At 73.4% G+C, this 54,575-nt stretch carries 51 protein-coding genes, 1 pseudogene and 1 riboswitch (1 of these 53 running past the window's edge); of the genes and pseudogenes, 17 read left to right on the top strand and 35 right to left on the bottom strand.

The annotated features are described in order from the left end of the window. A protein-coding gene (locus tag ACY34K_RS26925) for an SPFH domain-containing protein (protein WP_462751548.1) crosses the window boundary here: on the bottom strand, positions 1-605 show its 5' portion. Its footprint begins 424 nt before the window's first position; only the first 605 of its 1,029 coding nucleotides appear in the window; it begins with the start codon at positions 603-605; its stop codon lies off the left edge, out of view. 210 nt (positions 606-815) lie between these two features. Here ACY34K_RS26925 and ACY34K_RS26920 point away from each other — a divergent pair, with 210 nt between their 5' ends. Further along, on the top strand, positions 816-1,238 hold the full coding sequence (locus ACY34K_RS26920) for a cold-shock protein (RefSeq protein WP_462751546.1): 423 nt from the start codon (positions 816-818) through the stop codon (positions 1,236-1,238). Positions 1,239-1,367: 129 nt separating this feature from the next. Here ACY34K_RS26920 and ACY34K_RS26915 read toward each other — a convergent pair whose 3' ends face one another. The 3 genes from ACY34K_RS26915 to ACY34K_RS26905 all read right to left on the bottom strand — a co-directional run bounded on the left by ACY34K_RS26915 (position 1,368) and on the right by ACY34K_RS26905 (position 3,274). Next, on the bottom strand, positions 1,368-1,604 hold the full coding sequence (locus ACY34K_RS26915; protein ID WP_462751544.1) for a hypothetical protein: 237 nt from the start codon (positions 1,602-1,604) through the stop codon (positions 1,368-1,370). Between the two features lie 120 nt (positions 1,605-1,724). Next, positions 1,725-2,726, bottom strand: coding sequence for an alpha/beta fold hydrolase (locus ACY34K_RS26910; protein WP_462751542.1), 1,002 nt, complete (start codon positions 2,724-2,726; stop codon positions 1,725-1,727). 71 nt (positions 2,727-2,797) lie between these two features. Further along, a complete protein-coding gene (locus tag ACY34K_RS26905; protein WP_462751540.1) occupies positions 2,798-3,274 on the bottom strand; it encodes an NUDIX domain-containing protein in 477 nt (158 codons plus the stop codon). A gap of 79 nt (positions 3,275-3,353) precedes the next feature. Between ACY34K_RS26905 and ACY34K_RS26900 the strand changes: the two genes are divergently transcribed. Further along, positions 3,354-4,118, top strand: coding sequence for a uracil-DNA glycosylase (locus tag ACY34K_RS26900; RefSeq protein ID WP_462751538.1), 765 nt, complete (start codon positions 3,354-3,356; stop codon positions 4,116-4,118). 14 nt (positions 4,119-4,132) lie between these two features. On the opposite strand, the gene ACY34K_RS26895 is transcribed toward ACY34K_RS26900, so the two are convergent. The 3 genes from ACY34K_RS26895 to ACY34K_RS26885 form a co-directional block, all read right to left on the bottom strand. Further along, on the bottom strand, positions 4,133-4,735 hold the full coding sequence (locus ACY34K_RS26895; RefSeq protein ID WP_462751536.1) for a helix-turn-helix domain-containing protein: 603 nt from the start codon (positions 4,733-4,735) through the stop codon (positions 4,133-4,135). A gap of 153 nt (positions 4,736-4,888) precedes the next feature. After that, positions 4,889-5,470, bottom strand: coding sequence for an isochorismatase family protein (locus ACY34K_RS26890; RefSeq protein ID WP_462751534.1), 582 nt, complete (start codon positions 5,468-5,470; stop codon positions 4,889-4,891). 21 nt (positions 5,471-5,491) lie between these two features. After that, positions 5,492-6,928 (bottom strand): FGGY family carbohydrate kinase, encoded by a 1,437-nt coding sequence (locus tag ACY34K_RS26885; RefSeq protein ID WP_462751532.1) that lies wholly within the window; start codon positions 6,926-6,928, stop codon positions 5,492-5,494. Between the two features lie 351 nt (positions 6,929-7,279). Here ACY34K_RS26885 and ACY34K_RS26880 point away from each other — a divergent pair, with 351 nt between their 5' ends. After that, complete coding sequence (locus tag ACY34K_RS26880) at positions 7,280-8,266, top strand: hypothetical protein (protein ID WP_462751530.1); 987 nt, start codon at positions 7,280-7,282, stop codon at positions 8,264-8,266. Between the two features lie 340 nt (positions 8,267-8,606). Beyond that, positions 8,607-10,031 carry an amino acid permease gene (locus tag ACY34K_RS26875; protein ID WP_462751605.1) on the top strand — a complete coding sequence of 475 codons (1,425 nt, stop codon included), beginning with the start codon at positions 8,607-8,609 and terminating at the stop codon, positions 10,029-10,031. A gap of 31 nt (positions 10,032-10,062) precedes the next feature. Here the strand turns inward: ACY34K_RS26875 and ACY34K_RS26870 are convergent, their stop codons facing one another. Next, positions 10,063-10,788, bottom strand: coding sequence for a GntR family transcriptional regulator (locus tag ACY34K_RS26870; protein WP_462751528.1), 726 nt, complete (start codon positions 10,786-10,788; stop codon positions 10,063-10,065). Between the two features lie 194 nt (positions 10,789-10,982). Here ACY34K_RS26870 and ACY34K_RS26865 point away from each other — a divergent pair, with 194 nt between their 5' ends. Beyond that, complete coding sequence (locus tag ACY34K_RS26865; RefSeq protein WP_462751526.1) at positions 10,983-12,173, top strand: zinc-dependent alcohol dehydrogenase; 1,191 nt, start codon at positions 10,983-10,985, stop codon at positions 12,171-12,173. Between the two features lie 39 nt (positions 12,174-12,212). After that, positions 12,213-13,661, top strand: a complete 1,449-nt coding sequence (locus ACY34K_RS26860; protein ID WP_462751524.1) for a carboxylesterase/lipase family protein — start codon at positions 12,213-12,215, stop codon at positions 13,659-13,661. A gap of 108 nt (positions 13,662-13,769) precedes the next feature. Here the strand turns inward: ACY34K_RS26860 and ACY34K_RS26855 are convergent, their stop codons facing one another. Next, a complete protein-coding gene (locus ACY34K_RS26855; protein WP_462751522.1) occupies positions 13,770-14,147 on the bottom strand; it encodes an ArsR/SmtB family transcription factor in 378 nt (125 codons plus the stop codon). A gap of 119 nt (positions 14,148-14,266) precedes the next feature. Here ACY34K_RS26855 and ACY34K_RS26850 point away from each other — a divergent pair. Further along, positions 14,267-16,022, top strand: a pseudogene (locus ACY34K_RS26850) (heavy metal translocating P-type ATPase). A gap of 10 nt (positions 16,023-16,032) precedes the next feature. On the opposite strand, the gene ACY34K_RS26845 reads toward ACY34K_RS26850, so the two are convergent. The 4 genes from ACY34K_RS26845 to ACY34K_RS26830 are packed head-to-tail and all read right to left on the bottom strand — an operon-like array spanning position 16,033 to position 20,066. Further along, positions 16,033-17,220: a GTP-binding protein gene (locus tag ACY34K_RS26845; RefSeq protein WP_462751520.1), complete on the bottom strand. Its 1,188-nt coding sequence runs from the start codon at positions 17,218-17,220 to the stop codon at positions 16,033-16,035. Next, positions 17,217-17,396, bottom strand: coding sequence for a 50S ribosomal protein L32 (gene rpmF, locus ACY34K_RS26840; RefSeq protein WP_462751518.1), 180 nt, complete (start codon positions 17,394-17,396; stop codon positions 17,217-17,219). The genes ACY34K_RS26845 and rpmF overlap by 4 nt, the downstream gene beginning before the upstream one ends. A gap of 58 nt (positions 17,397-17,454) precedes the next feature. Continuing rightward, positions 17,455-18,009: a PadR family transcriptional regulator gene (locus ACY34K_RS26835; protein ID WP_462751516.1), complete on the bottom strand. Its 555-nt coding sequence runs from the start codon at positions 18,007-18,009 to the stop codon at positions 17,455-17,457. A gap of 23 nt (positions 18,010-18,032) precedes the next feature. Then, complete coding sequence (locus tag ACY34K_RS26830; RefSeq protein ID WP_462751514.1) at positions 18,033-20,066, bottom strand: oxidoreductase; 2,034 nt, start codon at positions 20,064-20,066, stop codon at positions 18,033-18,035. A 223-nt stretch (positions 20,067-20,289) separates the two neighbouring features. Between ACY34K_RS26830 and ACY34K_RS26825 the strand changes: the two genes are divergently transcribed. Then, on the top strand, positions 20,290-21,153 hold the full coding sequence (locus ACY34K_RS26825) for an MBL fold metallo-hydrolase (protein WP_462751512.1): 864 nt from the start codon (positions 20,290-20,292) through the stop codon (positions 21,151-21,153). Positions 21,154-21,470: 317 nt separating this feature from the next. Here the strand turns inward: ACY34K_RS26825 and ACY34K_RS26820 are convergent, their stop codons facing one another. The 9 genes from ACY34K_RS26820 to ACY34K_RS26780 all read right to left on the bottom strand — a co-directional run bounded on the left by ACY34K_RS26820 (position 21,471) and on the right by ACY34K_RS26780 (position 27,769). Next, on the bottom strand, positions 21,471-22,316 hold the full coding sequence (locus ACY34K_RS26820) for an energy-coupling factor ABC transporter ATP-binding protein (protein ID WP_462751510.1): 846 nt from the start codon (positions 22,314-22,316) through the stop codon (positions 21,471-21,473). Next, positions 22,313-23,062 carry a cobalt ECF transporter T component CbiQ gene (gene cbiQ, locus ACY34K_RS26815; RefSeq protein WP_462751508.1) on the bottom strand — a complete coding sequence of 250 codons (750 nt, stop codon included), beginning with the start codon at positions 23,060-23,062 and terminating at the stop codon, positions 22,313-22,315. Before cbiQ ends, ACY34K_RS26820 begins: the two co-directional genes overlap by 4 nt. 6 nt (positions 23,063-23,068) lie before the next feature. After that, on the bottom strand, positions 23,069-23,446 hold the full coding sequence (locus tag ACY34K_RS26810; protein ID WP_462751506.1) for an energy-coupling factor ABC transporter substrate-binding protein: 378 nt from the start codon (positions 23,444-23,446) through the stop codon (positions 23,069-23,071). Beyond that, positions 23,446-24,144 (bottom strand): energy-coupling factor ABC transporter permease, encoded by a 699-nt coding sequence (locus ACY34K_RS26805; RefSeq protein ID WP_462751504.1) that lies wholly within the window; start codon positions 24,142-24,144, stop codon positions 23,446-23,448. Before ACY34K_RS26805 ends, ACY34K_RS26810 begins: the two co-directional genes overlap by 1 nt. Before the next feature lie 29 nt (positions 24,145-24,173). Beyond that, positions 24,174-24,366: riboswitch (cobalamin riboswitch) on the bottom strand. 78 nt (positions 24,367-24,444) lie between these two features. Then, positions 24,445-24,849, bottom strand: a complete 405-nt coding sequence (locus ACY34K_RS26800; RefSeq protein WP_462751502.1) for a PTS-dependent dihydroxyacetone kinase phosphotransferase subunit DhaM — start codon at positions 24,847-24,849, stop codon at positions 24,445-24,447. Next, positions 24,849-25,448: a dihydroxyacetone kinase subunit DhaL gene (gene dhaL / locus ACY34K_RS26795; RefSeq protein WP_462751603.1), complete on the bottom strand. Its 600-nt coding sequence runs from the start codon at positions 25,446-25,448 to the stop codon at positions 24,849-24,851. The genes ACY34K_RS26800 and dhaL overlap by 1 nt, the downstream gene beginning before the upstream one ends. Positions 25,449-25,453: 5 nt before the next feature. Next, entirely contained in the window at positions 25,454-26,446 is a 993-nt protein-coding gene (gene dhaK, locus ACY34K_RS26790; RefSeq protein ID WP_462751500.1) for a dihydroxyacetone kinase subunit DhaK, read from the bottom strand. Positions 26,447-26,584: 138 nt separating this feature from the next. After that, the gene (locus tag ACY34K_RS26785; RefSeq protein WP_462751498.1) at positions 26,585-27,280 is read right to left on the bottom strand and encodes a hypothetical protein; all 696 of its coding nucleotides are present in this window, start codon (positions 27,278-27,280) and stop codon (positions 26,585-26,587) included. Positions 27,281-27,448: 168 nt separating this feature from the next. Next, positions 27,449-27,769: a hypothetical protein gene (locus ACY34K_RS26780; protein WP_462751496.1), complete on the bottom strand. Its 321-nt coding sequence runs from the start codon at positions 27,767-27,769 to the stop codon at positions 27,449-27,451. A 441-nt stretch (positions 27,770-28,210) separates the two neighbouring features. Between ACY34K_RS26780 and ACY34K_RS26775 the strand changes: the two genes are divergently transcribed. The 3 genes from ACY34K_RS26775 (at position 28,211) to ACY34K_RS26765 (ending at position 31,835) form a co-directional block, all read left to right on the top strand. Then, the gene (locus ACY34K_RS26775) at positions 28,211-28,810 is read left to right on the top strand and encodes a TetR/AcrR family transcriptional regulator (protein WP_462751494.1); all 600 of its coding nucleotides are present in this window, start codon (positions 28,211-28,213) and stop codon (positions 28,808-28,810) included. After that, entirely contained in the window at positions 28,807-30,258 is a 1,452-nt protein-coding gene (locus ACY34K_RS26770) for an MFS transporter (protein ID WP_462751492.1), read from the top strand. The genes ACY34K_RS26775 and ACY34K_RS26770 overlap by 4 nt, the downstream gene beginning before the upstream one ends. 185 nt (positions 30,259-30,443) lie before the next feature. Then, the gene (locus tag ACY34K_RS26765) at positions 30,444-31,835 is read left to right on the top strand and encodes an outer membrane protein assembly factor BamB family protein (protein ID WP_462751490.1); all 1,392 of its coding nucleotides are present in this window, start codon (positions 30,444-30,446) and stop codon (positions 31,833-31,835) included. A 27-nt stretch (positions 31,836-31,862) separates the two neighbouring features. Here ACY34K_RS26765 and ACY34K_RS26760 read toward each other — a convergent pair whose 3' ends face one another. Beyond that, positions 31,863-35,159 (bottom strand): hypothetical protein, encoded by a 3,297-nt coding sequence (locus ACY34K_RS26760; RefSeq protein ID WP_462751488.1) that lies wholly within the window; start codon positions 35,157-35,159, stop codon positions 31,863-31,865. Positions 35,160-35,762: 603 nt separating this feature from the next. Further along, the gene (locus tag ACY34K_RS26755) at positions 35,763-37,304 is read right to left on the bottom strand and encodes an NUDIX domain-containing protein (RefSeq protein ID WP_462751486.1); all 1,542 of its coding nucleotides are present in this window, start codon (positions 37,302-37,304) and stop codon (positions 35,763-35,765) included. Positions 37,305-38,282: 978 nt separating this feature from the next. Here ACY34K_RS26755 and ACY34K_RS26750 point away from each other — a divergent pair. Together ACY34K_RS26750 and ACY34K_RS26745 are read left to right on the top strand one after the other, a co-directional pair. Beyond that, on the top strand, positions 38,283-40,676 hold the full coding sequence (locus ACY34K_RS26750) for a glycoside hydrolase family 65 protein (RefSeq protein ID WP_462751484.1): 2,394 nt from the start codon (positions 38,283-38,285) through the stop codon (positions 40,674-40,676). Between the two features lie 79 nt (positions 40,677-40,755). After that, positions 40,756-41,064: a DUF1876 domain-containing protein gene (locus ACY34K_RS26745; RefSeq protein WP_462751483.1), complete on the top strand. Its 309-nt coding sequence runs from the start codon at positions 40,756-40,758 to the stop codon at positions 41,062-41,064. Between the two features lie 3 nt (positions 41,065-41,067). On the opposite strand, the gene ACY34K_RS26740 is transcribed toward ACY34K_RS26745, so the two are convergent. Beyond that, entirely contained in the window at positions 41,068-41,526 is a 459-nt protein-coding gene (locus ACY34K_RS26740) for a Crp/Fnr family transcriptional regulator (RefSeq protein WP_462751481.1), read from the bottom strand. Positions 41,527-41,623: 97 nt separating this feature from the next. Beyond that, a complete protein-coding gene (locus ACY34K_RS26735) occupies positions 41,624-42,190 on the bottom strand; it encodes a rhodanese-like domain-containing protein (RefSeq protein ID WP_462751479.1) in 567 nt (188 codons plus the stop codon). Positions 42,191-42,443: 253 nt separating this feature from the next. Here ACY34K_RS26735 and ACY34K_RS26730 point away from each other — a divergent pair, with 253 nt between their 5' ends. Then, complete coding sequence (locus ACY34K_RS26730; protein ID WP_462751477.1) at positions 42,444-42,716, top strand: DUF1876 domain-containing protein; 273 nt, start codon at positions 42,444-42,446, stop codon at positions 42,714-42,716. A gap of 87 nt (positions 42,717-42,803) precedes the next feature. On the opposite strand, the gene rocD is transcribed toward ACY34K_RS26730, so the two are convergent. The 9 genes from rocD to ACY34K_RS26685 form a co-directional block, all read right to left on the bottom strand. Continuing rightward, positions 42,804-44,051 (bottom strand): ornithine--oxo-acid transaminase, encoded by a 1,248-nt coding sequence (gene rocD / locus ACY34K_RS26725; protein ID WP_462751475.1) that lies wholly within the window; start codon positions 44,049-44,051, stop codon positions 42,804-42,806. Beyond that, the gene (ddaH, locus tag ACY34K_RS26720; RefSeq protein ID WP_462751473.1) at positions 44,048-44,872 is read right to left on the bottom strand and encodes a dimethylargininase; all 825 of its coding nucleotides are present in this window, start codon (positions 44,870-44,872) and stop codon (positions 44,048-44,050) included. Before ddaH ends, rocD begins: the two co-directional genes overlap by 4 nt. A gap of 128 nt (positions 44,873-45,000) precedes the next feature. Beyond that, on the bottom strand, positions 45,001-45,504 hold the full coding sequence (locus ACY34K_RS26715; protein WP_462751471.1) for an Lrp/AsnC family transcriptional regulator: 504 nt from the start codon (positions 45,502-45,504) through the stop codon (positions 45,001-45,003). A gap of 120 nt (positions 45,505-45,624) precedes the next feature. Next, entirely contained in the window at positions 45,625-46,866 is a 1,242-nt protein-coding gene (locus ACY34K_RS26710; protein WP_462751469.1) for a cytochrome P450 family protein, read from the bottom strand. After that, on the bottom strand, positions 46,863-48,107 hold the full coding sequence (locus tag ACY34K_RS26705) for a cytochrome P450 family protein (protein WP_462751467.1): 1,245 nt from the start codon (positions 48,105-48,107) through the stop codon (positions 46,863-46,865). Before ACY34K_RS26705 ends, ACY34K_RS26710 begins: the two co-directional genes overlap by 4 nt. Beyond that, a complete protein-coding gene (locus ACY34K_RS26700; RefSeq protein ID WP_462751465.1) occupies positions 48,104-48,775 on the bottom strand; it encodes a GTP-binding protein in 672 nt (223 codons plus the stop codon). Before ACY34K_RS26700 ends, ACY34K_RS26705 begins: the two co-directional genes overlap by 4 nt. After that, positions 48,750-49,109, bottom strand: a complete 360-nt coding sequence (locus ACY34K_RS26695; RefSeq protein ID WP_462751463.1) for a DUF742 domain-containing protein — start codon at positions 49,107-49,109, stop codon at positions 48,750-48,752. The genes ACY34K_RS26700 and ACY34K_RS26695 overlap by 26 nt, the downstream gene beginning before the upstream one ends. Further along, entirely contained in the window at positions 49,106-49,528 is a 423-nt protein-coding gene (locus tag ACY34K_RS26690; protein ID WP_462751461.1) for a roadblock/LC7 domain-containing protein, read from the bottom strand. The genes ACY34K_RS26695 and ACY34K_RS26690 overlap by 4 nt, the downstream gene beginning before the upstream one ends. Continuing rightward, entirely contained in the window at positions 49,525-51,018 is a 1,494-nt protein-coding gene (locus ACY34K_RS26685; protein WP_462751459.1) for an ATP-binding protein, read from the bottom strand. Before ACY34K_RS26685 ends, ACY34K_RS26690 begins: the two co-directional genes overlap by 4 nt. Positions 51,019-51,231: 213 nt before the next feature. On the opposite strand from ACY34K_RS26685, the gene ACY34K_RS26680 reads away from it, so the two are divergent. The 3 genes from ACY34K_RS26680 (at position 51,232) to ramS (ending at position 54,524) form a co-directional block, all read left to right on the top strand. Continuing rightward, positions 51,232-51,642, top strand: coding sequence for a VOC family protein (locus ACY34K_RS26680; RefSeq protein WP_462751457.1), 411 nt, complete (start codon positions 51,232-51,234; stop codon positions 51,640-51,642). Positions 51,643-51,771: 129 nt separating this feature from the next. Then, entirely contained in the window at positions 51,772-54,399 is a 2,628-nt protein-coding gene (lanKC, locus tag ACY34K_RS26675; RefSeq protein WP_462751455.1) for a class III lanthionine synthetase LanKC, read from the top strand. Further along, complete coding sequence (gene ramS / locus ACY34K_RS26670) at positions 54,396-54,524, top strand: mycelium formation morphogenetic lantipeptide SapB (protein WP_058940762.1); 129 nt, start codon at positions 54,396-54,398, stop codon at positions 54,522-54,524. Before lanKC ends, ramS begins: the two co-directional genes overlap by 4 nt. Positions 54,525-54,575 lie beyond the last annotated feature (51 nt).

The raw sequence follows: 54,575 nt of genomic DNA, 5'->3' as shown, positions 1-54,575 counted from the left end.
GCCCTGCGCTCGTAGGTCGCTCGGTCGGCCTCCTGCTGGATCTGCTCGCGGGCCGGCGTCCTCAGGGCGCGCTCCACCTCGGGCTCGGGGCGGATCGCCACCACCCGGACGGCCACCACCTCGATCCCCGTGGCCGGCAGCCGCGGCTCGTCGGTGAGTCCGGTCGCGATCCGCTCCCGCACCGCGGCCACCCCGTCGACGAGCGACTCGGACAGTGGTGTGCGGGCCAGCACGTCCAGCGCGTGCTGCTGCGCCGTCTCGGTCAGCAGCGAGGAGATCTGCTCCAGCGGCGCGCCGCGCCAGGCGCCGGTGTCCGGGTCGATCGAGAAGTCCAGGCGGGCCGAGGCGGTGGCGGGCTGGCTGATCCGGTACGTCACGGTGGCCTGCACCGCCACGTCCTGGAAGTCCGCCGTACGGGCATGGAAGGACATCGTCAACTCGCGGTCGTCCAGGGGCACTTCCGACAGCGCGGCGGACAGCGAGCGGTACCAGAAGCTGAGCCCCGGCCCGTCGTGGACCAGCCGGCCGCGCCGGTGGTGGCGGATGTGGGCGGTGGGCGCGCAACGCAGATGGCGCCAGCCGGCGCGCCTGGTGATGTCGGCCATGGAAGGACCCCCTTTTTCGTCACTTGGACGATAGGGGAGTCCCGCCATTCTCGTCAAGGTGACGATAGTGGGGTGAAGGGGGACGACGGCGTGTCGTTGCCGCGCCGACTGTGCGCCACCCTGGCGGAAAGCTGTAGATTCACGTGCCGCGCGGTCTCTCGGGCCAGGCGCGGCTGAGGTCGTCGTGGTGTGTGGCACGGAGGTGCGGCGGTGCTGACGGTGGGCAAGATCCTGAGGTTCGACGAAGTGCGCGGGTACGGATTCATCGTGCCCAGGGAAGGCGGCGAGGACGTCTTCATGCACGCGAACGACCTGCTGGACGACAAGTACCTGTACCAGGCGGGCCGCGAGGTGGAGTTCTATCTGGAGATGGGCGACAAAGGGCCCAAGGCCTCGGAGATCCGGCTGCTGTCGCAGCCCGCGCGCCGCTCCCCCCAGCCGCCGGCCGCCGCTCCCGCGGTGCCGCACGACGCCGACGAGGACGAGCTCGACGTCCTGTCCAGCGCCGAGTTCCGGACGGAACTGACGGAGGCGCTGCTCGACGCGGACCACACCCTGACGGCAGGTCAGCTCAAGCGGGTCCGGACGCGTGTCCTCGAACTGGCCCGCGCGCACGGCTGGGTGGAGGGCTGACGGCCACCCCGCACGCGGCCCGCACCGGAGGGACACCGCGGTCGGCCGCCCCGTGCCGAGACGCACCGAGGTGCCCCGCCGCGGCCGCCGGGTGACCGGCAGGACGGCCCCGCCCCGGCCGGCGCCCGCTCAGGGGCGCCCCGGGGCGGCGGTGCGCAGCCTCGCCACCAGCCGCAGCAGCCGTGCCTCGTTGCCGGTCAGCCCGGCGCTGCGCAGGGCCGCGTCCGCCTCGGCCATGGGCGAGGACAAATACACCCCCGCCATGGGGGCCAGGGCGGGATCGGTCAGCACCGCCTGCGCGGTCTCCACCAGGCGTATGTACGCCTGGGCGGCGGCGCGCTCGTGCATGGTGAGAACGGTCGTCATGTCTGGCCTCCTGCCGACGGGTTGAGCCATCCACTCTTGCGCACGGCACTGACAATCGGCCGCCGCCCGTCCCGCTGCGCCCGTGCCGCGGCCGCCGCCCGTCCCGCCGCCGCCCGCGCGTCAGCGGCAGAGCCGCGCCACCCGCTCCAACTCGTCCGCGAACAAACCGGTATCCCGGGGCCCTATGTGCGGGGCCGCCAGGGACCGTACGCGGAACCGGTTCTCCGGGGTGACCTCGTCTGCCTCCCTGATCATCAGGTCCTGCAGGGCAGGGGGGATCGAGCGGTCCTCGGTGAACCGCAGGAACGTGCGCGGCACCCGGCCCCATTTCTCCGGCAGTCCCCGGGCGTCGGTGACGGGGACGGCAGCCGACTCGTCCGGCTCCAGGGTGTTGAGCAGTGCCCACACCTCGGCGTCCGAGTAGTCGGAGCCCAGGGCCTCCTTGGCGGTCCGGAAGAACTCCGGGTCGCCGGAGCGCCAGTTGACGCGGGTGACCCCCAGCTCCGGCGGGGTCTTCACGGCCGGCATCCTCAGCAGGGCGCTGGAAGCGCCCTCCGGGGTCATCATGAGGTCCCGCACAGTGGCTCGTTTCGACGGGCAGTACGCCGAGGCGTAGACCAGGTGCGCGATCAGCCCGGGCACGCGGTCGGCCACCGCGTTCAGCGTCACTCCGCCCAGGCTCTGCCCGACCAGCACCACCGGCCCCTGGCGGTGTGCGCGCCGGACCACACCGGTGACGTGCTCGGCGAAGTCGGCGAGCGTCACCCGCCCCACCGGGGACGGCTCGGTGCGCAGCCGTTCCAGGTCCTGCGGCGTCTGGTAGGAGAGCGGGAAGTGCGCGCCGAGTCCGTGCCCGGGCAGGTCCACCGCCACCGCCCGGTGCCCGCGCAGCGCCAGTTCGGCCAGCAGCGCCGACCAGCCGAAGGAGTTGCTGGCGGCGCCGTGCACCAGCACGAAGACCGGCGCCGATGACCGGCGCCGGGGCGCGGCGTCCGCCACGGCGGCCCCCGCACCCGCCGCGGCGACCGCGCCCGCTCCCGCCACGGCGGCCCTGAGGACCGTACGGCGCGACCGCCGACCGTGCCCGCCGGCCTCCACACTGCGCTCACTCTTGTCAGTCATATGACAAACCGTAGGGGCGCGTACGGTCATGATCGTCGAGATCCGGCCAGGGCGGGAGCCCGCGGCCCGGGTCAGCCGTTACGTCCCCGCACGTACTCCTCCAGCCGGTCCAGGAAGGCCCGCTGCGCCGCGACGAGCCGGGGTGCCGCCTCCTCGGGCGTGTACCACGCCACGCGGTCGACCTCCGGGAACTCCCGCGTCACGCCCGAACCCCGGGGCCACTCCATGGTGAACGTGCCGGGGACCACCAGGGCCGGATCGAGATCGCCCTCCACCGCCCACGCCGTGACGATCTTGCCGTTCGCCTGCCGGACCTCGCCCAGCGGCACGTGCTCCCCGTCCGGCACCGGCAGACCGAGCTCCTCCACGAACTCCCGCCGCGCCGCCGCCTCCGGGGTCTCGTCCGGCTCGTACTCGCCCTTGGGGATCGACCACGCACCCGCGTCGCGCGACGCCCACAAAGGACCGCCCATATGGGCGATCAGGACCTCGACGCGGCCGTCGGGGACGCGGAACAACAGCAGACCCGCGCTTCGCTTCACCGTCATAGGGGGAAGTCTGCCCGCGTGCCGCACGCCTCGCGCGGGTACGTCGGAACGGTCACTCCGAGCGAGGAAAGTACGCCTGATGCCCGAACCCTTCGAACACCCCGGCTACCCCGTCCACGAGGCCGGCCGTGCTCCTTCCGTGTCCGCCCTCGACGAGCGCGTCACGCACTGCAGGGCCTGCCCGCGTCTGGTCGCCTGGCGCGAGCAGGTCGCACGCGAGGGCCGCCGGGCCTACGCCGGCTGGGACTACTGGGCCAGGCCCGTTCCCGGCTTCGGTCCCGACGATGCCGCGCTCCTCGTCGTCGGCCTCGCCCCCGCCGCGCACGGCGGCAACCGCACCGGACGCATGTTCACCGGCGACCGCTCCGGCGACGTCCTGTACGCCGCCCTCCACGAGGCCGGCCTCGCCAGCCGGGCCGAGGCGACCCACAAGGACGACGGCCTGCGGCTGTACGGCGTGCGGGTCACCGCCCCGGTCCACTGCGCGCCGCCCGCCAACAGGCCCACCCCGGGCGAGCGCGACACCTGCCGTCCCTGGCTGGCCGGCGAACTACGGCTGCTGCGCCCCACGGTGCGGGCCCTGGTGCTGCTCGGCGCCTTCGGCTGGCAGGCCACGCTGCCCGCGCTGACCGCCGCCGGCTGGGCGGTGCCCCGGCCCCGCCCCGTCTTCGCCCACGGCGCCCACCTGACGCTGCCCGCGACCGACGGCGGGACCGCGCTCGACGTCTTCGGCTGCTACCACGTCAGCCAGCGCAACACCTTCACCGGCCGCCTCACCCCCGCCATGCTCACCGAGGTGCTCGTCCGTGCGGCCCGTGCCGCCGGACTGCCGGCCGCCCGTTAGGGCGTCTCCGGCGGTCACGTCTCCGGCGCGCTCCGGCCGCGGGGCCTGGCCCGTACGTGCATGCGCTCGCCCTGACGGCCGAAGAGGCTGAGCATCTCGACCGGCCCCTCACCGGTGGTGCCGAACCAGTGCGGGACCCGGGTGTCGAACTCCGCCGCCTCGCCCGCCCCCAGGACCAGGTCGTGCTCGCCCAGCACCAGACGCAGCCGCCCGGACAGGACGTAGAACCACTCGTACCCCTCGTGGGTGCACAGCTCCGGTTTACTCCGGTCGGCGGGGAGGACCATCTTGAACGTCTGCAGCGGTCCCGGCTGCCGGGTCAGCGGCAGCACCGTGGCGCCGCCGCGCATCCGCCGCGGCGTCAGCCGGATGCGGGGATCGCCGACCTCCGGCGCGCCCACCAGCTCGTCCAGCGGCACCTGGTGGGCCTGTGAAATGGGCAGAAGCAGCTCCAGGCTGGGCCGCCGCTGCCCGGACTCCAGCCGGGACAACGTGCTCTTGGAGATGCCGGTGGCGGCCGACAGCGCCGCCAGGGTCACCCCGCGGTCGACGCGCAGGCGCTTGAGGCGCGGGCCGACCTCGGACAGGGTGCGGTCGATGGCGGGGGAGAGGTCCATACCGCCATTCCAGCCCGCCATTCCCGAGTACGGCAACACGCGTTGCCGAAACCGCAACAGCGACCCGGCCGGGGGCCGCGCTCCGGTCGTGCACCGGTAACCCCGGGGTGGCTCGGGGCCGCACTGGAGCCGTGCACCGGTACCCCGGGTGGCTCAGGGCCGCACTGGAGCCGTGAACCGGACCCCGGACGCCCGGGCGACGATCTCCACCTCGTCGCCGAGCGCCCACTCGGCGACCCGGGACACCATCGCCGCCGGCACGGCCCCGGCGATGCCGGGTGCGGCCGGGATGTCGTACGTCCCGTGCGCGTCGTGCGGCACGACGACCCGGAAGTCCCGCTCCAGCGCGGTCCGCGCGGTCGCGCCGACGCACATCTCCGACATGACCCCGCAGACGGCCAGCGACCGAACCCCGGCGTCGGCGAGCAGCTTGCCCAGTGGGGTCTCGTGGAAGCCGTCGTCCCCGGACTTGCGGACCACGAACTCGGAAGGACCCTCCCGGACCGGCAGACACAGCTCCCAGCCGGGCGTCCCCGGCTCGTCGTCGGCCCCGGCGGGGCCGTCGTTCTGGAGGTGCACGACGAGCGCGCCGGCGCGCCGTGCCGCCGCGAGCAAAGCGGACGTCCGCCCGAGCACCCGCTCGGCCTCGGGAATGGCGCCCTCGCCGGACATGAACGCGGACTGGACGTCGACGACGAGCAGTGCTTCGACAGGGGGTAACGGGTGATCGGTCATGCCGGTCATCATGCCCGGTGTTCATCCGGACCGGTCGAGCAGCCTCCCGACCGCCGTGCGGAAGGCGGCCATCCGCTCGGCGGCCTCGGTGGCCGCGATCCGCGGCTCGTAGACGGCCGCGGGTTTCCACTCGGGCACGGCCTCGCCGAGCCGCAGCGCGGGATCGAGGCCCATCCGGGCGAGAACGCCGACGCCCAGCGCCGTGACATCGGGCAGTGCCGAGACCTCCACGGGCCGCTGCAGGAGATCCGCCTGCGTCTGCATCAGCAGCGCGGACCGGGTCAGCCCGCCGTCGACCCGCAGCGACGTCAGCGGTGATCCCAGATCGGCGGCCGCCGCCCCGGCCAGCTCCACCACCTGCGCCGCGACGCCCTCGCACAGGGCCCGCACCAGGTGCCCGGCCGTGGTGTCCAGCCCGAGCCCGGTCACCGAGCCGCGCACATCACCGCGCCACCAGGGCGCCGCCAGGCCGGCCAGGGCCGGGACGAAGGTGACCCCGCCCGCGTCCGGCACGGACGTGCCGACCGGGTCCAGATCCGCCGCGCCCGTGATGACGCCGAGGTCGGTGAGCCAGCGCACCGCGGACGCCGCCGTGAAGACCTGTCCGTCGAGGCAGTAGCTGGTCCGCCCGGCGAGCCGCCACGCCACACAGCTGACCAGCCCGGACTCCCCCCGCCGCGGGCGGTCGCCGGTCTGGGCGAGGAGGAACGCGCCGGTGCCGTAGGTGCACTTGGCGCCGCCGGGCTCGGTCACGTCCTGCGCGAGCAGCGCCGCCTGCTGATCCACGAGCAGGCCCGTCAGCGGAAGGGCGGAGCCGAACGCCGTGGTGGTCCCCACCTCTCCCGCCGCGTCGGTGATCCGGGGGAGCCGCTCGCCGGAGAGCCCGTAGACCTCCAGCGCCTCCGGCGACCACTCCACCCGGTCGAGGTCGAGCAGCTGGGTGCGGCCGGCCGTCGCGGCGTCCGTGACGAACGCGCCGGTCAGCCGGTGGATCAGCCAGGCGTCGCTGGTGGTGACCACGCCCGCGCGAGTCAGATGGCGGCGAATCCACGCCATCTTGGGCGCCGCGAAGTACGGGTCGAGCGGCAGCCCGGTGAGCTCCCGCAACGCCTCTCCGTGCGGGACGAGTTCGCCACACAGCGGCTCGGCCCGCTTGTCCTGCCAGACGAGGGCGTCGGTGAGGGGCGCACCGGTCGCCGGGTCCCACGCCAGCACCGTCTCGCCCTGGTTGGCCAGGCCGACCGCCGCCACCGGCTCCCCGGCCGCCGCCAGGGCTTGCCGGCCGGCGTCGAGGACGGAGTCGAGGAGTTCCCGGGGGTCGACCTCGACGCGGCCGCCCGGCAGATGCCGTGGACGCACCGGCGCGCCCCCGGAGCCGATCACGCCTCGCTCGGGGCAGATCACCAGGGCCTTGGTGCCCGAGGTGCCCTGGTCGACGGCCAGTACGGGCCCGGTCATCGCTCAACTCCCTTGTGGATGAAGGAATGTGCCGAAGTATCTGCGGCGGTCCCGATCTTCGCACGGAAGACTTCAGCAGCCCCCTCGGCCGGGTCAAGGTGTCCGCCTGAGCGGATGTAATCAGTTGATTACGATCCTCGACAAAAATGGACCCCAAGCGTCCAAGAGGCGCCTATAGTGATCGCCGATCAACGGCTCGTAGTCGTCTTGCAGTTCGGTCTCTCTCCAGGACCGGCACCGGTCGCAGCGTCGCGACCGACCGCCGGGACGCCCCCACCCCCCGCTCAGAGGACCCATGACCACCACATCCACACCGGCCCGCCCGGTCCGCCCTCCGGTCGGGGCGAGGTGATGGCCGGCCACGACTTCCGGCCCGTCTACCACCCCGCGGGCCACGACAACGCACTGCGCGGAGTGGTCCAGGACTTACGGACCGGACGCTGGCTCTCGATGGCCCGGCTCCTGGGCGAGACACCCGGCTGGGCGCTGTGGACCCAGCGCACCCAGGTGCTCGCAGCCGTCGCCGCAGGTTCCGACGTCGTCGAGACCTGGCGGGCGGAGGAACCGCACAGCGTCGCCGCCACCGTGATGCACACCCGGGTCGCGGTGGAGCGTGCCGTACGCGCCCACCGCGAGGGCCACCCCCGCACCCGCGAACTGTGGTACCCCGCCTGGGAGGCCTGCCGGGACGCGGCCGGGGCGGCGCCCGCCGATCCGGTGCCCTGGGTCTGTCTGCTCGCCCTCTCCGTGCTCGACGACGAACAGGCGATGGAGGAGCACCGGGTGCTGCCACCCGGGCCCATGCTGCCGCCCGGCCCCTGGGGCCTGCTCGCCGAGGCGGACAAACGCGACCCGCACAACCGCGAGGCCTACCACCGGATGCTGCAGTTCGTATACGCACGCCGCTCGGGCCGGCTGTCCGAGGCCGTCAACTTCGTCCAGTGGGCGGCCGCGTCGGCACCTCCCGGTTCCGCCCTGCACGCCCTCCCGCTCTACGCGCGGGTCGAGCGCTACCGCCGCGAAAACGGCCAGGAGAAGGCCCTCGATCTGCACTGGGTCGCCGAGGACGCGACCCGTGACGCCGAACGGGCCCTGCTCGCCTGGTTCGACCACGCCCACCCGGCCACGTCCTCCCTGCTCGACCTCAACCATCTCGCGCACGCCCTGTGGGGAGCGCTCCGCTTCCATGACGCGGCCCGGGTGTTCCGGGCACTCGGCCCGTACTACACCCCGCACCCCTGGGCCTACCGCACCCGCGACCCCGGAGACCGGCGGCTGGCCGAAGAGGTGTTCACCCGTGCCCGCACCCGCTGCCTGTCGGTGGCCGGTGACCGCTGAGCGTCTCCACCCACGGCCGTGCCCGGCCGTCCGCCCTGCCCGACCACCCGCTCACCGACCGGGTGAGTGAGCCGAAGGGGCGCACCGGTGTCGAGAGGGAGAACCCGTGCGGGTCCCGAGGAACGAGGGACCGGGCAGGGGCACCTCCCACGCCCGCAGGGCGTAGGGGGAGATCGACCGCCGACCCGCACCAGGCGCCCCGGAAGCGAAGCGAGCCCAAAAAAGAGGAGGTACCACTGTGTCCCGCACCATATGGGCCGGCTCGGAAGAGAAGGCCACGCCCAGGGACGAAGAACAGCGGCTGAGGGAGCTCGGCTACCAACCGGTGCTGGCCCGCCGCATGGGCGGCTTCGGCAACTTCGCCATCAGCTTCTCCGTCATCTCGGTCCTCTCCGGCTGCATGACGCTGTACGGCTTCGGACTCGGCACCGGCGGTCCGGCCGTCATGATGTGGGGCTGGGCCGGCGTCGGTCTGTTCGTGCTGTGCGTGGGCATGGCACTCGCCGAGGTCACCAGTGCCTACCCGACCTCCGGAGCCCTGTACTACATGGCGGACCGGCTCGGCGGGCGCCGCTGGGGCTGGTACACCGGCTGGCTCAATCTGCTCGGACTGCTCGGCGCCATCGCCGGCATCGACTACGGTGCGGCGCTGTTCACCGGCGCCTTCCTCAACCTGCGGTTCGGTTTCGTGCCCACTCCCGGCTCCACGTTCGTCATCTTCGTCTGCATCCTGCTGCTGCACGCCGTGCTGAACCTCTTCGGCGTCCGTCTGGTGAGCGTGCTCAACTCCATCAGCGTGTGGTGGCACCTGGGCGGCGTGGCGCTGATCGTCGGCGCGCTGGCGGTCGTGCCCGAGCGCCACCAGTCCGCCGGATTCGTCTTCACCGAGTTCGTCAACGACACCGGCTGGGCCAACCCGTTCTACGTGGCGGCGATCGGCCTGCTGCTCGCGCAGTACACCTTCTCCGGCTACGACGCCTCGGCCCACCTGTCCGAGGAGACGTCCAACGCCTCCGTCTCGGCCGCCAAGGGTATCGTCCGGGCGATCTGGGTCTCCTGGGCCGCCGGATTCGCTCTGCTCGCCGGGCTGACCTTCGCGATCCAGGACTACACGGGAACGCAGAACAGCGCCACCGGCGTGCCGCCCGCGCAGATCCTGATCGACGCGCTCGGCAGCGGTGGCGCCTCGGCCCTGCTGCTTGTGGTGATCGTGGCGCAGCTGTTCTGCGGCAACGCCGAGGTCGCCGCGGCCAGCCGCATGGTGTTCGCCTTCAGCCGGGACAACGCCCTGCCCGGCTCCGCGCTGTGGCGCAAGGTGAGCGCCCGGACCCAGACCCCGGCCAACGCGGTGTGGCTGTCGGTGGCGGTCGCTTGTCTGCTGGCCGTGCCCTCGCTCTACTCGGCGACCGCCTACGGCGCGGTCACCGCGATCAACGTCATCGGCATCACCCCTGCGTACGCGATTCCGATCTTCCTCCGGCTGCGGGCCGGAAACCGCTTCGAGCCCGGGCCGTGGAGCCTCGGCCGGTGGAGCAAGCCCGTCGGCTGGACGGCGGTCGTGTGGGTGGCGCTGGTCACGGTGCTGTTCTGCCTGCCGCAGAAGTCCCCGGTGACCGTCGACACCATGAACTACGCCGTGATCGCGCTGGCGGTGGTGCTGATCCTGGCCAGTGTGTGGTGGTACGTCGCGCGCCGCTCCTACGGCACTCCCGCCGCGTACGGCAACGCACGCGAGCAGGCCGAGATCTCGGAGGGCATCGTCTAGGGCACGGCCCGTGGGCTGCCGGTCAGTCAGGTCAGTCGGTGAACTCGTAGGTCAGCGGCGCCGATTCGGGCGCGAAACGGATGCCGGTGAGCTCCAGCGCATGGCCGTGCTGGTCGTACACGGACCGCTGGACCGTCAGACAGGTGGCCCCCGAGGGGCGGCCGACGCCGATCGACTCCCGGCGCGTCAGCCGCAGCCCCGCCCGGTGCATCCAGTGGTACAGCGGCCGCAGATCGGGCCGCTCGGGCCACGCCTCCGTCCGCCGGTAGCGGGCCAGTTCGGGCACCTCGGCCAGCGCGTACCGGGAGAAGCGGGAGTGGGCCTGACGGACGGGCGTGCCGGTGCGGTCCAGGACCCGCTGGCGGTGCACGAGGGACGGCTCGCCGGGCAGCAGGCCCAGGCGCTCGGCGGGGCCCTGCGGGGCGGGCTCCCACGCCAGGCTCGTCTCGGTGGTCGTCTCAGGGGCGCCGCCGCACGGGAAGTCCAGGAGCCCGGCGCTCAGAACGGGCGCCGGGTTCCGTGCGCCGGCCGGCGCGGCGAACGTGCCGCGCCGTTCGGTGACCACGAGGCCTTCGTCGCGCAGCAGTCGCAGCGCGCTGCGCACGGTCTGCCGGTTGACCCGGAAGCGGTGCACGAGGGAGCGCTCCGACGGCAGCCGGGTGCCGGGTGCGATGCGCTGCTGGGTGAGGTCGTCGCGCAGCGCGGCGGCCACCTGGAGGTAGAGCGGAAGTGCCGCGGGGGCCTGAGGCTCAGCCATGTTCAACCCTCAATTTCCTTCGCTCAGCGTAGTCGAGCGTGCCGTGTGGGTGATCAATGCCTATCATTGGTCTAAACCTATTTGGAAGGGCCTCCCCGGTTCCGCCGCCCACTCTGGCCGAAACGGATTCACCTCCGGCACCCCCGGGTACCCGGCCCGCGCCCCCCACAGGAACCGGTGAAAGGGACAGCGCGATGAGGGCCGTGACATGGCAGGGCAAGCGGGATGTGCGCGTGGAAACAGTGCCCGACCCGGTGATCGAGGAGCCGACGGACGCGATCATCAAGGTCACCTCCACCGGCCTGTGCGGGTCGGACCTGCATCTGTACGAGGTCTTCACCCCGTTCATGAACGCCGGTGACATCCTCGGCCACGAACCGATGGGCATCGTCGAGGAGGTCGGCGCCGCGGTGACCGGACTGGAGACCGGCGACCGGGTCGTGGTCCCCTTCCAGATCGCCTGCGGGCACTGCTGGATGTGCACGGCCGGCCTGACCACCCAGTGCGAGATCACCCAGGTCGCGGAGGAGGGCATGGGTGCGGCCCTCTTCGGCTACTCCCGGCTGTACGGCGCCGTGCCCGGTGGCCAGGCCGAGTACCTGCGCGTCCCGCAGGCCCAGTTCGGCCCCATCAAGGTCCCCGACGGCCCGCCGGACGACCGCTACCTGTACCTCTCCGACGTCCTGCCGACCGCCTGGCAGGCCGTGCAGTACGCCGACATCCCCCCGGGCGGCTCGGTCGCCGTCCTCGGCCTGGGCCCGATCGGCGACATGGCCTGCCGCATCGCCCTCCACCAGGGTGCCGCCCAGGTCATCGGTGTCGACCTGGTGCCCGAACGCCTGGGCCGCGCCGCCGCCCGCGGTGTCGAGGTCTTCGACCTGACCGCCTTCGGTGACCAGGACGAGCTCGCCGACGCCGTCCGTGAGCTCACCCGGGGTCGCGGGCCCGACGCCGTCATCGACGCGGTCGGCACCGAGGCCCACGGCAGCCCGGTCGCCCGCACGCAGCAGCAGGCCGCCGGACTGCTGCCCAGGGCCTGGGCGGCCCGCCTCACCCAGAAGGCCGGCGTCGACCGGTTGGCCGCCCTCCACCTCGCCGTCGCCCTGGTCCGGCGCGGCGGCACCATCTCCCTCAGCGGGGTGTACGGCGGCGCCGCCGACCCCCTGCCGATGCGGACGCTGTTCGACAAGCAGATCCAGCTCCGGATGGGCCAGGCCAACGTCCGCCGCTGGACCGACGACATCCTGCCCCTGCTCACCGACGAGGACCCGCTCGGCGTGGACGACTTCGCCACGCACCACCTGCCGCTGGCCGACGCCCCGCACGCGTACAAGATGTTCCAGCACAAGGACGACGGCGTGGTGAAGGTCGTCATGCGGCCCTGACGCGCCGGCCGGGCGGGCCCCGTACCGTACGGTGAGCCGATGGACCCGGTGATCACTACCGTGTACGGCGCCGTGCGCGGCCGTACCGAGGCGGACGGCGTCGCCGTCTTCCGAGGCATCCCCTACGCGGCCGCCCCCTACGGCGAGAACCGCTTCCGCGCCCCCGTCCGGCCGAAGCCCTGGGAAGGCGTACGGGATGCCGGCGTGTTCGGTCCCACACCTCCCAAGCCGCCCTACACGCCCGCGTACGCCGCCCTGCTCGCCGACCCCGTCGTGCCCGGCCGGGACATCCTCAACCTCAACGTGTGGACCCCCGAACCGGCCCCGGGGGCCGACCTCCCGGTCATGGTGTGGATCCACGGCGGCGCGCTCACCCGCGGCACCTCCGCCGCCCCCGTCTACGACGGCCGGGCCTTCGCCCGTGACGGGATCGTGCTGGTCTCCCTCAACTACCGCCTCGGTATCGAGGGTTTCGGACTCTTCCCCGACGCACCCGCCAACCTCGGACTGCGCGACCAGATCGCCGCACTGGAGTGGGTGCGCGACAACATCGCGGCCTTCGGCGGCGACCCCCGGCGCGTCACCGTCTTCGGCGAGTCCGCCGGGGCCATCAGCATCGGTGCCCTGCTCACCAGCCCGCCCGCCCAAGGCCTGTTCCGGCGGGCGGTGCTGCAGTCCGGCGCGCCCGAGGCCCTGCCCCGAGAGCGGCTGCGCCGCACCACCCGCAGGATCGCCGCACGGCTGAACGTCCCCGCCACCGCGCGGGCGCTCGCCGACGTCCCCCCGGCCCGGCTGCTCGCCGCCCAGCACTCGGCCACCCGGCTCGCCGGCCCGCTCACCGGCGGCGCGGCTTTCGGCCTCGTCGTCGACGGGGACGTGCTGACGCGCGACCCGGCCGAGGCGCTCACCGGCGGCGCCGACCCGGAGCTGGAGCTGCTGCTGGGCACCACGACCGAGGAGTACCGGCTGTGGCTGGTCCCCAACGGCCTGCTGCCGCGCGTCGACCGCCTGGGCCCGCTCCTGGAGACCGTCGCCCGCCGCAGATACGGCTGCGGCCCCGAGGTGTTCGCGGCGTACCGGCGCGGCCGTCCGGGGGCGACCCGCGCCGAGATCCTCGGCCTGATCGCCACCGACGCGCTGCTGCGGCTGCCGCTGCTCCGGCTCGCCGACGGCCACCCCGGCAGGTCCTACGTCTACGAGTTCGGCTGGCGGTCCGGGGTGCCCGGACTGGGCGCCTGCCACGCCCTGGAGGTCGGCTTCGTCTTCGACACCCTGGACCGGCCGGAGGCCCGTACCCTGAGCGGACCGAACCCGCCGCAGCCCCTGGCCGACGCCATGCACGCCGCGTGGGTGCGGTTCGCGAAGACCGGCGGACCCGGCTGGCCCGCCTGGGACGCGAGCCGACCGGTCATGACCTACGACGCCGGGGGCGCCACCGTCGTCCACGCGCCGCGCGAGGAGGAACGGCTGCTGTGGCCCGGTGCCTGAGCACCGGTCGGACCGCGGCCCTCCCCGCGGTCGCCGCCGCAGCTCCGCCGTCGCGGCGGCGGGCGCGGGTGAGCACGCAGGTCACGGCGGCACCACCGGATCGTCGCTCTACGACTGCCCGCTGTCACCCGCCGGTTGAGGGAGATCGCGCGCGCCGAGTCTGAGGTGCTCGATGTGGTAGACGGCCTCGTCCAGGAGTTGGGCGACATGGTTGTCGTAGAGGCTGTACTCGATCCGCCGGCCCTGGCGCGTACCGGTGACGAGGCCCAGCGTCCGCAGCAGGCGCAGCTGGTGGGAGACGGCGGACTGCTCCATCGACACCGACTCGGCCAGCTCGGTCACGCCGCAGGGGCTCTGCCGCAGCCGGGTGAGGATCATCAGCCGGGACGGCGTGGCGAGGGCCTGGAGGGTGGCGGCGATCGTGGCGGCGGCGTCCGCGTCGAGGCGGGCCGCGGGGGTCGTCTCACCGTTCACACCATGTCCCATGCAGGTCATCGTAACGGGATGTGCACCCGCACAGATGAAGAGCTCTTCATGTGTTCCGCTATGGTGTGGGTGCCGGCCGTTCCTGCCCGTGCCCCCTGCCCGTGATGAGGTGTGCCCCGATGTCCTCCCCGGTGGCTTCCGCCGAGGCGTCCCCGGACGACGCCCCCACCGCCGTACCGCCCGCCGCCGGCCCCGCCCCCGCGCGGCGCACCGGACCGTTCGCGCTGCCCGAGGTCCGCTGGGCCGCGCTGTCGGCCCTCGCCTTCCTCGCCGCGCTCCCGCTCGATCTGGCCGGCGCCCCCGCCTGGGCGTGGGGCCCGCTGTACGCCGTGTGCTACGCCGCCGGGGGCTGGGAGCCCGGTTGGGCGGGGCTCCGGGCGCTGCGAGGGAAGTCCCTCGACGTCGACCTGCTGATGGTGGTCGCCGCGGTCGGTGCCGCCGCCATCGGACAGTTCCTGGACGGCGGACTGCTGATCGTGATCTTCGCCGTGTCGGGGGCGCTGGAGGCCCTCGCGACCCGCCGCACCGCCGACTCGGTCCGCGGCCTGCTGGACCTCGCCCCCGCCCGGGCCGTGCGCCTCACCGGCGACGCCGAGGAAGCGGTCGACGTCGCCGAGCTGCGGGCCGGGGACACCGTCCTCGTGCGCCCGGGGGAGCGGTTGCCGGCCGACGGCACGGTCCTCGACGGCGCGAGCGACGTCGACCAGGCGCGCGCTGTTCGCCGTGCCCCTCGCGTTCGGCGCCGACTTCACCGGGACGCTGCTCCGCGCCATGACCTTCATGATCGTGGCTTCCCCCTGCGCGGTGGTCCTCGCCACGATGCCGCCCCTGCTCTCCGCGATCGCCAACGCCGGCCGGCACGGGGTGCTGGTCAAGTCGGCCGTGGTGATGGAGCGGCTGGGCCAGGTGGACCGGGTCGCGCTGGACAAGACCGGCACGCTCACCGAGGGCGCGCCACGCCTCGCGGACGTCCGGCTCGTGACCGACTCCATGACCGGGCCGGAGGTCCTGTCCCTGGCCGCCGCGGCCGAGGTTTCCAGCGAACACCCCCTGGCACGTGCGATCGTGGCCGCCGCCCGTGACCGCGGCCTGCCGGTGCCGACGGCGGAGGAGTTCAGCTCCGCCCCCGGCCGCGGCGTGCGGGCCCTGGTCGGCGGCCGCGAGGTCACCGTCGGCCGCCCGGCGGAACCGGCCGCCCTCGGGGAAGCCCCCGCGGGCCGGCGGGCCGACGCGGTCCGGGACGTCGAGGCGGCGGGGCGGACCGCTGTCGTGGTCACGGTCGACGGTGCCGCCGTCGCCGTCCTCGGGATCGCCGACCGGCTGCGTGCCGGCGCCCCCGAAGCGGTCGCCGCACTCGCCCGTCTCAGCGGCACCGCACCGACGCTGCTGACCGGAGACAACGAGGCGGCGGCGCGGCACATCGCCGGGGAGACCGGTGTCACCGATGTGCGTGCCGGGCTGCTGCCCGAGGACAAGGTGGCGGCGGTGCGGGAGTGGGAGCGGGCGGGGAAGCGCACCCTCGTCGTCGGCGACGGTGTCAACGACGCCCCGGCGCTGGCCGCCGCACACAGCGGGATCGCGATGGGCCGGGCCGGCTCCGACCTGGCCCTGGAGACCGCCGACGCCGTGGTCGTACGCGACGAACTGGCCGCCGTCCCGGCCGTGGTGGCGCTTTCCCGGCGGGCCCGCCGGCTCGTCGTGCAGAACCTGGTGATCGCCGGTGTCTGCATCGGCGCCCTGGTGATCTGGGACCTGGCCGGGCACCTGCCGCTGCCGCTCGGCGTCGCGGGCCACGAGGGCTCCACGGTCCTCGTCGGCCTCAACGGGCTGCGGCTGCTGCGGGAGTCGGCGTGGCGCAAGGCCGCACTGGCGTGAGGCCCGTTCCTCAGGCCGCCGGTTCGTGCTCGCAGACGTCGTCGGCGGCGTGCACGTCCCAGGCCGGGAAGGGATCGGCCCACGGGCCGGTCTCCTCGCCGCTCACCAGGCAGGCGTCCAGCGCCCGGTGCAGGGCCTCGGCGCACAGGCCGGTGCCGATGAAGACCAGCTCCTGGCCCCGGCCTTGGTCCTGGTCACCGGGCTCACGGACGCCGGACGGCTCGAACCGGGCGACGGCTCCGGCCTGGGACCACAGACCCGTCACCCGGTCCCGCCCGGCCAGCCGGAAGAACCCCTTGGAGCGCAGCACCTGTCCGTACGCCCCGCTGTCCAGTCCCTCGGTGACGAACGTCCACAGGCGTCCGGGGTGGAAAGGGCGGTCGGCCCGGTAGACGGTGGAGGAGATGCCGTACTCCTCGGTCTCCGGAACATGGTCGCCGTTGAGCTCCATGACCCAGCCGGGCGCCTGCTGGGCGCGCTCCAGGTCGAACAGGCCGGTGCCGAGGATCTCGGCGGGATCCACCCGGCCGCGCTCGGCGGTCAGCACGCGCGCAGCCGGGTTGAGCCGGGTGAGCGCGGCCGTCAGCCGTACCACGTCCGCCCGCGTGACCAGATCGAGCTTGTTCACGACGATCACGTCGGCGAACTCGATCTGGTCCATCAGCAGGTCGCTCACCGTCCGCTCGTCGTCCTCGTACTGGTCGAGGCCGCGCGCGGTGAGTTCGTCACCGCCCGCCAGCTCGGGCAGGAAGTTCACCGCGTCGACGACCGTGACCATGGTGTCCAGCCGGGCCAGGTCGCCGAGGGTGGCGCCGTCGTCGCGGGGGAAGGCGAAGGTGGCGGCCACCGGCATCGGCTCGGAGATGCCGCTGGACTCGATGAGCAGGTGGTCGAAGCGGCCCTCGCGGGCGAGGCGGTCGACCTCCTCCAGCAGGTCGTCCCGCAGAGTGCAGCAGATGCATCCATTGGTCATCTCGACCAGACGCTCCTCGGTGCGCGAGAGAGCCGCCTCACCGCCGCGCACGAGGGCGGCGTCGATGTTGACCTCACTCATGTCGTTGACGATCACGGCGACCCGCAGGCCTTCCCGGTTGCCCAGGACGTGGTTGAGCAGGGTCGTCTTGCCGGCGCCGAGGAAGCCGGAGAGGACCGTGACCGGGAGGCGCCGGTCGCCGGCGGTCGCCGTGGCCGTCGTCATCGCGCTCGGCCCTCCAGGCGGATCAGACCGCGCTCGTACGCCTTCACCAGGCGCTGCGGCACGTGGTGGACGGTGCCGTCGATCGTGAGGGGCACCAGCTGGGGGGTGCTCGCCTTCCACTGGGCGCGGCGGTGGCGGGTGTTGGAGCGGGACATCTTCCGCTTGGGTACGGCCATGACTCTTCGGACCTCCGTCGTCGTCGGTGGCCGCCACGCTATATGAAAATGATTGCCATTAGCAATCGCGGGGGCGGCGGCCGAGCCGCTCGAACTCCGCGAGAGCCTCCGTCAGCCAGGCCGTCCAGAACCGTTCCAGCTCGATGCCCCCACGCAGCACCAGATGCCGCAGCCGGTCCGCCTCGGTGTCCCGCTCCGGCGGGAACTGCCGCTCCTCCATCCCCAGGTACTCCTCCAACTGCGCCCGGTGCAGGGAGAGATGGCGCCGCAGCTCGTCCTCGAACCCCTCGGTGCCGACCACCGCCGCCGCGCGCAACCGCAGCAGCAGCGCGTCCCGGATGGGCTTGGGGTCCTCGCTGCGGCGGACCCATTCGGTCAGCTCCGCGCGGCCCGCGGGCAGGACTTCGTACTCCTTCTTCTGCCCGCGGGCCGGCACCTGGGCCGGCAGGGCGCGGATGTGCCCCGCCTGTTCGAGTTTCCCCAGCTCGCGATAGATCTGCTGATGGGTGGCCGACCAGAAGTAGCCGATCGACCGGTCGAAGCGCCGGGTCAGTTCCAGACCCGAGGACGGCTTCTCGAGCAGAGCGGTGAGGATCGCGTGCGGGAGTGACATGACCGCATCCTAGAGACGGGCCGTCACAGGGTGGCCGCCAGCCGCGTGCCCTGGTCGATGGCGCGCTTGGCGTCCAGCTCCGCCGCCACGTCGGCGCCTCCGATCAGGTGCACCGAACGCCCCGCCGCGAGCAGCTCGTCGTACAGCTCCCGCCGCGGCTCCTGACCGGTGCACAGCACGACCGTGTCGGCCGGGACGGTGTGCGCCTCGCCGCCGACCGTGATGTGCAGGCCCTCGTCGTCGATCCGCTCGTACGTGGCGCCCGCGACCATGGTCACACCACGGTGCTTGAGCTCGGTGCGGTGGATCCAGCCCGTCGTCTTGCCGAGACCCGCGCCGACCTTGGACGTCTTGCGCTGGAGCAGGTGCACCTGGCGCCGCGGCTTCGGGCGCTCGGGCGCGCGCAGCCCGCCGCGCTCGCCGTACGACGTGTCGACGCCCCACTGGCGGAAGTAGGTCTCCGCGTCCTGGCTCGCGCCCTCGCCGCCGTCGGTGAGGAACTCGGCGACGTCGAAGCCGATGCCGCCCGCACCGACGATCGCCACGCGCTCACCGACCGGGGCCCCGTCGCGGAGCACGTCCAGGTAGCTGACCGCCTTCGGGTGGTCGACGCCCTCGATCTCCGGGATGCGGGGCGTGACGCCCGTCGCCACCACGACCTCGTCGTAGCCGGTCAGCAGCTCGGCCGTGGCGTAGGTGTCGAGCCTGACCTCCACGCCGTGCTGATCGAGCTGGGTGCGGAAGTAGCGCAGCGTCTCGTCGAACTCCTCCTTGCCCGGTACGCGCTTGGCGATGTTGAGCTGACCGCCGATCTCCCCGGCCGCGTCGAACAGCGTGACGTCGTGGCCGCGCTCGGCGGCCGAGACCGCGCAGGCCAGCCCGGCCGGTCCGGCCCCGACGACAGCGATCCGCTTGCGCAGACGGGTGGGGGAGAGGACCAGCTCGGTCTCGTGGCAGGCCCGCGGGTTGACCAGGCATGAGGTGAGCTTGCCGCTGAAGGTGTGGTCCAGGCAGGCCTGGTTGCAGCCGATGCAGGTGTTGATGGCCTCGGGCCGGTTGTCGCGGGCCTTGGCCACGAAGTCGGGGTCGGCGAGGAAGGGCCGGGCCATCGACACCATGTCGGCGCGCCCCTCGGCCAGGATCCGCTCGGCGACCTCGGGGGTGTTGATGCGGTTGCTGGTGATCAGCGGCACCGACACCGCGCCCATCAGCCGCTCGGTGACCCAGGTGTACGCGCCGCGCGGGACGGAGGTGGCGATGGTCGGGATGCGGGCCTCGTGCCAGCCGATCCCGGTGTTGATGAGTGTCGCGCCCGCCGCCTCGATCTCCTTGGCGAGGGCGACCACCTCGTCCAGCGTCGAACCGCCCGGGACCAGGTCCAGCATGGAGAGCCGGTAGATGAGGATGAAGTCCGGCCCGACCCGCTCGCGCGTGCGGCGGACGATCTCCAGCGGGAAGCGCACCCGGTTCTCGTAGGACCCGCCCCACCGGTCCTCGCGCCGGTTGGTCGCCGCCGCGATGAACTCGTTGATCAGATAGCCCTCGGAGCCCATGATCTCGACGCCGTCGTACCCTGCGGACTTGGCGAGCTCCGCGGCCCGCACATAGTCCTCGATCGTCTGCTCGACCTCCTCGTCGCCGAGCGCGTGCGGGACGAAGGGGCTGATGGGCGCCTGCAGCGCACTGGGGGCGACCAGGTCCTGGTGGTAGGCGTACCGGCCGAAGTGCAGGATCTGCATGGCGATCCGTCCGCCGGCGGCGTGCACGGCGTCGGTCACGACGCGGTGCTTCGCCGCCTCCTCCTCGGTGGTGAGCTTGGCCCCGCCCTCGTAGGGGCGGCCCGCCTCGTTCGGCGCGATTCCGCCGGTCACCATGAGGCCGACGCCGCCGCGGGCGCGCGCGGCGTAGAAGGCGGCCATGCGCTCGAAGCCGTTCTCGGCCTCCTCCAGCCCGATGTGCATCGATCCCATGAGCACCCGGTTGGGCAGGGTCGTGAAGCCGAGGTCCAGGGGGCTCAGCAGATGCGGGTACGGGGTGGGGGTCGGGGACGGGGTCATGGGGCGCCTCCTCGCGCGGTGTCGTCCCCCAGTTCTAGACGACGCAGGCAGCCTTATGCAACAAGTTGCACAATGCTTCGGGCGTGAGCTGCGCTACGCCCTGAGGAAGCCCACCATGGAGGAGGAAGCCCACCATGGAGGAGAGGGAGGCGCCGCGGCGTGCGCCGCGGCCTGTGGCCGGCGGCCGCGATCTGTCAACCCCGGGGGGCATCGGAGTTCCGCCATGACCATTCAGAAGGCGGGCCGTGACGTCACGGTCCTGGCCGACAGCATCGAGGTCCCCGGAATCGGCTTCCTGCCGGTCAACGCGTTCGTCCTGCACGCCCAGGAACCGGTGGTCGTGGACACCGGCCTCAGCCTGCCGGACCGCAACTTCCTGGAAACGGTCGGCTCGGCGATCGATCCCGTCGACGTGCGCTGGATCTGGCTGACCCACCCCGACCGCGACCACACCGGCGGCATCTTCGCGCTGCTGGAGGCGGCGCCGCAGGCCCGGGTCGTCACCACGTTCCTCGGTGCCGGGATCATGTCCACCGAGCGGCCGCTGCCCCTGGACCGCGTCTTCATGCTCAACCCCGGCCAGTCGCTGGACGTCGGCGACCGCACGCTCGCCGCCTTCCGGCCGCCGCTCTTCGACAACCCCGCCACGGTGGGCTTCTACGACGACCGGTCCCGCACCTGCTTCAGCTCGGACTGCTTCGGCGCGCCCATGCCCAGCGCGGACCTCGCCGACGGCGGCGACGCCGGCGGGCTCGTCGCGGAGCAGCTGAGGGCGGCGCAACTGGTGTGGGCCGCGGTCGACAGCCCCTGGGTGCACAACGTGGACGTCGACAAGTACCTCGCCACCGTCCAGCCGCTGCGGGACATGGACGCGGAGGTCGTCCTCAGCACGCACCTGCCGCCGGCCACCGGACTCGCGCAGCGGATGATCGACACGATCAGTGGCGCGCCCGGGGCCGATCCCTTCGTCGGCCCCGACCAGGAGGCGCTGCAGCGGCTGCTCGCCGGCCTCGAGCCGGGCGGCCCGCCCGCGGCCCCGTCCGACGCCCCGACCACCGGTGTTCCGGCCCCGGGTTCCCCGACCTGATCCCGCTCCCGGGACGCCGGGGCTCCGAGCCGGGTGACGCCGTACCCTTGCCGGCGCCACCGCTCGCCGACGCGTACCGTCCACCGCCTCCGAGGCCTACCGCGTCCCGCCGACGCCCGCGAGTCCCGGAGGCGTACCGCCTCATGCCCACGCGCGCCGGTCTCGCAGGCGTACCGCGTCCCGCCGACGCGCGCCGATCTCGCAGGCGTACCGCCTCATGCCGCCGTCCGCCGGTCTCGGAGGCGTACCGCCTCCCGGGCGCGTGCCGGTCGCCGGCCGGCCGGGCCCCCCGACCCGGCCGACCGGGTCCGCCGGGATCACGCCCCGCCGACCGCCGCGGCCCACGCCTCGAGTTCCTCGGGAGTGCGCGGCTCCGCCTCGTGCTCCCCGAGCAGCCCGCGCTCGCGCAGCACCCGCGCCACCGCCATGCCCCACGGCCGGCGCAGCCGCGCCGCGTCCAGCAGGGACCGGTCGGCCAGCAGGTCGGCCACCGGGCCGGTCCGCAGTCCGTCCGGGGACAGCACCGCCGCGTCGTCCGCCCACCGCAGCGCAAGGTCCACGTCGTGGGTGGCCATCACCACCGTGGTGCCGGCCTCCCGCAGCCGGTCCAGCACCTCCAGGAGCCGCTCCTGCCCGTGCGGGTCGAGGCCCGCTGTCGGCTCGTCCAGGATCAGCACCCGCGGCCGCATCGCGACCGCGCCCGCGATCGCCGCCCGCTTGCGCTGCCCGTACGACAGCAGATGCGTGGGGCGGTCCTCCAGCGCCGTGATGTCCAGCGCCTCCAGGGACTCCCGGACCCGGGCGCGCACCTCGTCCTCCGGCAGTCCCAGGTTCATCGGCCCGAACGACACGTCCTGCCCCACCGACGCGGCGAAGAGCTGGTCGTCCGGGTCCTGCACGACGAGCTGCACCGTCGTGCGCAGCCGGGTCAGCCCGGCCCGGTCGTACGTCACGTCCTCGCCCGACAGCCGCAGCCGGCCGCTCCCGCACCGCAGCCCGCCGCTCAGCAGCCGCAGCATGGTCGTCTTGCCGCTGCCGTTACGGCCGAGGAGAGCGATCGAACGCCCCTCGGGCACCGCGAAGTCCACGTCCCGCAGCACGGCCGGCCCGTCTTCGTACGCGTATCCCGCACCGACGAGTTCCACGACGGCGGACGGATTCATGGCAGGAACCTTTCGAGTACGAGAGTGAGGGCCACCAGACCGGTGAACAGCGCCCCGGTGGCGGCGAGGAACCGCCCGGACACCGACGCCTGCGGTACAAGGACGCGCAGTGTCCCGTCGTAGCCGCGGCCGGCCAGCCCCGTCTGGAGCCGGGCCGCGCGGTCGAAGGCCCGGACGAAGGCCGTCGCGCCGAGGCCCGCCAGCGAACGCCACGTCGCGGCGCGGGTGGTCAGCCCGAGGCGTGCCGCCTGTGCCTGCCGGATCCGGGTCACCGCGTCCAGCAGCAGGAAGCTGATCCGGTACATCACGAGCGCGACGTCGACCACCGGGGCCGGCACCCCGGCCCGCACCAGCCGCGGCAGTACGTCCGAGACCGGCGTGGTGAACGCGAACAGCAGCACCCCGAGCGACGCCGCCGACGTACGCAGCAGCAACTGTCCCGCGTGTACCGGCCCGTCCGGCGCGAGCGTCACGAACCCGCCCGCCCCGCCCACCTGGAACAGCAGCGGTACCGCGCCGGTGACACAGAAGCCCAGCGGAATGCGGAACGCCCGCCACAGCTGCCGGCCGCCCACGCCGGCGGGGCCGAGCAGCACGGCCAGGGTGGCGGCCGCGACGAGTACGGCCCCGGGCCACGCCGGCAGGCTGATCGCGCAGATCGTCAGCCCGAAGCCGAGAACCGCTTTTTCGCACGGATGGCGGCGGCGCCAGCGACTGCTGTGCGCCGCCGCGTCGATCGGCAGCACCGGCGGCTACGCGGACGGCTGCCGGTCGGCGGCCACGGGTTCGGCCGCCTCGTCGCTCCGGGCACCGGCCGCCTCGGCGCGCGCCCGGGCCTCGCCCTGCCGGCGGCCACGGCGCAGCCCGAAGTAGTACGCCAGCACCCCGGCGCCGATCGCGGCCTGCAGGGAGAACAGCGCCGACTCGATCTCACCGGACGGCGGCTCGTACAGGGGGCTGAACCAGGGCTCGTAGTCGGGATGCGTCTCGGTGATCGCGGTCTCTGCCTGCCCGTCCGCGCCCGTGAACGGCTCCTCCTTGTGGTCGCCCATGCCCAGGGCGAGCGGCAGGACCGCGAGCGCCGCGACGACGAGCAGCAGCAGCGTATTGATCTTGGCGTTACGGCTCATCAGGCCACGGCCTCCTTCTTCTCGTCCGTGCGGCCGCGCTGGAGCAGCACGCCGAGACGGGTCAGCTCCCCCTTGCTCGACTGGATCAGCAGCCGCATCACCAGCACGGTGAGCAGGCCCTCGCTGACCGCGAGCGGAAGCTGGGTGACCGCGAAGATGCCGCCGAACTTGCCGAGGGCGCCGATGAAACCGCTGCTCGGGTCCGGGAACGCCAGCGCCAGCTGCACGCTGGTCACGCAGTAGGTGGTGATGTCGGCGATGAACGCGCCGAAGAAGACGCTGACCATCAGCGGCACGTCGAACCGCCGCAGGAGCCAGTACACCCCGAAGCCGGCCCAGGGCCCGACGATCGCCATCGAGAAGGCGTTCGCGCCCAGGGTGGTCAGACCGCCGTGCGCCAGCAGCAGCGCCTGGAACAGCAGGGTGATGGTGCCGAGCACCGCCATGATCGGTGGCCGGAAGAGGATGGCGCCCAGTCCCGTGCCCGTGGGGTGCGAGCAACTGCCCGTCACGCTCGGGATCTTCAGGGCCGAAAGGACAAATGTGAAGGCACCGGACGCACCGAGCAGCAGAGTGGACTCAGGGTTGGCCTTGACCTCCCGGGTCAGGGCGCGGACGCCGTGGACGACGAAGGGGGCGGCCGCGACGCTCCAGGCGGCCGCGTGCACAGGGGGGAGATACCCCTCGGCGATATGCATGGTTGGGAGACCCTCTCCAGCACCTCGTGGATGGACAACGCGCCCTGGCCGGTCTCCTGGCTGACGGGTCATGCCGCCGCGACTCCGCCTTCCCGGACCCCACGGTCTCCCGCGGTGGTCCAGTGGCTTCCCGAAGGATGGAGCCGGACTTCCCGATCACAGTGGCGAGGGCCGCACCGGTACCGCACCGGTTTCCCGTACACCAAGGCGGTGTGACATTAGTGCGTTGATCAGGCCATCACAACCCGCGCACCGGCGCACGGCCCCGCTCCACCCCTCGTGGCTGCCGCCCCGGCCGCCTCACTCCTTGCGGTAGCCGTACGCCTCCGAGGCCGCCGTGACCACCGCGTCGAGATCGCCGCCGGCCGACGCCGTGACCACGGCCGCCACCGCTCCCTCGACGAACGGCGCGTCCACCAGCCTTGTGCCGTCGGGGAGTTCGTTCCCCTCCGCCAGGAGCGCCTTCACCGTCAGCACGGCGCTGCCGAGGTCGACCAGCACCGCCACGCCGGCCCCGCCGTCGACCGACGCGGCAGCTTCGGAGATCAGTTCGGAACTGGTGCCGAGCCCGCCGTCCGGCGTGCCGCCGGCGGCCGCCACCGGAGCGGTCGGCCCGGCGCCCGCGAGACCGCGCGCCAGCTCCGCGACCGACGAGGCGACCGCAGCGCTGTGCGACACGAGCACGATCCCGACCGGCGCCCCCATCAGGCCGCCTCCGCCTCGGCCAGTGCCGCGATCAGCAGCGCGGAGGAGGTGGCGCCGGGGTCCCGGTGCCCGATGCTGCGTTCACCGAGATAGCTCGCCCGGCCCTTGCGGGCCTGCATCGGCACGGTCGCCTCCGCCCCCCGCTCGGCCGCCTCCCCGGCCGCGGCGAACGATGCGCCGAGCGCCTCCACGGCCGGCTCCAGCGCGTCCAGCATCGTCTTGTCGCCGGCCGCGGCCCCGCCGAGCTGCGCCACCGCGGCGACCCCGGCCCGCAGCGCGTCGGCCAGTTGCCCGGGCGTGACCTCGGCGGCGTCACCGAGCGCCTTGCCGGTACGCCGCAGCAGTGTCCCGTACAGCGGTCCTGACGCGCCGCCCACCGTCGAGATCAGCTGCCGGCCGGCGAGGATCAGCACCGCGCCCGGGGTCCGCGGCGGCTCCTTGTCCAGTGCCGCGGTCACGGCCGCGAAGCCGCGCTGCAGATTGGTGCCGTGATCGGCGTCACCGATCGCCGAGTCCAGCTCGGTGAGCCGGTCCGCCTCGCGGTCGACGGCCGCCGCCGCCTTCGTCATCCACCGCCGGAAGAAGTCCGCGTCCATCACCGCGATCACCGTCCCCACCGGAGCGCGGCCGTCTGCACCGGCGCGTCCCACAGCCTGAGCAACTCCTCGTCAGCCTGGCACAGGGTGACCGAGCAGCCTGCCATGTCCAGCGACGTCACATAGTTTCCGACGAGCGTACGGGCCGCCATGACACCCCGCTCGCCGAGCACCCGCTGCACCTCGGCGTTGAACCCGTACAGCTCCAGCAGCGGGGTCGCGCCCATACCGTTGACCAGGACCAGCACGGGCCCCCTCGGGTTCAGATCCTCCAGCACGGCGTCCACCGCGAAGTCCGCGATCTCCCGCGACGTCATCATCGCCCGCCGTTCACGCCCCGGCTCGCCATGGATACCGATGCCCAACTCCAGCTCGCCGGGCGGCAGATCGAACGTCGGGCTGCCCTTCGCGGGAGTGGTGACCGCGCTGAGCGCCACGCCGAAACTGCGGGAACTCGCGTTCACCCGACGGGCGATCGCCTCCACGCGCTCCAGCGGCGCCCCCTCCTCGGCGGCCGCGCCGGCGATCTTCTCCACGAACAGCGTCGCCCCGGTGCCACGCCGCCCCGCCGTGTACAGACTGTCGGAGACCGCCACGTCGTCGTCGACGAGCACCTTGGCGATCTGCACACCCTCGTCCTCGGCGAGCTCGGCCGCCATCTCGAAGTTGAGGACGTCCCCGGTGTAGTTCTTCACGACGAACAGCACACCGGACCCGCTGTCCACCGCGGCCGCCGCCCGGACCATCTGGTCGGGAACGGGACTCGTGAAGACCTCACCGGGGCAGGCCGCCGACAGCATTCCCGGCCCGACGAACCCCGCGTGCAGCGGTTCGTGCCCGGAGCCGCCTCCGGACACCAGCGCCACCTTCCCCGCCACGGGCGCGTCCCGCCGCACCACCACCCGGTTCTCCACGTCCACGGTCAGGTCGGGATGCGCGGCCGCGAGCCCGCGCAGCGCGTCCGCGACGACGGTCTCCGGTACGTTGATGAGCATCCTCATGGGTACCTCCTGTGTTCGGACCTGACTCAGTATCGACCGAGGGGCGCCGGCGGTCACGTAGGTGATCACCCATTGGATGAGGCCCCCGCACGGCGGGGGCCTCATATGTGCGCGGAGCGCGGTGCGCGGTGCGGAGGATCAGCTCGTCACGGTGATCCGCTGACTCGGGTCCGTGGTGTCCGTGATCTCGTAGGTGGCCGAGAAGGTGGCCGTCTGATTGCCCGTGGGGCAGAGGAAACCACCGGTCACCGTGGCGGGAACGGGGGCGCCCGCGATCGCCAGGGACGAGGGGGCGCCGTTGGTCCACGTGCCGGAGACCGTCGTCGACCCGGCGGGGGAAGCGGTGATCGTGCAGGCCGCGAGCCCGCTCGTCCTGAGGACGACGCCTCCCTTGGGCATGGTCAGCCCGGCGGTGACCGGATCGCCGGCTTGCGCCGAGATGCTCCAGGAGCCGTTGGTCGCGTTCGACGTGACGGTGACGCCCACCCCGCTGACACTCGTCGTGCAGTTGCTGAAGGTGGGCGGATTGATGGTCGAGCTGACCGGTCCCGAGGCGTTGTGGTTGCCGGGCGCGGCCGGGATCTGGTTGTTGCCGCCCGTGGTGGGCACGGAGGACGAGACCGTGCAGGTCATGGTGGTCGACCCGGACGTGAAGGTGGCCTTGCCGGTGAGCTTGGCGGCGAAGGAGTGCCCGGCCGGGGTGACCGTCGTGGAACCGGCGGCGCCGGAAAGGGCGTTGGCGGCGCCGGTGCCGCCGAGGGTGAACGCGGCCGCGGCCGCCAGTCCGGAAGCCGTCGCGAGAAGGGCGCGCGAGCGCGGGCTGAGCATTGCCATGGGGATCTCCTCGAACAACTGGATTCGATGATGTGGGGGGGTGCGAGGAGGAGCGAAAGTGACTTGAGAGTAGGGCCGGGCCGCAGGGGTGTACAGGCGCCTTTCCGCCAGCGGTGTGATGCGCCGTCAGAAATCGCCGGAACGGCCCGTCGAACCCCGGAGCGGGCGCTACCGAAGCGGGCGGATCCGCATCGCGGTGGGCGTACCGTCACCGAGGTAGTCCGCCAGACAGGTGTAGCGGCCGGGTGCCGACGACGAGAGCAGACCGAGATTGACACACCGGTCGACGGCGAGCGGCGCGCGGTCGATCTCCGAGACGTCGGACCGGTGGTACCCGCCGACGGCTCCCGTCGCGCCGTAGACCCGGGCGGGGTCGTAGCCGGAACCGGTTCGCGCCCGGTCGGTGCCGTGGCGGCCCTTGTCGTAACGGTCGGTGTTGCCCAGCCACCGGCCGCCCTCGCCGGAAAGGAAACTGTCGCCCAGCGCCACGGCGACGGTCGGCCCCGAAGGCGGCGCCGGAGCGACCGCGGGAACGGAAGCGACCCCGGCAACCGGAGCGACCGCGACCGCATGGGTCGCCGGGGCAGGCGCCTAGGCCCACGCGGGCGGCGCGGCGAGGAGCCGGCCGCCGCCGATGTGCGGCGACGCACCGGGATCGCCGAACCGCCCGCGCCGTCGACGCACGCCGGTCGGCCTGCCGCGCACCGGGCGTCCGGACCCTGCTGGACCCCGGCGCAGTCGCCAGGAGTCGCCAGGAGTCACCGGGCGAGCCGCCGTGGGGCCGGAGGCCCGCCGCGAGCCGTCGTGCGGTCGTCGACCGGGCGACGCATCCGGCGTACGGCGCCCCGGTCCGCTCCACCGTGAGCTGGTACGGGCACCGCCACCCCCAGTGGAGTAGACACTGTCTACGCCGACTGGTAGACAGTGTCCATGAGTGAGCACGGCACGGCTCTGCGAGCCCGACTGATCGACACGGGTGTCGAACTGGTGACCCGTCAGGGCGTACAGGCCCTCTCCCTGCGGGAGATCGCCCGGCAGGCCGGGGTGTCGCACGGAGCGCCGCGCAGGTACTTCCCCACCCACCTCTCCCTGCTGTCGGCCATCGCCCGGCAGGGCTTCGACGATCTCGCCGGCCGGGCCGCCGCGGCGCTCGGCGACGGCACGGCGCCCCCACGCGACCAGCTCGCCGCACTGGGCCGGCTCTACCTCGACTTCGCTCGCACCGACCGCGGCATGTTCGAGCTGATGTTCCGGCACGACCTGCTGGAGAGCGGCGAGCTGGGGCTGCGGGACACCAGCCTCCCGCTGTTCGCCGTGCTGGAGGACCTCGTCGGCCGGGTGCGGCCCGGCGCGGAGCCGCCGGCAAAGGTCGTGGCCGGCGCGCTGTGGGCGAACCTCCACGGCATCGCCCAGCTCTGGGGCTGGGGCAGCCTGCCCCTGGCCACCGGCACCGACGACGTCGAACCGCTCCTGCGCGCCGCACTGGACGCCCACCTCGGACCGGCCGACGCCGCGGAGGCCACCCCATGAGCACCGATGCCACCGGCCGCCGGCTCACCCTGGCGGGCAGCATCACAGGTGCCGTCGTCGTCGCCCTCGACGGCACCGTGCTGACCGTCGCCCAGCCCACCCTCCAGCGGGACCTGGACGCCTCGTTCGCCCAGGTCCAGTGGACGAGCACCGGCTACCTCATCGCCGTCGCCGGACTGCTCGTCCTCGCCGGCCGCCTCGGTGACCGGTACGGCCACCAGCGGCTGTTCGCCCTCGGAATCCTCGGCTTCGGCCTCACGTCGGCCGGGATCGCCCTGGCCCCCGGCATCGGGTGGGTGATCGGCCTGCGAGTCGCCCAGGGTGTCTTCGGCGCCCTGCTGCAACCCGCCACGCTCGGGATGCTGCGCGCGGTCTACCCGCCCGACCGGCTCGGTACGCCCATCGCCCTGCGCACCGCGGCCATCGGGCTGGCGGCCGCGGCCGGCCCGCTGGTCGGCGGCGCGCTGGCCTCCTCACCCTGGGGCTGGCGAGCCGTCTTCCTCCTCAACGTCGCTCCCGCGCTGCTGATCGGGCTGCTCGCACTCACCGTACGAGTGCCGAGGCCCGCCCGGGGCACCGACGTGCGACTCGACCTGCCCGGTGCCGTGCTCCTCGCGGCCGCCCTGGTGTGTCTCGTCCACACCCTCGTCGGGGCGCCCCGCTCCGGCTGGACCGTCCCGGCCGCCCTGGGACTCGTCGCCGCCGTCGCGGCGGGGGCGGCTTTCGTGCGGCACGAGCGCCACGCCCCGAACCCGCTGGTCCCGCTGGAGGTGTTCCGGTCGACCGCCGTCTCCTCGGCGCTCGTCACGCTGCTCGCGGCGTCGGCGGCCATGTTCGGCACCCTGTTCGTCGCCACCTACTACCTGCAGGACGTTCTCGGCCTCGACCCGCTCGGCAGCGCCCTGAAATCCCTGCCCCTGGCCGCGATGATGGTGCTGGCCGCAACCGCCTCCCCGGTACTGCAGCGCCGCTGCGGGCCACGCCGCACGGCCGGGGTCGGAATGGTCCTCCTGGCGCTCGGAATCCTGCTGCTGTCCCGGCTCGGCCGTACGGCGTCGGAAGAGGTCATCGGCGGCGGATTCCTCCTGGTGGGTGCGGGCTTCGGCGCGGTGATGGTCACCGCGACCGCCGTCGTCGTACGACACGTGTCGCACGACAACGCCGGAGTGGCGGGCGGGCTCCAGCAGACCGCGATGAACGTCGGCCCGACGCTCGGGGTGGCCGGGGCCACGATGCTGACCTCCCTCGCCGGACCGGACTTCGGTGACGCGATGAGTGCCACGCTGACCGTTCTCGCGGCCGTCGCCGCGGTCGGTGTCCTCGCGGCGGCACGCATGCCCGGCCACACGCACCGGCCGGCCCCCGCCGTCATGGCCTCCGACCCGTCCCCCGAGGCCTCCGGCCGCGCGGCCACCGCGGACCGGGCAGCGGTCCGATCTGAAGAGTGATCACATTTTCACCACCCTCTGATCATCTCGGATAAGCGCGCGATAGATTCCGCCCACTGTCGTTGAGGTTTCACTGTCCGTGGGGGGCTGTGGTGCGAGTACTACCGGTGGTCAAAGGGGCCGCCGTCGTTCTGACGGGGTGTCTGATCGGCTTCTCGATCATGTTCTTCGTCGGGAGCGCGCGCATGAGCACACGAGGCGGGGACTGCACCTCCGGCTGCCTGCCCGGCTATGACACGGTGTCGGGCTGGGCCGTCGCGTTCCTCGTGACCGGCATCATCGGCACCATCATCGCCATGCTGTGGGCGGGAGCCTCGGGCGAGATCCGCGCCCGCTGGCTGCCGCTGCTCCTCGTCGCGGGGATCCTCGCCGCGCTCTGGCCCGCCGACGCCGTGCAGCGGGGACTCGGCGGACCGGTGTACGCGATCGGCTGGAGGGCCGACGAGGACCGGCCCGACACCACCGAGGCCCTCGGCAACTGGCACGCGGGCGACACGGTCGTACGGGCCCGCGCCGACGGGCTCACCGGCTTCGGCGCCGCCGACGGCAAGCTGCGCTGGACCTTCACCGCCCCGGCACGTCACCAGATCTGTGCCATGGGCGTCCGCACCGCCCAGGGCGTCGGCATCCTGGGTCTCGGCCGGCACGACAAGCCCTGCGCCAGGATCGTCGCCGTCCGGCTCGACTCCGGCACGCAGGTGTGGGAGCGGAACATCGAGGCGGACGAGTACCCGTTCGCCGGCACGGGCCGGGTCGCCCTCGCCGACACCGCCGCGGTCGTCGTCGAGGATCAGGCGGTCCGCGGCCTCGCGAAGGAGAGCGGAACGCCCCGCTGGCTCCGCAAGGTGGCGGAGAAGTGCAAGGTCCTCGCGGTGGACGCCTCGGCCGCCCGGGCCCTGCTCGTCGAGGAGTGCCGCCCCGAGATCCTCCGTGACCAGGCCACCCACCGGCTCGTCGCCCTCGACGCGGCAACCGGCAAGCAGCAGTGGACGACCGCGCTGCCCACCGAGACCAGGGCGTCGGAACTCCGCATCCTCTCGACCGAGCCCGCGCTGATCCATCTGGAGGAGAGCGACGTCCGCGGTGTCAAGGCAGTCCTCGCCTTCGACGCGTCCGGTCGCCCGGGAGCGACGATCCCCCTCGCCGGTCCGGCCGGCACCCTGCCCGCGGCGGCCGTGGGCACGGCCGCCCCGCTCCGCCCCGCCGCACCCGCCGTCACCACCGCCGACACGCTGGTGACGGCGCTCGGCATACCGGGTGAGACGGACCTGCGCTGGGTGGCCGCCTTCCGGCTCGACGACGGCAAGCGGCTGTGGATGCGGCGGACGAGCCTGCCCGTCGGGGGTGTCGCGCGGCGGGACGACGGAGAGGTGGCCGTACTCGGCACACAGGACTGGGAAGCCACCCTCTGGCAGTTCGACCCCCGCACCGGCGCCGACACCCGCAGGCCCCTGCCCGTGACCGGCAAGAGGATCCCGACGACCCCGGACATGGAACTGCTGTCGGCCGGCGCCGGCTATGTCGTCGCCAACCGGACCAGCCAATACGGCACACCGCCGTTCTTCCAGATCCGCTGACGGCCGAGGACCCGCTCCGTGCACGCCCTAACGGGCCTCCACGGTCAGCGGACCCTCCAGCAGCCGCAGCAGCGTGCTGAGGCTGCCCGGGGTCAGCCCCTCGGCGCCGGCCGAAGCGCCCCCGGACGCCGGGGTCGGGTCCCCGCACTCGGGCTCCGACCGGGCCAGGTCGTCCAGCTGCACATTGAGGTCCTCCTTGCTCATGCCGGACAGCACCCAGCCCAGGGGCGCGGCGATACCCGGCCGGTTGGCCGGGGCGACGACGAAGCTCCGTACCCCCGGACACTCCGCGCCACCGGCACGGATCACCGGCCGGGCGCCGGTTCCCGGCAGCGGGCCGGAGAACCGGAACAGCGCCGCCTGCCCCAGAGCGGTCGCGCTCAGCGCCGCCTTCGGAGCCTCCCTGGCGACCAGCGGGGCGAGGGCCTCCATCTGCCGGTCCGCCGGGGGAGCCGCTCCGGCGGACTGGTAGTGGTTGTCGAGGACCGCGACGAGGGGAACGACGAGGCGGCCTCCGCCGCCGGCCGCCACGGCCCGGTTGTGCGCCGCCACCTGCGGCTCCAGCTCCTCCCACAGCTCCAGCAGGAGAGCCAGCCCGCTGGACTCCAGCAACCCTCCGTCCAGGTCCGCCAGCGTCTGCGGGTTCTCGTCCGGCGGCGTCCGGTCCGCCGGCCCGCCACCCGTCCGCGCCGACGCCCGGGGACCGAGACAGCGGTGCATCCGCCCGGAGGGCGAGATGTAGGGGAAGCGGGCCGAGAGATGCACCGCCGTGGAGAGCCGGAGCCCCTGGTCCCGGGGGCTCTCCGCGCAGCGCCAGTCGTCCGTGTACGCGGCCGCGTCGATGGCAGCCGCGGCGAAGCCCGACGGATCGACCTCGTCGCGGCCACCCACGTTCCGCGCGTACACCTCGGCCCGCGTGCAGTCGAGGGCAGCGGCCGTCTCGCTCCGGGGGCCGCCCGTGCCCCACACGGGGGAGACGACGACCCGGCAGCCCGAGTCGACGTCGGTGCCGTTCAGCAGCACGAGCGGTCGCCAGGTGCCGGGTACGGCGGAGCGAGGGCCCGCGGCGGGGAAGAACTCGTCCTTCAGCCGTTCGTCGAGCCGCTCCCACGACCGTTCGAACACGGCGGCCCGGTCCCCGGGACGGAGGGCGCCGAGTTGGTTGACGCCGTGCAGGGCACGCGGCAGATCGCGGTAGAACAGGGCGGCCAGATCGGCCGCGAGCGTGTTCTCGCCCGCCAGCCGTGAGGCGAAGTCCTGGCCGGCCCGCGTCGCGGGCCGGCCAGGCCGCGGGCCGAGCGCGTGGCCGACCAGCCCCAGACTGCCGCCCGAGACCCCGCTCGCGCCGAACACCATGGCGCGGCCGCAGGGCAGACGGGTCAGCCGGTCCATGGCCGAACCGGTCCAGTACGCCGCCCGGATGCCGCCGCCGGGCGCGGCCACGAGGACCATCGGGACGGCCGTCGACGCGCTCAGCCTCCGGTCGCCGTCCAGGCAGCGGTTCACCGCGGTACGCCAGTCGGTGAAGTAGGTGGTGTCGAGAGGCCTGGCCAGTGGCGTCCCGGTCTCCTGACGGGGCCTCAGCCGCACCTCGTGGTAGCCGCCCGTGGTGTCGAGCTGGGCCTCCAGCACGAGTGCCACGACCACCAGGAGCCACACAGGGGTGAGCCGGAAGTGCAGATAGCGCAGGAGCGGGAGAGGGAGATGGCACTCGGCGTGGCGGGCCAGTCGGCCCCCGGCGAGCGTCAGCGTCGCCAGCAGCAGGGCGAGGACGCCCAGGCTGCGGAGGAGCGGCCCCCACGTGAGCGGAAGCCAGGCGAGGAGGAGTCCCATGACGGCCGCCGCCAGGAACAGCACCGCGCCCACGGCCGTGGGCACCCACTCCCGGGGTTCGCCCCAGGGGCCGGCGGGCGCCCGCACGGTCGGCCGGTCGAGCCAGCGGTCCTCGGCACGCCGGGCCACCAAGGCCAGCAGGGGTACGACCACCACCGCGCCGACCGTGCCGACGCAGAACCAGAGGACGACCCACGGATAGACCCCGAGACGGCCCTCCTCGCCGGCGCTCGCCGCGATCTCCGGGCCCAGCAGCAGCGGCCGCGCGAAAGCGCGGACCAGACCCAGGCCGGCGATCAGCATCGGCAGCACGGCCAGCACGCGCCCGGTGTTCCTGACCCGCTCACGGGCGGCCGGTGTCGGGAACCCGGTGCTCTCGGCGGCCGGTCTTCTCCATCGCGGCGGCAGGAGAGCGCTCCAGATCGCGATCACGAGGAGGAGCCCCGGGATCGCCAGGACTCCCAGCGTGGCGTCTCCGCTCCAGAACAGCATCAGCCCCGCCAGGCCCAGCACGGCCCCGAGGACGATCAGGCCGGGCAGCGTCAGCGTCCGCTCGGGCCGGCGCTCCTCGGGCGCCCCGTCGAGCAGCGCCCACCGCCCGGCGGTCCAGAGGGCAAGGCAGAGGCCGACGAGGGTGAGCAGCGGCCCCAGTACGTCCCCCCGAACCTCCCGCCAGGACTCCTTGCCCGCCCAGGCGCGGGTGATGTCGGGGAGCTGTTCCAGCGGGCCTCCGCCCGGCATCACGACGAGCAGCGCGAGGACGACCAGTACGCCGAGCTGCACACGGTGCCGCGTCCAGACGCGGTCCGGTGAGGCGGTCCCGTCCCGCCACCGGCCCAGCCACCCGGCCATGGAGGCCGGCAGCGTCCGGGCGAAGCCCAGGAGGAGGAACAGCAGCGTGACCGCGAGTGCGACCCACTTGAGGAACGAGAACACCGCCACCGCGACGGCCAGGCCCTTGGAGGGCGCCGCCGGGAGATCGCCGACGAGGAACCAGGTGAGGATCGTCTCGAGCCAGTCGCACGCCAGAACGGCGAGCGCGAACCACTTGATCCACGCCTCGGGGAACGGCGGCTCCTCCCCGAGCCTGTCCCTGAGCACACGCCAGATCCCACGCTGCAGGAGGTAGAGGGCGATCACGTAGGCGGGCGTGACGACGAGGAGGTCCAGCAGGACGAAGGCGGTGACCCAGTCGAGGACCAGCTCCTTCCCGTCGGTCACCTTGAGCGCCCCGGCGGCCTCCGCCCACACGGCGACGGCGCCGGTGCGCTGGTCGTCGTCCCACGGTTTGAAGCCCGGCCAGCCGCTGAGCGCACTCGCGGGATAGGTCGGCTTGTCGGCCACCGTCAGCGCCGCCAGCAGCCGGGATGCCTCGCTCATCACCAGAGCGCCGCCGAGGGCCAGGGCCCACAGCGCCATGCGGCACCGCCACGCCGTCCGGCACAGCCATGACCAGGCGGTGGACGGCCACGACCGGAAGGGGATCGGCATGGGGGCATTGTCGGGAGCACGCGCCGGCTCCGGCTTCCGGCCAGGGCGGACACGCCGACCTGATCCCCGGTCAGCCCAAGCGCCGGACACGTGCCGCGTACTCGCCCCGTCGTGCGACGTCGCGGCCGTCCTCGTCTTCCGTCCTCCGGAACGCCACCCACGGCGACGGGCGAGCCGATGCCGTGGACCGGGCGGCGACGCGGCCCTCATCGTGCGCCGCACGCAGTCCGCGCCGGGCGGGACGATGTCGATCAGCCGGGCGGAACCCGTCGTCCTTGATGGCCGCGGTGTCGACGTCCGCGGCCGTCGACACCGCGGGCCGTGCGGCGTGCAGCCGCTCCGCGGTGGCGCCGCGGCCGAGGAGGGGCCGTCGGCACCACATGCGGCGCGATCACCCGTGGGGCCGGTGATGCCGCGTCCGATCGCGGTGCCGGCGGTGACCGGGGCACGGCGGTCGGCCCGCGGGGTTCGGAGCGAGCTGCGCGTATCCGTGCCCGGACCGTTCCCGGTGGTGGCGCAACGGCTCGCCGAACCGTCCTGTTCGTGCAGGCCGAGACGGCGGATTCCACCCGCTCTGGGCGGCTGGACGGCCGTTTCACACACTCACCGCCCCACGGCCGGGTCCGCCGGGTCCGCAGGCTCCGCCGGGTCCGCAGGCTCCGCCGGGTCCCCAGGGTCTGCCAAGTCAGCCGCCGTGCGCCGGATCACCTCGCGCAGCCGCGACGGCAGACGATGACCGTCGAGTGCGCCGGCCGCGGCGAACACGGGAGCGGGTCCGCAGCCCCCCGCCGGTGCGTCGGTCGTGCCGTCGTACCGGACGGCGTAGACGGTGAGGAGCGCGCCGCGCTCGTGGTCCCAGAGCCGTTCGACGAACGCGGGCGCCGGGCAGTCCCGCAGTCCGGCCTCCTCGGCCAGCGCACGCCGTACCGCCTCGTCGGGGAACTCGCCGGGCCGGAGCCGGGCACCGGGCAGCGACCGGTTCCCCTCGGCGTCCTCGCGCAGCAGCAGTCCGCCCCGGGCGGGGGAGTGGACGACGGCGACGGCGTCCTCGGCCGGTGCCCGGCCATTCGTCAGCTCGACCGCGCCACCTCCGGCGGCCCGCACGGCGAGGCACGCCTGAACCCGGTGCACCAGCCGCTCGGGCAGCAGTCCGTGCAGCTCATCGGGCCCGACGAGGCGGACCGCGGCGTCCCCGGGTCCCGCGGTCGCCCGGCACGCCGCGATCCGCTCGTCGCCCAGCACACCGCCGTCGTGGACCAGCACGACTTCCGGGCTCCGCGGCGGGCGGTGGACCCAGTCGGTCGCCAGCAGACGTCCGAACGGCGAACCGGATCCCAGCCGGTCGCGCAGCGGTCCGGCCGCGGCCCGCCTCGGGGTGTCGTGCGCGAGAACCGGGCCTTCCGGAAGGTCGTACCAGGTCTGCGCGGCCTCGGTGGGGCCGCCGGCGGTACGGCGGTGCTCCAGCACCAGGACGCGCCCCCTCCGGTCCGTGATCAGTCCGGCCGCACGGACCACGGGCGGTGCCGGCACCGGGAAGGTAGGTGGTGCGGGCGGTTCGGCGCCGTCCATGGCGTGCCCGTCCCGCAGGTGCGCGGTCCCCGCTCCGCGCTCCGCCGCCAGCGCGGCGGCCACCCGGCGGCGCAACCGTGCCGGGAAACGGGCGAGGGCAACCTCGTCGGAGACGAACTCGGCGGCCTCGATCTCGTCCCGCTGCAGGGTCAGGTCGGCGACCACCACGGGCCGGCCGGGGTGCACGGCGTACACGAAGGCGAGGAGCGCCCGGCCGTGGACGGCCCTGGGAATGCTGTCGAGCGCCAGCAGGCGACCGACACGAAGGTCGTCCAGGCACAGCTCCTCGCGCAGCTCCCGGACCAGCCCGGTCTGCGGCTCCTCGTCCTCGAGCATCCCGCCGGGCAGGTCCCAGCCGTCCTTGTACCCGGGCCTGACGATCAGGAGCCGCCCACGGTCGTCGCGGATCACCGCGTCCACGGCGGCCGCGGGGGCGGGGTGGGCGGCCAGGTACCGGGCCAGCTCGGGATCGGGGCCGGTGTCACCGCCGGCCGCCGGCTCCGGCTCGCCGCCGCGCGGAGTGGCCGTCGTGTTCGAATTCCCGGTTCCCCGTGCCGGGATCTCGCTCTGCCGCACCGAGCCTCCTCGTATCGACCCTTATCGAACGGATGACGGGAAAACGACGCGGATCGTGTCCCTGTAACGGGCCGACGAGAGCGAATCGTCGGACGTGAGGGCGTACAGGCGCCTTTGTCGTGGGGCGACGGACGCCGGGGCGGCGGATGGCGGCCTGGCGGTTCGACGGGGACGAGGTCGGCCCGGCGGCGCGGTATCCGGGGACGGTGGCCGCTGTTCACATCGCGGTCGGCACGCCGTCCCGGTTGGGGGACCAGGCGGCGGCACCGGCCGGGGCTGGGGGCGGGGAGACAGCAGCAGCCGCCATCCCCGCCACCGTTCGGGGCCCGCGGTTCGTGGTCTCCACGGGTCGGCGCGCCACGGGTTCGAGTCGCTGGAGGAGCAACACCCGCTGTCCGCACCGGACTTCCCGCGGGTCAGGGAGGTGTCGTCGCGGCCGGGTGCTGCCCTCGTCCGGGCGGCGGCCCGGATGCCGGTGCACCTGCCGTTCCGGCTGCGCTTCGAGTATGCCGAGGGCGGCAGAGCGCACTCCCGGCACTTCGCCCGGCCGGCGGGGGCGGCGACGCGCCAGGGCGGCTTCGCCCTGCGGGTCCCCAAGCGACGACCTGTTCTCCGTCCTGATGGGCGAGGGCGTCGAAGCACGCCGCCACTTCATCCAGCGCAAGCCAAGGACGTCCGCTTCCTCGACATCTGACCGGCCCCGTCCAGGCCGACCCGGTCCGAGGTCCGCCCGTATCGTTTGCCGCCGAGGAGCACCGGGTGAGCACGGCCCCCGCCCCACCCATGATCAACCGCCTGCGGGACGGCTCCGCGTTCACCCCGGCCCCTGGTTGCCGCGGCGGCGTGCCCGCACTCCCGACTGCCACGCGACGCCAACGACGGGAGAATGGGAACGACAGTCCGGCACCGCCGCACCCTCCGGCAGCTGAACGGGAGGATCGCCACCATGACCTCCGACACCGCCCCCGGAGGCTGACGATGCCGTCGTGGAACTGGGAGTACGAGGGGTACGACCCCGGCCAGGAGCGGCTGCGGGAGGCCCTGTGCACCCTCGGCAACGGCTACTTCGCCACCCGGGGCGCCGCGCCCGAGTGCACCGCCGACGCGATCCACTACCCCGGCACCTACGCCGCCGGCTGCTACAACCGCCTGACCTCCGTCGTCGCGGGCCGCCAGGTCGAGAACGAGGACATGGTCAATCTGCCCAACTGGCTGCCGCTGCGTTTCCGGCTGGGGCCGCCGGACACCGACATGCCCTGGTTCACGCCCGACAGCGACGCGCTGCGCAGCCACCGCCAGATCCTGGACCTGCACAGCGGCATCCTGGAGCGGCGCATGCGCTATGCCGCCGGCGACGGGCGCGAGCTCACCGTCCGGCAGCTGCGCGTCGTACACATGGCGGACCCCCACCTCGGCGCGCTGCGCACCGAGTTCACCGCCGAGGGCTGGTCCGGCGAGATCGAGGTCGAGGCGGCACTCGACGGCGGCGTCACCAACAGCGGGGTCGCCCGGTACCGGCAGCTCAACGGCAGCCACCTGGTCCACGTCAACGCGGGGGACAGCGCTCCCGGAACGGCCTGGCTGCGCTGCCGCACCAGCACCTCCGACATCCGCGTCGGCCTGGCCTCCCGCGTCACCGCCGACGAACCCACCGCCCACATCACCACCGCCCACGAGCCGCTGCGCGCCGTCCAGCTGCTCCGCCTGGCCCTCGTCCCGGGACACCCCCAGGGCGTCGAGAAGGCCGTCGCCCTGCACACCTCCCACGACCCCGCCATCAGCGACCCGCTCCACGCGGCGATCGACCGGGTGGGGCGTGCCCCCGGCTTCGCCATGCTCCTCGAATCGCACGGCACCGCCTGGCGCCAGCTGTGGCGCCGGGCCGAGCTCGACGTGGCCGGGGAAGCGGGCCGCATCCTGCGGCTGCACCTCTTCCACGTCCTGCAGACCCTCTCGCCGCACACCGCCGACCTCGACGTGGGCGTCCCGGCCCGCGGCCTGCACGGCGAGGCCTACCGCGGCCACATCTTCTGGGACGAACTCTTCGTGCTGCCCTACCTGAACCTGCACTTCCCCGAGGTCTCCCGGGCCCTGCTCACCTACCGCCACCGGCGCCTGGAGCGGGCCCGCACCGCCGCCCGCGACGCCGGCCGCGCCGGCGCCCTCTACCCCTGGCAGAGCGGCAGCGACGGCCGCGAGGAAACCCAGCAGCTGCACCTCAACCCGCACTCCGGCCGGTGGCTGCCGGACCACTCCCACCTCCAGCACCACGTCGGCTCCGCCATCGCCTACAACGTGTGGCAGTACAGCGAGGCCAGCGGCGACACCGAGTTCCTGCACACCAAGGGCGCCGAGATGCTGACCCAGATCGCCCGCTTCTGGGCCTCCTCCGCGCAGTACGACGAGGAGCTGGAGCGCTACCGCATCCGCGGCGTGGTCGGCCCCGACGAGTACCACGAGGCCTACCCCGGCTCCCCGAGCCCGGGCCTGGACGACAACGCCTACACCAACGTCACCGCCGCCTGGGTGCTCGCCCGCGCCCTCGACCTGGTTCGCGAACTGCCCGAACCGCGCCGCGAGGAACTCTGCGAGCGCACCGGCCTCGACGGAACCGAACTCGCCCTGTGGGAGGACGTCTCGCACCGGCTGCGCATCCCCTTCCACGCCGGCGTCATCAGCCAGTTCGACGGCTACGAGGACCTCGTGGAACTCGACTGGGAGACCTACCGCGGCCGGTACGGCAACATCCGCCGGCTCGACCGCATCCTGGAGGCCGAGGGCGACTCGGTCAACCGCTACCGGGCGTCCAAACAGGCCGACGTGCTCATGCTCGGCTACCTCTTCTCACCCGCCGAACTGTCCGGCATGTTCCGCCGGCTCGGTTACGAACTGGACGACGCCACCTGGCACCGCACCGTCGACTACTACCTCCACCGCACCACCCACGGCTCGACCCTCAGCGGACTCGTCCACGGCTGGGTGCTCACCCGGGTGCGCCGGGAGGACGCCTGGGCGTTCTGCCAGGAGGCCCTGGAGGGGGACATCGCCGACGTGCAGGGCGGCACCACCGAGGAGGGCATCCACCTGGGCGCCATGGCCGGCACCCTCGATCTCGTACAGCGCGGGCTGACCGGCCTGGAGACCCGCAGCGGTGCCCTGTGGCTGGACCCGGTCCCCTCGCCGCAGCTCTCCGAGTACGGCTTCGCCGTCCGGTACCACGGGCACTGGGGCGTCGGGCTGCGGATGCGCCCCGGGAGCCTCAGGATCAGCGTGCCCGCGTCGAACGGTTCGCCCATCGACGTACGCCTGCCCGGCCGGGCGGTGTCCGTGGAGCCGGGCGAATCCGCGCTCCTCACCCTGCCCGAGCGGTGAGATCCAGCGCCCCGCCGCGGGGCGAGCGCCCGGGCGCCCGCGGAGGGATGCTGGACACGAAGCGCACGAGGAGGCTGCCATGACGAGGACGCTGGAGTGGACCGTCCGCCTGCACCTCGAGGAGGACTCGGGGCACACGAACGCACAGGCGGTGCTGGACACCGGCACATCCACGCTGACCGGCCACGGGACGGCGCGCCGCAGCCCCGAGGACGTGGACGTGCCCGAGATCGGTGACGAGCTCGCCGCGAGCCGGGCCATGAACGACCTCTCCCGCCAGCTGCTCCGGGCGGCCCACCGCGACATCGGCGGCGCGGGCGCCGGGATGCCCGGCGCCGAGAACGAACTGTCCGGGTACGGCTACGGCTGGTCCACGCCCGGCTCCTGACCCTCAGAGCCGGTACCCGCTGCGGTACGGGGGGTACAGGTCGAGCAGGCGGGCACGGGCCGCCTGGAGCCGTTGCACCAGGATCTGCCCGACCCACATCGCCACGGCCGCCCCGAACGCGGGATCCTCCCGGCACAGCGAGCGGACCACCGGCGCGTCGAACACATAGGCCCTTACCGGACTCATGGCCTCAGCGCCCAGCTCCCACTCGTACGGCGGGAACAGCCAGGAAAGACCCACCAGCTCACCGTGGCCGAGCGTCTGGATCGGCGCCGGCCGGCGACCCGGCACCCGGGCGTCGAGAGTGATCGCGCCCGTCCTGATGATCCAGAAGTGATCCGCCGGACCCTTTTCCTCGAAGAGCCGCTGCCCTTCCGGGAGCGCCGTCTCCGCGGCCAGACTCATCAGCCGCTCGCGGTGCGGCGCGGGCAGTGCGTTGATCTTGGTTGCCGTGGCGTTCATGGTCACTCCTCCGGGCGTCGCGGCGGGACACTCCCAGAGTGCGGCCGTCACCCGCTCGGCGCAGCCCGCGCGGGTGACGGTGGACGAAAGTCGCCCCTCAGCCCTGCAGTGCGGCGAGCGTGGCCTCCAGGGCGCCGGGCCGCGGCCGGTTGTACGGCAGCCGGCCGAGGATCCCGGCCATGCCGCAGCTGTCCGTCACGGCGGAGACGACCAGACCTCCGCCGATCGCGGCGGACAGCCAGCGGGCGGCCGGGAACCGGGCCCCGGCCACCAGCCCCAGCACGACCAGCGAACCGGCGGCCAGACGGACCTGCCGCTCCATGGGCCACACCCCGGCGGCGCCGTCCGGCCGGTCGAGGGGGTGCCCCCGCTCGGCCCAGGCGGCCGTCCCGCCGTCGAGCGTCCCGGCCGGGATGTCGGCCGCCGCCAGCTCCGCGCACGCGGTGACCGAACGGCTGCCGGACGCGCACACGACCAGCAGCGGACCGCGGGCCGCCGCCGACTTCAGCGCGGGCAGCGCGGCGTGCAGATCGTCCAGCGGAACGTTGTACGCGCCCGGCAGGTGGCCGGCGGCGTACTCGCCGGGCGTACGGACGTCGATGACGGTGTAGTCCGCCAGCCGGGTGGCCGCCTGGTCGGGCAGCACGGAACTGGTCGAGGTCATGAGCGGGCATCCTTTCGGCGCGGCCTCGGCCGCGGTGGGGGGCCGGTCGATCCGGTTCGGGAGGGATAACGCGGCAACCGCCCATCCGTTGCCTCCGGACCGCCCCGAGCTGGGCCGACAGGCGTACGACGCGCGACGGACCCGACCCGCACGCGGCGCGCCGCCGACGCCCGGAAGAGCACCCCCACAGGACGCGCGGACTCGCAACCGCGGGTGCACGCTGGAGTAGTACACACGCAGGGAGGTGGGTGTGATGCAGACCATCGTCGGATGGCACGTCGACATCGAGTTCACCGAGAGCGAGTCCGGCAAGACCAAGGCGTCCTGCATGGTGCGGCTGGCGGACGGCACGGAGATGCGCGCCCACGGACACGCCAAGCGGCACCCGGACGACTCGGAGCAGCAGCGGGTCGGCGAGGAGATCGCCGCGGCTCGCGCGCTGAACGAACTGGCCCGAAATCTCATGAAGAAGGCCGGAGGCGAGATCGAGGAGGTGACCCACACTCCGGCGCATCTGATGATGTGAGCCGACGACGGCCGACCGCGGCCGCGACCCCCGCCCCGCCCGGCGAGGTCATCACGGCGAGCGGCCGGCCGCTCCCTGTCCGGCGGATCAGCCCGCCTGAGCGAGCACCTTCCCCAGGATCTCGAGGGCGGAGCGCAGCTCCTCCTCGGTGACCGTCAGCGGCGGGGCGAGACGGATCGTGGACCCGTGCGTGTCCTTGACCAGGACCCCCTCCGCCATCAGCCGTTCGCTGATCTCCCGGCCCGTACCGAGCGCCGGGTCGACGTCCACACCCGCCCACAGTCCGCGGGCCCGGTAGGCCGTCACGCCCGCGCCGGCCAGCGCGGCCAGGCCCTCGGCGAGGACCTCGCCCAGCTCGGCCGCGCGCCGCTGGAACTCGCCGGTGGCCAGCAGATCGACCACGGCCGAACCGACCGCCGCCGACAGCGGGTTGCCCCCGAACGTCGAGCCGTGCTCGCCGGGCCGCAGCACCCCGAGGACCTCACGCGTGGCCACCACCGCGGAGACCGGCACGATGCCGCCGCCCAGGGCCTTGCCCAGCAGCACCACGTCCGGCACCACCGACTCGTGGTCCACCGCGAGGGTGCGGCCCGTGCGGCCCAGCCCGGACTGGATCTCGTCGGCGATGAACAGGCACCCGGTGCGCCGCGTCAGCTCCCGCACGCCGGCCAGATAGCCGTCGTCGGGGATGATGACGCCGGCCTCGCCCTGGATGGGCTCGATGAGGACGGCCGCGGTCGTCTCGTCCACGGCCGCCTCCATCGCGGCCAGGTCGTTGTACGGGACCACGCGGAAGCCCGGCGCGAACGGCCCGAAGCCGACGCGCGCCGTGTCGTCGCTGGAGAAGCCCACGATCGTCGTCGTGCGGCCGTGGAAGTTGTTCGCGGCCACGACGATCGTCGCCCGGTCCTCGGCGACGCCCTTCACCTCGTACGCCCACTTGCGCGCGACCTTGATGCCGCTCTCCACCGCCTCGGCGCCGGTGTTCATCGGCAGCACCATGTCGAGGCCGGTCAGCCGGGCCAGTCCCTCGGCGAAGCCGGCCAGGCGGTCGTTGTGGAAGGCCCGGGAGGTGAGGGTGACCTGGTCGAGCTGGCGGTGCGCCGCGTCGATCAGGGCCGGGTGACGGTGCCCGAAGTTGAGCGCCGAGTAGCCGGCCAGCATGTCGAGGTAGCGGCGACCCTCCACGTCCTCGACCCAGGCGCCCTCGGCCCGGGCGACGACCACGGGCAGCGGGTGGTAGTTGTGCGCGAGGACCGGTGCCTCGGCGCGGATCAGTTCCTCGGAGGAACGGGCCGGGGCGCCGGCGGTCAGGGTGGTGGGGCTCGTCGTCATGGGCGGATCTCCTGGGTGCAGCACTTGATGCCGCCGCCGGCCTTGCGGAACTCCGACAGGTCGACGGGGACGGGGACGTAACCGCGCTCGTCGAGCCGGCCGATCAGCTCGCGGGCCTGCGGGTCGACGAAGACGTGGCGGCCGTCGGAGACCGAGTTGAGGCCGAAGACCATGGCGTCGTCCTCGGTGGCGACGACCGCGTCCGGGTACAGCCGTCGCAGCACCTCGCGGCTGCCCGGCGAGAACGCGGGCGGGTAGTAGGCGATGTTCTCCCGCCCGGGGGTGTCGTCGAGGACGAAAAGCGCGGTGTCCATGTGGTAGAAGCGCGGGTCGACCAGCTCGAGGCTGACCGTGGGCACGCCGAAGAACTCCTGGACCTCGCGGTGGGCCGCGTACGTCGTGCGGAAGCCGGTTCCCGCCAGGACGAAGCCGCCCAGCGGCACCAGATCGCCCTCGCCCTCGCAGACCGACTCGGGGTGGTGGACCGTGTATCCGGCCGCCTTGAACCACTGTTCGTACGCCGCGGACTCCGGCCGGCGCTCCGGCGCGTGGAAGGAGGAGCCGAAGACCCGCCCCTCCAGCACGAGCGCCGAGTTCGCCGCGAACACCATGTCCGGCAGACCCGCGACCGGTGCCACGGTCTCGACCGTATGGCCGTGGTCCCGGTAGGTCTGCACCAGTGTGTGCCACTGGTCGTGGGCGAGGGGGAGATCGACCTGGGCGTCCTCACGCATCCAGGGGTTGATGGCGTACCGGACGTCGAAATGACGGGGCTCGCACATCAGATAGCGCCGGGGGCGCTGGGCACGGCTTTCGGGCACCGAACAATCCCTCCGCTTCCTGCGGGAACGGGTACGACGGGGACTCCTGAAGAGTAGGAAGCGGCGGAGATCTTCGACAAGAATCGAGTGCTGCGCGTGTACGCACGAATGCTGCGTGTAAAGGCCCCTCAGAGCGGATTCGCTGCGTCGGCCGGAGCGGACGTCCCGGCGCCCGCCTCCGGGCTCTCCGGCAGCAGGTGGGACAGCACCATGTAGCTGATGGTCTTGCGGATGAACGGTTCGCTGCGGATGCGCTCCAGCACCTCCTCGAAGTGCTCCACATCCGTCGCCCGGACGTGCAGGAGCGCGTCCGCGGCTCCGGTGACCGTCATGGCCGCGGTGATCTCCGGGTAGTTCCGCACGACCTCCGCGAGCCGCCGCGGCGGGGCCGCGCTGTCGCAGTACACCTCGATATAGGCCTCCGTGCGCCAGCCCAGCGCCGAGGGCCGGACGGTGGCGGTGAAGCCGGTGATCACATCGGCCTTGCGGAGCCGGTCCACCCGGCGTTTCACGGCGGTGGCCGACAGTCCGACGGCCGCGCCGATCTCGGCGAAACTCGTCCTCGCGTTCGCGATCAGGGTCGCGACGATCTTGCGGTCGAGCGCGTCGAACGGCGCGGGCTTGGCGGTCATGGCGGGCGTTCCTTCGGTCCTGCGGCCCCTGGTACGGGCCGTCGGCCCCCATCTTGCCGGGACCTGCGCCCGAACGGCCCCCGGCCTGGGCCGAAGGTCCCCTTCGGCGTTGCTCTCGGATCAGGCGACCGGGGCGCGCAGGTGCACGGGGATCTCCTGCCAGCCGTGGGCGATGAACGACGGGACCTGGACCAACTTGTCGGGGTCCACCGCCAGCCCGAGATCGGGGAAGCGCTCGAACAGCGCGGGCAGGGCGGTCAGCGCCTCCATCCGGGCCAGCGGCGCCCCGATGCAGCGGTGCACCCCGATGCCGAAGGCCAGGTGGTCGTCGGCGCCGCGGGTGATGTCGAAGGAGCCCGCTTCGGAGCCGTAGTGGGCCGGGTCGAGGCCCGCGGCGGCGTACGTCGTGACGATGGCGTCGCCGGCCGGGACGGTGACCCCGGCGACGGTGATGTCCGTGACCGCGAACCGCAGCGGCAGCGTGGCGATCGAGGGGTGGACGCGCAGCACCTCGTCGACCACCGCTTCCCAGCCGACCGCCCCGGAGCGGACCGCGGCCAGCTGGTCGGGGTGGCCCAGCAGCGCGACGACGGCGTTGCCGATGAGATTGACCGTCGTCTCGAACCCGGCGCCGATCACCAGCAGCAGTGTGTGCAGCAGCTCCTCGTCGCTCAGCCGGTCACCGTCCTCGTCCCGGACCTTGATCAGCTCGGTCGTCATGTCGTCCCCGGGCTGTTCCACCTTGTGGGCGATGAGGGCGCCCAGCACGGACCCGATCCGCTCCTGGACGAAGGCGGCGTGCTCGGGGCTGGGGTCGGAGGTGTCCATGATGGCGGCGATCAGGCCGCCCGTGTCCGCCCGCAGGTGCTCGGGGACGCCGAACAGCTCGCAGATCAACCGCATGGGCAGCGGGTGCGCGAATCCCGCCTTCACGTCGACCGGTTCGCCGGCGGCGGCCGCGGCTTCGAGCCCGTCCAGCAGCTCGGCGGTGATCTCCTCCACCCGGGCGCGCATCGCCTCGGTGCGCCGGTGGGTGAAGCTGGGCGCGACGAGCTTGCGCAGCCGGGTGTGGTCGGGGCCGTAGGTGGACAGCATGTTGACCACTCCGACCCAGCCCAGGATCCAGGCCCACGAGGGGTGTTCCGCGATCCTCGGCCACAGCGACCAGTGCAGCCGTGGGTCCTTGCTGACGTTAGGGTCGAGGATCAGCGACTTGAGGGTGTCGTAGCCGGTGGGCGCCCAGGCGGGGATGCCGCCGGGAAGCTCGACGGGAACGACCGGGCCGAGGGCGCGCAGCCGGGCGCTCTCGGCGGGGATGTCGGCGCCGAACGGGTCGAGGGCCACACGGGCGGGCACGGTCATGCTCGGTCTCCTGGCTGGTCGGGAACGCGGGGCGTGAAACGCACGGGCAGGGACGTCAGGGAACGGTGGAAGGGCCCGGGGCGCCAGGTGAGCCGCTCGCGCGGGACGACGGGGTCCAGGTCCGGCAGCCACTGGGTGAGCCGCTCGATGGCCTCGGTCGCGATCAGCAGCGCGTGGTGCTTGACCGGACAGGCGTGCTCACCGGCCGACCACGACAGGTGCGAGGCGTCGCGGGCGTGATGGGTCCCGCCCGACTCCGCCTCCGCGAAGTGTCCCAGCGCGCCGTACGACACCACGACGGGCACGGCCGCCTGGACCCACACGCCGTGGAAGGTCAGGGACTCGCGGGCGTAAAGGATGCCGTAGTTGGCCAGTGGCGTCTCGTGGCGCAGAACCTCGACGACGGCGGCCGACACGGGACGGGAGCCGCTGGTGAGCGTGGAGTAGTAGGCCGGGTTCCCGAGGATCCGGGACAGCGCGTTGGACACCAGGTTCGACGTGGGCTCGTGGCCCGCGCCCAGGGTGAGGAAGACCTGCCAGGTGACCTCTTCGGGAGTGAGGCCCGCCGGGTGGTCGAGCAGCCTGCTGGTGAGGTCCTCGCCGCGCCGGGCGCTCTTGGCGGCGACCAGCTCCAGCACGTAACTGCCGTACTCCGCCTCGCCCTCGGCGGCCTGGGCGCCGCCCTCCATCATCTTCCCGAGCGCGGTGCCGAGCCGGTCGCTCTCGCTGTCCGGCAGCCCGAACAGGTTGTTGAAGACCAGCGTCATCAGAGGGCGGGCGAACCCGGTCACCAGATCGGCGCCGCCCTCCGGGCCGAACCGGGAGACCAGCAGGTCGACCGCTCGGTGCACCCGCTCGCGCAGATCGTGCGGCTCCACCAGGTCGAAGGCGTCGATCAGGGTGCGGCGGTAGCGGATGTGGGCGTCGCCGTCGGCGAACAGGGCGTTGGGCCGCCAGCGCATCATGCCCATCACCGGCGAGTCGTGGGCGACCGTCGCCTCCCAGGGGCGGGGGTCGTGCGACCAGGTGTCCGGGTCGTGCAGCAGGTCCAGGGCGGCTCTGCGGTCGGTGACGACGTACGCCGGTACACCGGGCGCGAGTTCGGCCCAGCCGACCGGGCCCTGGGCGCGCAGCGCCGCGTAGTAGCGGTGCGGGTCGACGGCGAAGCCGTCCTCCCAGAGCCGGACCGGGGCGGACAGGGAGAAGGCGTCCGCGGCAGCGGGCTGGGGGGAAGTGTTCACGGGTGCTCCGGGCCGACTTGGGCGATCAGGTGCTGGACGAGGGCGAGCAGCGCGTCGACGGAGGAGTTGGTGTCCCGGGCGTCGCAGGTCACCATCGGGGTGGCCGGTTCCAGGTCCAGGGCCTCGCGCAACCGCTCCTCGGGGTAGGAGTGGGCGTCCGGGAAGGCGTTGAAGGCGACCGCGTAGGGCAGTCCCGTCTCCTCCACGAGCCCGAGCACGTCGAAGGAGTCGTCGATCCGCCGGCTGTCGACCAGGACGAGCGCGCCGAGGGCACCGTGGGCGATGTCGTCCCACAGGGCGCGGAAGCGTTCCTGACCGGGCGTGCCGAAGAGGTACAGCACGATTCCGCCGGGCAGGGAGATCCGTCCGAAGTCGATGGCCACGGTCGTGGTGGTCTTGTCCCGTACGCCGGCGAGGTCGTCGACGGAGACGGACGCCTGCGTGAGGTGTTCCTCGGTGTGCAGGGGCCGGATCTCCGACACGGAGTCGATCAGCGTGGTCTTGCCCACCCCGAACGGGCCGGCCACCAGGATCTTCACCAGTTCCCGGGCGCTGTCCGGCAGATACGGGGGAGCTCCGCCGGCGTGTGTGCCGCGCGACGGCCCGTCGTGCGGGACGGTCGGGGTCCCGCTGTGCGGGGCGCTAAACCTTGAGGGCGCGGAGGCCATCGGCCACTCTCTTCAGCAGGTCACGGTCGGGCTGGGCGGCCAGGGGCACGGGCGGGCGGGCGCGCACCAGCCCCTGGTCGACGAGTTCGGCGGCGAGGACGCGGACCGCGGAGACGGGGAGTTCCAGCAGGGCCGCGGTCTCCACCACGGTGAGCGACCCGCCGTCCAGCACGTCGAGCACGGCGTGCTGGGCGGCGGGCAGCCGCGCCGGTCCGGGGGCGGCGCAGCCGGTGAGGACGGACAGGCGTTCCAGGCTGTTGCGGCTCGGCCGCGCCACGCCGCCGGTGGACAGGTACGCGGGGACCAGGGGACGGCCACCCGGCCGGCGCGTCACGCCGCTCCGGGGCCGCCGGCCACCCGCGGCGCGGCGGCCATCGCCTTCTCGCCGAGGCGTGCCACCTGGGAGTGGACACGGTGGGCGAGCAGGTCCAGGCGTACCTCGGGGTCGCCGAAGGCGGCGACACAGGTGCCGTGCGCGGTGGGCGCCACGAGGATGTAACCGTGGTCGGACTCGACGACGACCTGGCGGACCTCGGCGGTGTCCCGGTCGGCGAAGGCCGCCGCGGCGGTACGGCACGCGCCCTGGACGGTGCTGGTGATCGCGGCGACCCGTTCGGCCGTGGCCTGCGAGAGCGCCGAGGAGTATCCGGAGACGAGTCCGTCCCGGGTGAGCAGGACGGCGGCCAGGACGTGCGGGATCTCCAGGATGGGATCGAGCACCCAGGCGGTGTCCCCGGCGTCGCGGCTGATCATCGGGGGGTGTTCCCTTCGGTTTCGGTGGCGGAGCGGGCCGCCGCGGTTCCGGACTGCAGCGCGCCCAGCGCGGCCGCGGACTGCTCGGGGGTACGGACGGGCGGCGCTGCGTGCGCCCCCGGCCCCTGTCCGGGGGCGGCTCCGGGCGGTACGGCGGTGGGGGAACGGCGGCGCCGCCGCGGCAGCACGCCGGGTTCCGGGCCGGCCGCGGGTGCCGTCTGCGGGTGGCCGCCGGCGTGAGTGGGCGGCGGGACCGGCGCGGACGTGTCGTACGGACGGGTGTGCGCCGCCGGCGTCTCCGCGGCCGGGAGGTCCACCACGTCGGGGACGCCGGTGCCCGAGGTGTCGCGCTCCGGCGTGGCGTCGGGCCCGGTCGGCCGGGTGGAGCGCGCGGCGCTCGCCGAGGGTGGCCGGTGGACCGGGTCGAGCCGGGTGAGCAGATGGTTCTTGACCAGCAGGACCGCGCGCACGCCGCCGTAGGGCGAGGGGGACGACAGGTCGACCGTCAGGTCGAACTGCCGGGTCAGCTGGCCGACAGCGGCGAGCCCCATCCGGGGCGGGTCGCCGAGTTCGGTCAGCAGGATCGGTTCGGTCCCGGCCACCATCCACTGGGCGTGGGCGCGTTCCTCGCGGGTCATTCCCACGCCCGCGTCGTCGACGGTGACGCACACCCCGTGGTGGACGCGCTCCAGGCTCACCACGACGGACGTGTCCGGCGAGGAGTGGCGCAGCGCGTTGTCCAGGAGTTCGGCGACGATGATGGCGACCGGTTCCACACCGTGCGAGACGAGTGCGGTGCCCGCCTCCAGGTGGTTGTGGACCTCCACCCGGTGGTAGCCGACGAGCCTGGCCTGGCCGCCGGTGACCGCGTCGACCAGATGGGACTCCTCGCGGGCCAGTCCGACCCAGGCGCCGCAGACCACGGCGGCGACCTGCGCGCGGCGCAGGGACTGCTCGTTCTCGTGGTCGAGCGCGTAGAGAGTCTGGGCCAGTTCCGGGTCGTCGTAGCGCCGTTGCAGACCCCGCAGGACGTCCTGGAAGCGGTACAGCCCGGCCTGGATCTCGCGCGTGGTGCCACGCATGCCGGCGCGGGCGGCCGCGTCGACCCGGGTGCGTTCCTGGGCCAGGGCCGAGCGCAGTGCCTCCAGCACCCCGTCGAGCCCGGCGGCGAACCGGGTACCGGCCAGCTGGGTGTCGAGCGGGCCCGGTACCGCGACGTGCGGGTGGGCGGCCTGGGTGGCGGCGGCCGGAACCCGCTGGCGTGCGAGGTGCAGGACCTCGGCGGTGAACGCCTCCGCGGCGCGGTCCAGTTCGCGGCGCGCGCCCTCGGCCTGGTACCGGGCGCCTTCCAGTTGGGTGCGGAGCGCGGCCAGCTCCTCGTCCTGCCTGGCCCGCAGCCGGCGGGAGCGGAGGAGACCGCCTCCCAGGGCGAAGGCCGACAGGGTGCCGGCGGCCAGGCCGCCGGCTGCTAACTCCGGTATTGCGATCATCTGAAGGATCCCGGGGAGGTCGGGGAGGGCAGGTCCACGGCCGCCACAGATGAGCGGCCCGGGCCCCAGTACACACTGTTGTTGTCTGCTTTCGCACTGTCTAACGAAAGATCGCTTCGAATTTGATCGAATAGAGATCACGTCTATTCCAAGTGCCCTGTTTTGACACGGGGGTTGATGCGTGCGGGCGCCGCCCCGGGGCACAAGGGGCACATGACTGTGCCGAAGACCAATGTCCTGGTGCTGGACTGCGCCGAACCCGAGGCCCTGGCCGAGTTCTACGCCGCGCTCCTGGGCGCACGGACCCGGCGGGGCGTCGACCCCGACTTCGTCGACGTCGTGACGCCCGACGGGATCCGCATGGCGATCCGGCGCGACCACGGGCACGCGCCGCCCAGCTGGCCCCGGCCGGACGACTCCCAACAGGCGCATCTGCACATCCTGGTGGCCGAGGCCGACATGGACGAGGCCGAGCGCGAGGCCATCGGCCTCGGCGCGCGTCCGATCGAGACGCGGGACAACTCCGGCCCCCGCGACACCCGCACCTACGCCGACCCGGCCGGCCACGCCTTCACCCTCACCGCCGGCGAGGGCCGCAGGCACGTCGACCCGGACACCGTGTGAGACGCCCGCGCCGGAAGCTACTCATGCGTTCCGCACGGCCGATTGCTGACGCCTGTGACTGTCGGCGGTCCGCCCCTCGATGACACCGTCGGTTGCGTCGTCTCCTCGACACCGACCGAGGGAGCAGATGTGATCAAGGGGTACGCGACCTTCTGTGACGCGGACCGCCACTTCTACGACGCCCCGCACCGGCTCGGTGCCGGCCGCCCCGGCCGTTCCGGCGCTCCGTACGAAGCGGCGCTCGCGCCCGTCCCGGAAGGATGGCAGCGGCACCGCAGCGGTGACTGGCTGGCCCTTCGCCCCCTCGTCCACGCACTGCCGTCCCAGGGCTGGAAGATCCATGTGTCGGCCCGGCTCGACAACGCGGAGACGATCCTGGAGCGTGTGCGCGCCTACTGCCTCGCCCACGGCGTCGCCTTCAAGTTCGTGCCGAGCCGCTATCTGCTCCACACCCGCAACGCCAAGTACGCGGACCGCGCGGCCAGCGGCAAGTTCATCACCGTCTACCCCGCCGACGACGAGCAGTGCCGGCAGGTCGCCGAGGACCTCGCCGCCCTGCTGGCCGGTGAGGAGGGACCGTACATCCTCAGCGACCTGCGCTGGGGCGACGGCCCGGTGTACGTCCGGTACGGCAGCTTCACCAGGCGCCACTGCTACGACGACAAGGGCGAACTGTGCCCCGCCGTCCAGCGCCCCGACGGGCGGCTCGTCCCCGACCTGAGGGGGCCCGCCTTCCAGATACCCGACTGGGTGCCCGTCCCCGCCTTCCTCCGCCCCCACCTCGACGCGCGCGGGGCCGTCACCGTGGCCGGCATGCCGTACACCGTCGAGCGCGCGCTGCACTTCTCCAACGGCGGAGGCGTGTACGTCGGCCGCGACGACCGCACCGGCGAGAAGGTCGTCCTGAAGGAGGCCCGCCCGTACGCCGGACTGGCCGCGGACGGCGCGGACGCGGTGACCCGGCTCCGCCGCGAACAGGCCGCCCTGGAACGGCTGTCGGGGCTGCCGTGCACCCCCGAGGTACGCGAATCCTTCGTCCTGGGCGGCCACCACTTCCTGGCCATGGAGTACATCGAGGGCAAGCCGCTCAACACCTTCTTCGCCCGCAGGCACCCGCTGATCGAGGCGGACCCCGGCCCCGACCGCCTCGCCGAGTACACCGACTGGGCGCTGCGGATCCACCGGCTGGTCGAGGAGGCCGTCGCCGCCGTGCACGACCGGGGCGTCGTCTTCAACGACCTGCACCTGTTCAACATCATGGTCTCCGAGGACGAGTCGTCGGTCGTCCTGCTCGACTTCGAGGCCGCCGCCCACATCGACGAGGGCCGCCGGCAGACGGTCGCCAACCCCGCCTTCGTCGCCCCGGCCGACCGCCGCGGCTTCGCCGTCGACCGCTACGCCCTGGCGTGCCTGCGGCTCGCCCTCTTCACCCCGCTGACCAGCCTCCTGGTGCTCGACCCGGGCAAAGCCCGGCACCTGGCGGACATCTCGGCGGCGCACTTCCCCGTACCGCGCCGGTTCCTCGACGAGGCGGTCGAGGAAATCCTCGGCACTCGGGCCGCCCGGACCGCGCCCACCGCCACCGCGCCGTACCTTCCCGTGGAGCCGGGCGACTGGCCCCTCAGCCGCGACTCGATGGCACACGCCGTCCTCGCCTCCGCCACCCCCGACCGCGACGACCGCTTCTTCCCCGGCGACATCGCCCAGTTCGCCACCGCGGGCGGCGGCCTCACCTTCGGCCACGGCACCGCCGGAGTGCTGTACGCCCTCGCCGAAACCGGGCTCCCGCCCGTCCCCGAAGCCGAGGAATGGCTGCTGCGCCGGACGAAAGAACCCGAGTCCGGCACCCCGCTCGGCTTCTACGACGGACTCGCCGGCCTCGCCTGGACGCTGGACCGGCTCGGCCACCCCCAGCAGGCACTCGAACTCACCGAACAGATCCTGCGGCGCCCCTGGCAGGGCATCGCACCCGACCTGCACAGCGGGCTCGCCGGCGTCGGCCTCGCGCTCGACTCGCTCGCCACGACCACGGGGGAGACCGCGCTCCACGACGCGGCCCTTCGCTGTGCCGGACTCGTCGCGGACGCCGCGCCCTCACTCGCCCGCGCCGGACTGCTCCACGGCAACTCCGGCCCCGCGCTGCTCTACCTGCGCCTGTACGAACGCACCGGGGACAGCGGCCTGCTGGACCTGGCCGCCGAGGCGCTCCGGCGCGACCTCGCCCGATGCGTACGCGCCGCCGGCGGCACCCTCCAGGTCGACGAGGGCTGGCGCACCATGCCCTACCTCGGCGCCGGCAGCGTCGGCATCGGCATGGTGCTCGACGACTACGCCGCACACCGCGACGAGGAGGACACCGAGCGCGCCCGGCACGAGATCGTGCAGGCCGCCCAGGCCACGTTCTACGCCCAGCCCGGGCTGTTCCGCGGCGCGGCCGGCATGGTGCTCCACCTCAGCCGCACCACCGTCCGCGGCCCCGGCACCGAACCCCGCGACATCCGCCGCCAGATCGATGCCCTCGCCCGGCACGCCGTGCCCTACCAGGGCCATCTGGCCTTCCCCGGCGAACAGATGATGCGGCTGTCCATGGACCTCTCCACGGGCACCGCGGGCTGTCTGCTCGCCCTCGGCAGCGCCGCCACCCACGGGCGCGCGCACCTGCCGTTCCTGCCGCCACCCCGGCGGCCCCAGAGCCGGCCCCGACCCGGGGCCGAATCCGAGCACCACGTCCCCAGTATGGAAAGGATTCGATCATGACGCTTCTCGACCTGCAGTCGATGGAGACCCCGAAGGAAGAGGCCACGGGCGACGTCGCCACCGGCAGCCGGGCCAGCCTGCTGCTCTGCGGCGACAGCAGCCTGAGCGTCACCACCTGCAACTGACCTTCTCACCCGCGCGGTACCGCTCACCGCGCGACGGGTCACCCGGTCCCG

This window comes from Streptomyces sp. STAM6 (assembly GCF_054963715.1).
This window is presented reverse-complemented; position numbering and strand designations above follow the sequence as displayed.

What these genes read in the sequence shown, in the direction of transcription:
- ACY34K_RS26915 (WP_462751544.1), bottom strand. Translation starts at nt 1,604, where the DNA reads ATGACGACCGTTCTCACCATGCACGAGCGCGCCGCCGCCCAGGCGTAC.
- ACY34K_RS26910 (WP_462751542.1), bottom strand. Translation starts at nt 2,726, where the DNA reads ATGACTGACAAGAGTGAGCGCAGTGTGGAGGCCGGCGGGCACGGTCGG.
- ACY34K_RS26905 (WP_462751540.1), bottom strand. Translation starts at nt 3,274, where the DNA reads ATGACGGTGAAGCGAAGCGCGGGTCTGCTGTTGTTCCGCGTCCCCGAC.
- ACY34K_RS26900 (WP_462751538.1), top strand. Translation starts at nt 3,354, where the DNA reads ATGCCCGAACCCTTCGAACACCCCGGCTACCCCGTCCACGAGGCCGGC.
- ACY34K_RS26895 (WP_462751536.1), bottom strand. Translation starts at nt 4,735, where the DNA reads ATGGACCTCTCCCCCGCCATCGACCGCACCCTGTCCGAGGTCGGCCCG.
- ACY34K_RS26890 (WP_462751534.1), bottom strand. Translation starts at nt 5,470, where the DNA reads ATGACCGATCACCCGTTACCCCCTGTCGAAGCACTGCTCGTCGTCGAC.
- ACY34K_RS26885 (WP_462751532.1), bottom strand. Translation starts at nt 6,928, where the DNA reads ATGACCGGGCCCGTACTGGCCGTCGACCAGGGCACCTCGGGCACCAAG.
- ACY34K_RS26880 (WP_462751530.1), top strand. Translation starts at nt 7,280, where the DNA reads ATGGCCGGCCACGACTTCCGGCCCGTCTACCACCCCGCGGGCCACGAC.
- ACY34K_RS26875 (WP_462751605.1), top strand. Translation starts at nt 8,607, where the DNA reads ATGGGCGGCTTCGGCAACTTCGCCATCAGCTTCTCCGTCATCTCGGTC.
- ACY34K_RS26870 (WP_462751528.1), bottom strand. Translation starts at nt 10,788, where the DNA reads ATGGCTGAGCCTCAGGCCCCCGCGGCACTTCCGCTCTACCTCCAGGTG.
- ACY34K_RS26865 (WP_462751526.1), top strand. Translation starts at nt 10,983, where the DNA reads ATGAGGGCCGTGACATGGCAGGGCAAGCGGGATGTGCGCGTGGAAACA.
- ACY34K_RS26860 (WP_462751524.1), top strand. Translation starts at nt 12,213, where the DNA reads ATGGACCCGGTGATCACTACCGTGTACGGCGCCGTGCGCGGCCGTACC.
- ACY34K_RS26855 (WP_462751522.1), bottom strand. Translation starts at nt 14,147, where the DNA reads ATGGGACATGGTGTGAACGGTGAGACGACCCCCGCGGCCCGCCTCGAC.
- ACY34K_RS26845 (WP_462751520.1), bottom strand. Translation starts at nt 17,220, where the DNA reads ATGACGACGGCCACGGCGACCGCCGGCGACCGGCGCCTCCCGGTCACG.
- rpmF (WP_462751518.1), bottom strand. Translation starts at nt 17,396, where the DNA reads ATGGCCGTACCCAAGCGGAAGATGTCCCGCTCCAACACCCGCCACCGC.
- ACY34K_RS26835 (WP_462751516.1), bottom strand. Translation starts at nt 18,009, where the DNA reads ATGTCACTCCCGCACGCGATCCTCACCGCTCTGCTCGAGAAGCCGTCC.
- ACY34K_RS26830 (WP_462751514.1), bottom strand. Translation starts at nt 20,066, where the DNA reads ATGACCCCGTCCCCGACCCCCACCCCGTACCCGCATCTGCTGAGCCCC.
- ACY34K_RS26825 (WP_462751512.1), top strand. Translation starts at nt 20,290, where the DNA reads ATGACCATTCAGAAGGCGGGCCGTGACGTCACGGTCCTGGCCGACAGC.
- ACY34K_RS26820 (WP_462751510.1), bottom strand. Translation starts at nt 22,316, where the DNA reads ATGAATCCGTCCGCCGTCGTGGAACTCGTCGGTGCGGGATACGCGTAC.
- ACY34K_RS26810 (WP_462751506.1), bottom strand. Translation starts at nt 23,446, where the DNA reads ATGAGCCGTAACGCCAAGATCAATACGCTGCTGCTGCTCGTCGTCGCG.
- ACY34K_RS26805 (WP_462751504.1), bottom strand. Translation starts at nt 24,144, where the DNA reads ATGCATATCGCCGAGGGGTATCTCCCCCCTGTGCACGCGGCCGCCTGG.
- ACY34K_RS26800 (WP_462751502.1), bottom strand. Translation starts at nt 24,849, where the DNA reads ATGGGGGCGCCGGTCGGGATCGTGCTCGTGTCGCACAGCGCTGCGGTC.
- dhaK (WP_462751500.1), bottom strand. Translation starts at nt 26,446, where the DNA reads ATGAGGATGCTCATCAACGTACCGGAGACCGTCGTCGCGGACGCGCTG.
- ACY34K_RS26785 (WP_462751498.1), bottom strand. Translation starts at nt 27,280, where the DNA reads ATGGCAATGCTCAGCCCGCGCTCGCGCGCCCTTCTCGCGACGGCTTCC.
- ACY34K_RS26775 (WP_462751494.1), top strand. Translation starts at nt 28,211, where the DNA reads ATGAGTGAGCACGGCACGGCTCTGCGAGCCCGACTGATCGACACGGGT.
- ACY34K_RS26770 (WP_462751492.1), top strand. Translation starts at nt 28,807, where the DNA reads ATGAGCACCGATGCCACCGGCCGCCGGCTCACCCTGGCGGGCAGCATC.
- ACY34K_RS26765 (WP_462751490.1), top strand. Translation starts at nt 30,444, where the DNA reads ATGAGCACACGAGGCGGGGACTGCACCTCCGGCTGCCTGCCCGGCTAT.
- ACY34K_RS26760 (WP_462751488.1), bottom strand. Translation starts at nt 35,159, where the DNA reads ATGCCGATCCCCTTCCGGTCGTGGCCGTCCACCGCCTGGTCATGGCTG.
- ACY34K_RS26750 (WP_462751484.1), top strand. Translation starts at nt 38,283, where the DNA reads ATGCCGTCGTGGAACTGGGAGTACGAGGGGTACGACCCCGGCCAGGAG.
- ACY34K_RS26745 (WP_462751483.1), top strand. Translation starts at nt 40,756, where the DNA reads ATGACGAGGACGCTGGAGTGGACCGTCCGCCTGCACCTCGAGGAGGAC.
- ACY34K_RS26740 (WP_462751481.1), bottom strand. Translation starts at nt 41,526, where the DNA reads ATGAACGCCACGGCAACCAAGATCAACGCACTGCCCGCGCCGCACCGC.
- ACY34K_RS26735 (WP_462751479.1), bottom strand. Translation starts at nt 42,190, where the DNA reads ATGACCTCGACCAGTTCCGTGCTGCCCGACCAGGCGGCCACCCGGCTG.
- ACY34K_RS26730 (WP_462751477.1), top strand. Translation starts at nt 42,444, where the DNA reads ATGCAGACCATCGTCGGATGGCACGTCGACATCGAGTTCACCGAGAGC.
- rocD (WP_462751475.1), bottom strand. Translation starts at nt 44,051, where the DNA reads ATGACGACGAGCCCCACCACCCTGACCGCCGGCGCCCCGGCCCGTTCC.
- ACY34K_RS26715 (WP_462751471.1), bottom strand. Translation starts at nt 45,504, where the DNA reads ATGACCGCCAAGCCCGCGCCGTTCGACGCGCTCGACCGCAAGATCGTC.
- ACY34K_RS26710 (WP_462751469.1), bottom strand. Translation starts at nt 46,866, where the DNA reads ATGACCGTGCCCGCCCGTGTGGCCCTCGACCCGTTCGGCGCCGACATC.
- ACY34K_RS26700 (WP_462751465.1), bottom strand. Translation starts at nt 48,775, where the DNA reads ATGGCCTCCGCGCCCTCAAGGTTTAGCGCCCCGCACAGCGGGACCCCG.
- ACY34K_RS26690 (WP_462751461.1), bottom strand. Translation starts at nt 49,528, where the DNA reads ATGATCAGCCGCGACGCCGGGGACACCGCCTGGGTGCTCGATCCCATC.
- ACY34K_RS26685 (WP_462751459.1), bottom strand. Translation starts at nt 51,018, where the DNA reads ATGATCGCAATACCGGAGTTAGCAGCCGGCGGCCTGGCCGCCGGCACC.
- ACY34K_RS26680 (WP_462751457.1), top strand. Translation starts at nt 51,232, where the DNA reads ATGACTGTGCCGAAGACCAATGTCCTGGTGCTGGACTGCGCCGAACCC.
- ramS (WP_058940762.1), top strand. Translation starts at nt 54,396, where the DNA reads ATGACGCTTCTCGACCTGCAGTCGATGGAGACCCCGAAGGAAGAGGCC.